Source organism: Kocuria sp. BT304 (assembly GCF_003290245.1).
Classification (GTDB): Bacteria; Actinomycetota; Actinomycetes; order Actinomycetales; family Micrococcaceae; genus Kocuria; species Kocuria rhizophila_A.
Genome location: NZ_CP030039.1, coordinates 1,144,363 through 1,202,033, shown reverse-complemented (window position 1 = coordinate 1,202,033; position 57,671 = coordinate 1,144,363). Strand labels below are relative to the sequence as shown.

The 57,671-nt window shown below is 71.0% G+C and carries 52 protein-coding genes, 1 tRNA gene and 1 pseudogene (2 of these 54 only partly in view); 11 read left to right on the top strand and 43 right to left on the bottom strand.

Going from position 1 to position 57,671, the window contains the following annotated elements; translation table 11 throughout:
- The 7 genes from DNL27_RS05470 to clpS all read right to left on the bottom strand — a co-directional run.
- Nucleotides 1-224: the start of a phosphotransferase family protein gene (locus tag DNL27_RS05470; RefSeq protein WP_012398072.1), read on the bottom strand. 637 nt of this gene lie to the left of the window's left edge; only the first 224 of its 861 coding nucleotides appear in the window; the start codon lies at nt 222-224; the stop codon falls past the left edge of the window.
- A gap of 3 nt (nt 225-227) precedes the next feature.
- Nucleotides 228-905 (bottom strand): RdgB/HAM1 family non-canonical purine NTP pyrophosphatase, encoded by a 678-nt coding sequence (rdgB, locus tag DNL27_RS05465; RefSeq protein WP_112234930.1) that lies wholly within the window; start codon nt 903-905, stop codon nt 228-230.
- Nucleotides 895-1,704 (bottom strand): ribonuclease PH, encoded by an 810-nt coding sequence (gene rph, locus DNL27_RS05460; protein WP_050738040.1) that lies wholly within the window; start codon nt 1,702-1,704, stop codon nt 895-897. Before rph ends, rdgB begins: the two co-directional genes overlap by 11 nt.
- Before the next feature lie 10 nt (nt 1,705-1,714).
- Nucleotides 1,715-2,554, bottom strand: coding sequence for an MBL fold metallo-hydrolase (locus DNL27_RS05455; protein WP_112234929.1), 840 nt, complete (start codon nt 2,552-2,554; stop codon nt 1,715-1,717).
- A 25-nt stretch (nt 2,555-2,579) separates the two neighbouring features.
- Nucleotides 2,580-3,473, bottom strand: coding sequence for a glutamate racemase (murI, locus tag DNL27_RS05450; RefSeq protein WP_112234928.1), 894 nt, complete (start codon nt 3,471-3,473; stop codon nt 2,580-2,582).
- A gap of 68 nt (nt 3,474-3,541) precedes the next feature.
- Nucleotides 3,542-4,102: a DUF2017 domain-containing protein gene (locus DNL27_RS05445; RefSeq protein ID WP_012398067.1), complete on the bottom strand. Its 561-nt coding sequence runs from the start codon at nt 4,100-4,102 to the stop codon at nt 3,542-3,544.
- Nucleotides 4,102-4,452 (bottom strand): ATP-dependent Clp protease adapter ClpS, encoded by a 351-nt coding sequence (clpS, locus tag DNL27_RS05440; RefSeq protein ID WP_012398066.1) that lies wholly within the window; start codon nt 4,450-4,452, stop codon nt 4,102-4,104. Before clpS ends, DNL27_RS05445 begins: the two co-directional genes overlap by 1 nt.
- 65 nt (nt 4,453-4,517) lie before the next feature.
- Between clpS and DNL27_RS05435 the strand changes: the two genes are divergently transcribed.
- Both DNL27_RS05435 and DNL27_RS05430 read left to right on the top strand, forming a co-directional pair.
- Nucleotides 4,518-5,855, top strand: a complete 1,338-nt coding sequence (locus DNL27_RS05435) for a nicotinate phosphoribosyltransferase (protein ID WP_012398065.1) — start codon at nt 4,518-4,520, stop codon at nt 5,853-5,855.
- A 14-nt stretch (nt 5,856-5,869) separates the two neighbouring features.
- Complete coding sequence (locus tag DNL27_RS05430) at nt 5,870-6,487, top strand: isochorismatase family protein (protein ID WP_012398064.1); 618 nt, start codon at nt 5,870-5,872, stop codon at nt 6,485-6,487.
- A gap of 174 nt (nt 6,488-6,661) precedes the next feature.
- On the opposite strand, the gene DNL27_RS05425 is transcribed toward DNL27_RS05430, so the two are convergent.
- The 5 genes from DNL27_RS05425 to DNL27_RS05405 form a co-directional block, all read right to left on the bottom strand.
- Nucleotides 6,662-8,443 carry a DEAD/DEAH box helicase gene (locus DNL27_RS05425; protein WP_041297556.1) on the bottom strand — a complete coding sequence of 594 codons (1,782 nt, stop codon included), beginning with the start codon at nt 8,441-8,443 and terminating at the stop codon, nt 6,662-6,664.
- A 431-nt stretch (nt 8,444-8,874) separates the two neighbouring features.
- A complete protein-coding gene (locus DNL27_RS05420; RefSeq protein WP_186320804.1) occupies nt 8,875-9,219 on the bottom strand; it encodes a DUF3039 domain-containing protein in 345 nt (114 codons plus the stop codon).
- A gap of 32 nt (nt 9,220-9,251) precedes the next feature.
- Nucleotides 9,252-11,096 carry a hypothetical protein gene (locus DNL27_RS05415; RefSeq protein ID WP_239494465.1) on the bottom strand — a complete coding sequence of 615 codons (1,845 nt, stop codon included), beginning with the start codon at nt 11,094-11,096 and terminating at the stop codon, nt 9,252-9,254.
- The gene (locus DNL27_RS05410) at nt 11,078-12,055 is read right to left on the bottom strand and encodes an ABC transporter ATP-binding protein (protein ID WP_112234927.1); all 978 of its coding nucleotides are present in this window, start codon (nt 12,053-12,055) and stop codon (nt 11,078-11,080) included. The genes DNL27_RS05415 and DNL27_RS05410 overlap by 19 nt, the downstream gene beginning before the upstream one ends.
- 85 nt (nt 12,056-12,140) lie before the next feature.
- Nucleotides 12,141-13,154, bottom strand: coding sequence for a tetratricopeptide repeat protein (locus tag DNL27_RS05405; protein WP_112234926.1), 1,014 nt, complete (start codon nt 13,152-13,154; stop codon nt 12,141-12,143).
- A gap of 147 nt (nt 13,155-13,301) precedes the next feature.
- Here DNL27_RS05405 and DNL27_RS05400 point away from each other — a divergent pair, with 147 nt between their 5' ends.
- From DNL27_RS05400 to DNL27_RS05390, 3 genes are all read left to right on the top strand, one after another.
- Entirely contained in the window at nt 13,302-14,483 is a 1,182-nt protein-coding gene (locus tag DNL27_RS05400) for an AI-2E family transporter (RefSeq protein ID WP_112235766.1), read from the top strand.
- Between the two features lie 329 nt (nt 14,484-14,812).
- Complete coding sequence (nucS, locus tag DNL27_RS05395) at nt 14,813-15,508, top strand: endonuclease NucS (RefSeq protein ID WP_012398056.1); 696 nt, start codon at nt 14,813-14,815, stop codon at nt 15,506-15,508.
- Between the two features lie 363 nt (nt 15,509-15,871).
- Entirely contained in the window at nt 15,872-16,075 is a 204-nt protein-coding gene (locus DNL27_RS05390; protein WP_012398055.1) for a cold-shock protein, read from the top strand.
- Nucleotides 16,076-16,222: 147 nt separating this feature from the next.
- Here the strand turns inward: DNL27_RS05390 and murA are convergent, their stop codons facing one another.
- The 15 genes from murA to DNL27_RS05315 all read right to left on the bottom strand — a co-directional run bounded on the left by murA (nt 16,223) and on the right by DNL27_RS05315 (nt 30,691).
- Complete coding sequence (murA, locus tag DNL27_RS05385; RefSeq protein WP_112234925.1) at nt 16,223-17,506, bottom strand: UDP-N-acetylglucosamine 1-carboxyvinyltransferase; 1,284 nt, start codon at nt 17,504-17,506, stop codon at nt 16,223-16,225.
- Between the two features lie 145 nt (nt 17,507-17,651).
- Nucleotides 17,652-17,930 (bottom strand): F0F1 ATP synthase subunit epsilon, encoded by a 279-nt coding sequence (locus DNL27_RS05380; protein ID WP_012398053.1) that lies wholly within the window; start codon nt 17,928-17,930, stop codon nt 17,652-17,654.
- A gap of 3 nt (nt 17,931-17,933) precedes the next feature.
- Nucleotides 17,934-19,400, bottom strand: a complete 1,467-nt coding sequence (gene atpD / locus DNL27_RS05375) for a F0F1 ATP synthase subunit beta (protein ID WP_012398052.1) — start codon at nt 19,398-19,400, stop codon at nt 17,934-17,936.
- A 42-nt stretch (nt 19,401-19,442) separates the two neighbouring features.
- Entirely contained in the window at nt 19,443-20,354 is a 912-nt protein-coding gene (locus DNL27_RS05370; protein WP_012398051.1) for a F0F1 ATP synthase subunit gamma, read from the bottom strand.
- 57 nt (nt 20,355-20,411) lie between these two features.
- Entirely contained in the window at nt 20,412-22,037 is a 1,626-nt protein-coding gene (atpA, locus tag DNL27_RS05365; protein WP_012398050.1) for a F0F1 ATP synthase subunit alpha, read from the bottom strand.
- A 171-nt stretch (nt 22,038-22,208) separates the two neighbouring features.
- Nucleotides 22,209-23,021 (bottom strand): F0F1 ATP synthase subunit delta, encoded by an 813-nt coding sequence (locus DNL27_RS05360; protein WP_112234924.1) that lies wholly within the window; start codon nt 23,019-23,021, stop codon nt 22,209-22,211.
- A complete protein-coding gene (locus DNL27_RS05355; RefSeq protein ID WP_070105247.1) occupies nt 23,021-23,569 on the bottom strand; it encodes a F0F1 ATP synthase subunit B in 549 nt (182 codons plus the stop codon). The genes DNL27_RS05360 and DNL27_RS05355 overlap by 1 nt, the downstream gene beginning before the upstream one ends.
- Nucleotides 23,570-23,617: 48 nt before the next feature.
- Nucleotides 23,618-23,821: an ATP synthase F0 subunit C gene (gene atpE / locus DNL27_RS05350; protein WP_012398047.1), complete on the bottom strand. Its 204-nt coding sequence runs from the start codon at nt 23,819-23,821 to the stop codon at nt 23,618-23,620.
- A 114-nt stretch (nt 23,822-23,935) separates the two neighbouring features.
- Entirely contained in the window at nt 23,936-24,727 is a 792-nt protein-coding gene (gene atpB / locus DNL27_RS05345; RefSeq protein ID WP_012398046.1) for a F0F1 ATP synthase subunit A, read from the bottom strand.
- Nucleotides 24,728-24,757: 30 nt separating this feature from the next.
- A complete protein-coding gene (locus DNL27_RS05340; protein ID WP_012398045.1) occupies nt 24,758-25,138 on the bottom strand; it encodes an AtpZ/AtpI family protein in 381 nt (126 codons plus the stop codon).
- Nucleotides 25,135-25,617, bottom strand: coding sequence for a hypothetical protein (locus DNL27_RS05335; protein ID WP_112234923.1), 483 nt, complete (start codon nt 25,615-25,617; stop codon nt 25,135-25,137). Before DNL27_RS05335 ends, DNL27_RS05340 begins: the two co-directional genes overlap by 4 nt.
- Nucleotides 25,614-26,864 carry a glycosyltransferase family 4 protein gene (locus DNL27_RS05330; protein ID WP_229566936.1) on the bottom strand — a complete coding sequence of 417 codons (1,251 nt, stop codon included), beginning with the start codon at nt 26,862-26,864 and terminating at the stop codon, nt 25,614-25,616. The genes DNL27_RS05335 and DNL27_RS05330 overlap by 4 nt, the downstream gene beginning before the upstream one ends.
- Nucleotides 26,861-28,882 carry a nucleoside-diphosphate sugar epimerase/dehydratase gene (locus DNL27_RS05325; protein ID WP_112234922.1) on the bottom strand — a complete coding sequence of 674 codons (2,022 nt, stop codon included), beginning with the start codon at nt 28,880-28,882 and terminating at the stop codon, nt 26,861-26,863. The genes DNL27_RS05330 and DNL27_RS05325 overlap by 4 nt, the downstream gene beginning before the upstream one ends.
- A gap of 29 nt (nt 28,883-28,911) precedes the next feature.
- Nucleotides 28,912-29,772: a glycosyltransferase gene (locus DNL27_RS05320; RefSeq protein ID WP_112234921.1), complete on the bottom strand. Its 861-nt coding sequence runs from the start codon at nt 29,770-29,772 to the stop codon at nt 28,912-28,914.
- Complete coding sequence (locus DNL27_RS05315) at nt 29,759-30,691, bottom strand: glycosyltransferase (protein WP_112234920.1); 933 nt, start codon at nt 30,689-30,691, stop codon at nt 29,759-29,761. Before DNL27_RS05315 ends, DNL27_RS05320 begins: the two co-directional genes overlap by 14 nt.
- A 220-nt stretch (nt 30,692-30,911) precedes the next feature.
- Here DNL27_RS05315 and DNL27_RS05310 point away from each other — a divergent pair, with 220 nt between their 5' ends.
- On the top strand, nt 30,912-31,880 hold the full coding sequence (locus tag DNL27_RS05310) for an NAD(P)-dependent oxidoreductase (RefSeq protein WP_112234919.1): 969 nt from the start codon (nt 30,912-30,914) through the stop codon (nt 31,878-31,880).
- 366 nt (nt 31,881-32,246) lie between these two features.
- Here the strand turns inward: DNL27_RS05310 and DNL27_RS05305 are convergent, their stop codons facing one another.
- From DNL27_RS05305 to argS, 9 genes are all read right to left on the bottom strand, one after another.
- Complete coding sequence (locus tag DNL27_RS05305; RefSeq protein WP_112234918.1) at nt 32,247-33,311, bottom strand: L-threonylcarbamoyladenylate synthase; 1,065 nt, start codon at nt 33,309-33,311, stop codon at nt 32,247-32,249.
- Between the two features lie 106 nt (nt 33,312-33,417).
- Nucleotides 33,418-34,287, bottom strand: a complete 870-nt coding sequence (prmC, locus tag DNL27_RS05300) for a peptide chain release factor N(5)-glutamine methyltransferase (RefSeq protein WP_112234917.1) — start codon at nt 34,285-34,287, stop codon at nt 33,418-33,420.
- 4 nt (nt 34,288-34,291) lie between these two features.
- The gene (gene prfA, locus DNL27_RS05295; protein ID WP_112234916.1) at nt 34,292-35,401 is read right to left on the bottom strand and encodes a peptide chain release factor 1; all 1,110 of its coding nucleotides are present in this window, start codon (nt 35,399-35,401) and stop codon (nt 34,292-34,294) included.
- A gap of 52 nt (nt 35,402-35,453) precedes the next feature.
- The gene (rho, locus tag DNL27_RS05290; RefSeq protein ID WP_112234915.1) at nt 35,454-37,607 is read right to left on the bottom strand and encodes a transcription termination factor Rho; all 2,154 of its coding nucleotides are present in this window, start codon (nt 37,605-37,607) and stop codon (nt 35,454-35,456) included.
- A 294-nt stretch (nt 37,608-37,901) separates the two neighbouring features.
- A complete protein-coding gene (gene thrB, locus DNL27_RS05285) occupies nt 37,902-38,912 on the bottom strand; it encodes a homoserine kinase (protein ID WP_239494464.1) in 1,011 nt (336 codons plus the stop codon).
- The gene (thrC, locus tag DNL27_RS05280) at nt 38,909-40,018 is read right to left on the bottom strand and encodes a threonine synthase (protein WP_112234914.1); all 1,110 of its coding nucleotides are present in this window, start codon (nt 40,016-40,018) and stop codon (nt 38,909-38,911) included. The genes thrB and thrC overlap by 4 nt, the downstream gene beginning before the upstream one ends.
- Before the next feature lie 115 nt (nt 40,019-40,133).
- Complete coding sequence (locus DNL27_RS05275) at nt 40,134-41,450, bottom strand: homoserine dehydrogenase (RefSeq protein ID WP_112234913.1); 1,317 nt, start codon at nt 41,448-41,450, stop codon at nt 40,134-40,136.
- Nucleotides 41,451-41,814: 364 nt separating this feature from the next.
- The gene (gene lysA, locus DNL27_RS05270) at nt 41,815-43,266 is read right to left on the bottom strand and encodes a diaminopimelate decarboxylase (RefSeq protein ID WP_112234912.1); all 1,452 of its coding nucleotides are present in this window, start codon (nt 43,264-43,266) and stop codon (nt 41,815-41,817) included.
- 4 nt (nt 43,267-43,270) lie between these two features.
- Entirely contained in the window at nt 43,271-44,941 is a 1,671-nt protein-coding gene (gene argS / locus DNL27_RS05265; RefSeq protein ID WP_162627100.1) for an arginine--tRNA ligase, read from the bottom strand.
- A 204-nt stretch (nt 44,942-45,145) separates the two neighbouring features.
- On the opposite strand from argS, the gene DNL27_RS05260 reads away from it, so the two are divergent.
- From DNL27_RS05260 to DNL27_RS12125, 3 genes are all read left to right on the top strand, one after another.
- Nucleotides 45,146-45,221 (top strand) — tRNA-Arg (locus DNL27_RS05260).
- Nucleotides 45,222-45,651: 430 nt separating this feature from the next.
- Nucleotides 45,652-46,977, top strand: a complete 1,326-nt coding sequence (locus DNL27_RS05255; RefSeq protein WP_112234910.1) for an ISL3 family transposase — start codon at nt 45,652-45,654, stop codon at nt 46,975-46,977.
- A gap of 183 nt (nt 46,978-47,160) precedes the next feature.
- A complete protein-coding gene (locus DNL27_RS12125; RefSeq protein ID WP_162627099.1) occupies nt 47,161-47,313 on the top strand; it encodes a hypothetical protein in 153 nt (50 codons plus the stop codon).
- Nucleotides 47,314-47,455: 142 nt separating this feature from the next.
- Here the strand turns inward: DNL27_RS12125 and DNL27_RS05250 are convergent, their stop codons facing one another.
- Nucleotides 47,456-48,118: a GAP family protein gene (locus DNL27_RS05250; protein WP_112234909.1), complete on the bottom strand. Its 663-nt coding sequence runs from the start codon at nt 48,116-48,118 to the stop codon at nt 47,456-47,458.
- A 74-nt stretch (nt 48,119-48,192) separates the two neighbouring features.
- Here DNL27_RS05250 and DNL27_RS05245 point away from each other — a divergent pair, with 74 nt between their 5' ends.
- Complete coding sequence (locus tag DNL27_RS05245; RefSeq protein ID WP_112234908.1) at nt 48,193-48,855, top strand: TetR/AcrR family transcriptional regulator; 663 nt, start codon at nt 48,193-48,195, stop codon at nt 48,853-48,855.
- 501 nt (nt 48,856-49,356) lie between these two features.
- On the opposite strand, the pseudogene DNL27_RS12545 reads toward DNL27_RS05245, so the two are convergent.
- From DNL27_RS12545 to DNL27_RS05220, 6 genes and pseudogenes are all read right to left on the bottom strand, one after another.
- Nucleotides 49,357-49,479, bottom strand: a pseudogene (locus tag DNL27_RS12545) (hypothetical protein); the annotation flags it as partial.
- 35 nt (nt 49,480-49,514) lie between these two features.
- Nucleotides 49,515-50,779 (bottom strand): IS3 family transposase gene (locus tag DNL27_RS05240; RefSeq protein WP_370447109.1). Its coding sequence is split into 2 segments (ribosomal slippage): nt 49,515-50,437 and nt 50,437-50,779, totalling 1,266 coding nucleotides; the frame shifts between segments, so codons are not numbered across the junction.
- 530 nt (nt 50,780-51,309) lie between these two features.
- Complete coding sequence (locus DNL27_RS05235; protein ID WP_226905902.1) at nt 51,310-51,681, bottom strand: hypothetical protein; 372 nt, start codon at nt 51,679-51,681, stop codon at nt 51,310-51,312.
- Nucleotides 51,682-51,686: 5 nt separating this feature from the next.
- Complete coding sequence (locus DNL27_RS05230) at nt 51,687-52,595, bottom strand: ABC transporter ATP-binding protein (protein ID WP_112234906.1); 909 nt, start codon at nt 52,593-52,595, stop codon at nt 51,687-51,689.
- 4 nt (nt 52,596-52,599) lie between these two features.
- Nucleotides 52,600-53,568, bottom strand: coding sequence for an ABC transporter permease (locus tag DNL27_RS05225; RefSeq protein ID WP_012398025.1), 969 nt, complete (start codon nt 53,566-53,568; stop codon nt 52,600-52,602).
- Between the two features lie 5 nt (nt 53,569-53,573).
- Nucleotides 53,574-54,566 (bottom strand): ABC transporter substrate-binding protein, encoded by a 993-nt coding sequence (locus DNL27_RS05220; RefSeq protein ID WP_012398024.1) that lies wholly within the window; start codon nt 54,564-54,566, stop codon nt 53,574-53,576.
- A gap of 162 nt (nt 54,567-54,728) precedes the next feature.
- On the opposite strand from DNL27_RS05220, the gene hrpA reads away from it, so the two are divergent.
- Nucleotides 54,729-57,671, top strand: the 5' portion of a protein-coding gene (hrpA, locus tag DNL27_RS05215) for an ATP-dependent RNA helicase HrpA (RefSeq protein ID WP_239494463.1). It continues 1,188 nt past the right edge of the window; only the first 2,943 of its 4,131 coding nucleotides appear in the window; its start codon is at nt 54,729-54,731; the stop codon falls past the right edge of the window.

The window sequence follows — 57,671 nt, the reverse complement described above, 5'->3', positions numbered from 1 at the left end:
AACTCCGGCAGGCGGGACAGTGCGCGTGTGCGGCGCCTGACGTTCTCCCCCGACATGGGGTTCTTGGCAATCCGCACGCTCATCATGTGCCCGGCGTTGACCACGATGTGCGCGGACCCGCCCGCGTGCAGCTCCCACTCCGAGCGCTCCACGCTGACACCGGCCTCCGCCAGGACCGCTTCCACGGCTCGGGCGAACGGGAGGTATCCGCAGGCGAACGTCATGGGTCAGACCTCGGACTCCGGTTGGAGCGGGGCGCCCGCGTGGCCGCTGCCGGACGCGTGCAGCAGGTCGAGCAGCAGCGGCAGGGCCGCTGCCATGGCCCGGGCCCGGTGGCTGATCCGGTTCTTGTGTTCGGCGTCCAGCTGCGCGAGGCTGCGCCCGTTCTCCCCCTCCGGGGCGAAGACGGGGTCGTAGCCGAAGCCGTTCTCCCCCGCCGGGGCGGTAAGGATGTGGCCGGGCAGCTCGCCCGTGACCACGTGCTCGGTGCCGTCCGGGGCCGCGAGCGCCGCGGCGCACACGAAGCGCGCGGACCGGTGCTCGGGCGCCACGTCGCCGAGCTGGGCGAGCAGCAGGGCCAGGTTGGCGGCGTCGTCGCCGTGGCGACCGGACCAGCGCGCGGAGAAGATCCCCGGGGAGCCGCCCATCACGTCCACGGCGAGCCCGGAGTCGTCGGCGAGCGCCACCAGACCGGTCGCGGCCGCCGCGGCGCGGGCCTTGAGCAGCGCGTTCTCGGCGAAGGTCACCCCAGTCTCGACGACGTCGCCCAGGCCGGCCGCGCCCGCGTCCACCACCGCGGCGGGATCGGTGATGCCGGCCGCCGCGAGCATGGCCCGCAGCTCGCGGACCTTGCCCTGGTTGTGCGTGGCGAGCACCACCCGCGCGCCGGGCGTGTCACCGGCCACGGGTGCTCTCCAGGGTCTCCCGCTGGATCTGCGCGAGCTGGGAGCAACCCGCGACCGCGAGGTCGAGCAGCGCGTCGAGCTCGTCACGGCGGAACGGGGCGCCCTCCGCGGTGCCCTGGACCTCCACGAAGTCGCCCGAGCCCGTGACCACCACGTTCATGTCGGTCTCGGCGCGGACGTCCTCCACGTACGGCAGGTCCAGCATGGGGACACCGTCGATGATGCCCACGGAGACGGCCGCCACGGAGTCGGTCAGGGGGTTCACGCGGCGCTTGAGCACGCCGTTGTCGTGGGCCCAGTTGATGGCCTCGGCAAGCGCCACGTAGGCGCCGGTGATGGAGGCGGTGCGGGTGCCGCCGTCGGCCTGCAGGACGTCGCAGTCGAGCACCACGGTGTTCTCGCCGAGGGCCTCGAGGTCGATGATGGAGCGCAGCGAGCGCCCGATCAGCCGGGAGATCTCGTGGGTGCGCCCGCCGATCTTGCCCTTGACGGACTCGCGGGCGGAGCGGGTGGACGTGGCGCGCGGGAGCATCGCGTACTCCGCGGTGACCCAGCCGCGCCCCTCGCCCTTGAGCCAGCGGGGCACGCCCTCCGTGAGCGAGGCGGTGCACAGCACGCGGGTGCCTCCGAACTCGATCAGCGCGGAGCCCTCCGCCTGCTCGGACCAGCCGCGGGTGATCGTGATGGGCCGCAGCTCCGCGACGGAGCGTCCATCGGCCCGCACCACGGCGGGTGATGCGGTGCCGCCCTCGCCCGTGGGGTTCGCGGTGGATCGTGCCGGATCGGTAGGCGAAGTCATGGGTGCCAGACTAGTCCGCGGTTCCGGCCCGTGCCAACGCATCGAACGAACGATCGGTCGGCCCGGCGACGTCGTAGCTCCTGCCGGGCAGGGCCACGGACACGGACCCCGCGAACACCTCGGCGGCCTCCCCCGCCGTGACCTCGGGGTCGTTCCACACGGGCAGGTGGGTCAGCAGCAGGCGCCGCACGTGTGCCGCGGTGGCGGCCTCCCCCGCGCGTCGGCCGGTGAGGTGGATCCCGCGCAGGTGGTCCTCCCGGCCCTCCTCGTAGGCCGCCTCGCACAGGAACACGTCCGCGTCCCGGGCCGCGGCCACCAGCTCGTCGCACGAGTCGGTGTCCCCGGAGTACGTGAGCACCTCGGTGCCGTGCGGCCCGTGGTACTCCACGCGCAGCGCGAACGGCTCGGGGCAGGGATGGTTCACCGGGAACGCGGCGACCGTGAAGGGGCCCACCGTCACGGGCCGGCCCGGCTGCCACACGTGGAAGTCGAACTCCGTGGCCATCGAGTGCTCGGGGGGCAGCATGTGCAGCTGGTTGAGATAGGTGTGCGTCGCGGAGGGCCCGTAGAGGGGTATGGTCCCGGCGTTCCAGCCTCGGGGATCCCACTTGACCGCCACGTGGAGTCCTCCCACGTCCACGCAGTGGTCCGGGTGCAGGTGGGAGAGCATGATCGCGTCGATCGCGTGCAGGTCGATGTAGCGCTGCAGCGTGCCCAGGGCTCCGTTGCCCATGTCCAGCACGATCCGCCACGTGCGCCCCTCCGCGTCCTGGCCCGACACCAGGTAGCAGGACGCCGGGGAGTTCGGGCCCGGGAAGCTGCCCGAGTTGCCGACCACGGTGAGGATCATGGGATCGCGCCTTTCTGCTGCCGGCTCAGCGCTGAGCCGGGTGGATCGTCGAGAGGGAGCCGGTGGGGTACTGCTCGGCCACGGAGGAGGTGTGGCGCACGCGCAGCACCTCCGGTCCCAGGAAGCGCTGGGCCAGGACCTCGAAGCTCGCCGGGTCCCCCGTGGCGAGGAACTCGTGGTGGGGCGCCAGGGACGGGTCCCGCTCGAGGCCGTTGTCCAGCAGGCTGCGGTAGACGTCGCGGGCGGTCTCCTCGGCGGAGGAGACCAGGTTCACGCTCTCGCCCATCACGTAGGAGATCACGGCCGTGAGCAGCGGGTAGTGGGTGCAGCCGAGCACCAGGGTGTCCACCTGGGCGTCCTTGAGGGGCTGCAGATACTCCTGGGCGGTGCTCAGCAGCTCGGGCCCGGAGGTCACACCCCGTTCCACGTACTCCACGAAGGCGGGGCACGCCACGGACGTGATCTCCAGCTGCGGGGCCGCCGCGAAGGTGTCGTCGTAGGCCCGAGAGCCGATGGTGGCCTCGGTGCCGATCACCCCCACGCGTCCGGAGCGCGTGGTGGCCACGGCGCGTCGCACGGCGGGCTGGATCACCTCGGTCACGGGGATGCTGTACCCGCGCGTGTAGCGCTCACGGGCGTCCCGAAGCACCGCCGCCGAGGCCGTGTTGCACGCGATCACCAGCAGCTTGACGCCGGAGTCCACGAGGTCGTCCATGATCCGCAGCGCGTTCGAGCGCACCTGCGCGATGGGCAGGGGGCCGTAGGGTCCGTTCGCGGTGTCCCCCACGTAGAGGATCTCCTCGTTGGGCAGCTGGTCGATGATAGACCGGGCCACCGTGAGCCCGCCCACACCCGAGTCGAACACGCCGATGGGCGAGTTGGGATTCGGTCCGGGGCGACGTTCGGGCTCAGCCTGCATAACGGAAAACTGTAGTGCGTCCCGGCGCCACCCGCCCACATGAGACGAACTGTGCCGGTGCGTACGGCTCACGCGCCGGGCAGGGTCTTCAGCAGCGCGTTCATCAGGGACTCCTGCAGCCAGGACACGAAGTTGTACACCACGCCCATGTACTGCTCCACGGACTCGGCCCGCCCGAAGTCCGTGAGCTCGCCCACCCGTTCGGCGTCCTCGGTGGAGTCGATGCCCAGCCGCGCGGCAAGCACCAGGCGGACGTCGTTGAGCGAGCGCGCGAAGTCCTGCGCCTGCTCGGTGCTCAGCACGACGGGCTCGGCCTCGAGCGCGAGGGACGAGGCCCGCAGCGCCGCCATCTTGCGTTCGCGCAGCGAGCGGTCGGTGAGCCGGCGGAACTCGGCGGCCTGCTCCGGGTCCGACGACGCCGCGGGCAGCAGCCTGCGCAGCGCCGGGTCCTGCGGCTCGGGGACGTCCTCGTCCCACCCGACGAGCGCTTCCAGGGGGTCCTCCGTCTGCCGGGGCTCGGGCTCGAGGGTCTCCCCCACGTCCGCGAACAGCTTCTGCAGCAGCCGCACCTCGGGTGCCTCGAAGCGGCCCACGATGCCCTTGCGCGTGCGCTTGAAACCGTGCGCCATCAGTTCTCCCCCGCCTTCTCGTACGTGGCCCACAGTCCGTACCCGTGCAGCGAGCTCACGTGGGCCTCGGCTTCCTCCAGGGAGCCGGTGAACACGATCGAGCGGCCGCTGTGGTGGACCTCGAGCATAAGGGTGCGGGCCTTGGCGTCCGAGTAGCCGAAGTGCGCCCGGAACACGTAGACCACGTAGCTCATGAGGTTCACGGGGTCGTCCCAGACCACCACGTTCCACGGGACGTTCATGGCGGTGGCCGCCTGGTCCTCGCGGGCCACCGTGGGGGACTCCGCAGGGGCCGCGCTCACCAGGACGCCGGGCGCGAGGACGGGGGCCGGAGCAGCAGAAGTGGACATCGCACCCATGGTAGCCGTGGGTCGCGCGGATGTGCTCACCGTGAACGGCGCACTAGGCTGGCAGCGTGAACGAGCACTCCTCCTGGCACCCACAGCCCACGTCCCTGTTGACGGACCACTACGAGCTCACGATGCTGCAGGCCGCGCTGCGCGCGGGCACGGCGTCCCGGCGCAGCGTGTTCGAGGTCTTCTCCCGCCGCCTGCCGCACGGCCGCCGCTACGGGGTCCTCGCCGGGGTGGGGCGCGTCCTGGAGGGCCTGGAGCAGTTCCGCTTCACGGACGAGCAGCTGCGCTTCCTGCGTGACACCCGCGTGGTGGACGCCGCCACGGTGGCGTACCTGGAGAACTTCCGCTTCACGGGCCAGATCCGCGGCTACGCGGAGGGCGAGACCTACTTCCCGCACTCCCCGCTGCTGAGCGTCGAGTCCTCCTTCGCCGAGGCGTGCGTGCTGGAGACCTACATCCTCTCCGTGCTCAACTTCGACTCCGCCGTGGCCTCCGCCGCCTCGCGCATGGTGGGTGCCGCGGGTGACCGGCCGTGCATCGAGATGGGGTCGCGCCGTGCCCACGAGCAGGCGGCGGTCGCGGCCGCCCGTGCCGCCGTGGTCGCGGGCTTCGAGTCCACCTCCAACCTGGAGGCGGGCTTCCGCTACGGCGTGCGGACCGTGGGCACGGCCGCCCACTCCTTCACGCTGCTGCACGACTCCGAGGAGCAGGCCTTCCGCGCGCAGCTCGACGCCCTGGGCGTGTCCACCACGCTGCTGGTGGACACGTACGACGTCGAACGGGCCGTCCGTCTGGCCGTCGAGATCGCGGGCCCGGACCTGGGCGGCGTGCGCCTGGACTCGGGCGACCTGGTGACCCAGGCGGCCTCCGTGCGCGCTCTGCTGGACAAGCTCGGCAACCCCAACACCCGCATCACGGTCACGAGCGACCTGGACGAGTACGCGATCGCCGCGCTGCGCGCCGCCCCCGTGGACTCCTACGGCGTGGGCACCCGCCTGGTCACGGGATCGGGGGCGCCCACCTCCTCGATGGTCTACAAGCTCGTCTCGCGCGAGGGCGTCTCCGGCACCATGGAACCCGTGGCGAAGGCCTCCTCCGGGAAGGCGTCGGTGGGCGGCGAGAAGCACGCGCTGCGGCGTCGCAATCCGCAGGGCGTGGCCACGCACGAGATCGTGGGCGTGTCCCACACGCCCCAGGACGACGGCGACGACCGCCCCCTGCTCGTGGACTACGTCACCGGCGGGGAGCTGCGCGAGGGCTTCACGGGCCCGGCCGGCGTGCGCAGGGCGCGCGAGCGCCATGCGGCCTCCGTGGCCGAGCTGCCCCGCGCCGCCCGTCGGCTCTCCGAGGGCGAGCCCGTGATCCCCACCGTGATCGAACCCGGAACCGCACACTGAGCAGGGAGGACACCGTGCGCACTGCACTGCTGATCGTGGACGTCCAGAACGACTTCTGTGAGGGCGGCAGCCTGGCCGTCGCCGGGGGCGCCGCGGTGGCCGCGGGGATCTCCGAGTACCTCGAGGACCACCACGCGGACTACGCCGCGGTCGCGGCCACGCAGGACTGGCACGTGGACCCGGGAGAGCACTTCAGCGACACCCCGGACTGGGTCACGAGCTGGCCCGTCCACTGCGTGGCGGACACCCCGGGCGCGGAGACCCACCCGGACCTCGACACCGAGCACGTCACCGAGTTCTTCCGCAAGGGCGCGTACGACGCCGCCTACTCGGGTTTCGAGGGATTGTCCGCCCCGGACGTGGACGTCCCCATGGGAGAGCCCGAGGAGGCCGCGGACGAGGACCGCGTGAGCCTCGACGACTGGCTCCGCGAGCGCGACGTCGAGGCCGTGGACGTGGTGGGGCTCGCCCTGGACCACTGCGTGCTGGCCACCGCACGCGACGCGGTGGACGCCGGCTACGAGACCCGGCTGCTGCTGCCTCTCACGGCACCCGTGTCCGAGGAGGGCGGCGAGCGCGCCGTCGCGGAGCTGGAGGACGTGGGCGTGGAGGTCCTCACCGACCTGCCCTGACGTCTCCCCCGCCGGGCGCGGCCCCGTGGGCTGCAGCTCGGTGTGGGAGGGGAGCCGGCCCGGTTCGGGAGGCGGTCCCGGGCGCATCCGCGCGAGGCGGTGCGGGGCCGGGCGCCCCACAGTACGGCGCGCGGGGCGTCGGGGACCCGGCCGAGCGGCGTCGCGCCCCTGGCGCTACTTGCGGCCGATGAACCAGCGCTGCAGCATCGCGAGACGCGCGTTGAGCTGCTCCTCCGAGGCCTGCGCGACGGGCGGACCGCCGCACTTGGTGCGCAGCTCGTTGTGGATCACGCCGTGCGGTGTGCCCGTGCGCGCGGACCACGCCGAGACGTTCTTGGACAGCTGGGCCCGCAGGTCCTTGAGCCGCCGGTGGTCCGGGACCGGGGGCTGCTCGGGGGCCGTGCCGCCGCCCTGCCGCTGGGCCGAGCGCGACTGGCGCTCCCGCAGCAGCTCGGAGACCTGCTCGGGATCCAGCAGGCCGGGGATCCCGAGGTACTCGGCCTCCTCCTCCGAGCCCACGGCCGCGCCGCCGCCGAACGCGCCGCCGTCGAAGAGCACACCGTGAAAGGACGCGTCCGAGTCCAGGGCCTGGAAGTTGCCCTGCGCGAGCGCGGACGAGGCACGCTCCTCACGGTTGGCCTCCTCCAGCAGGTCGTCGTCCCAGCCGGTCTCCATGGGCTGGTCGAAGTCCACGACGTCGGGCACGCTCTTGGGCTTGTCCAGCGCGTGGTCCCGCTCCTCCTCCATGGAGTTGGCGAGCGCCATGAGCACGGGCACCGACGGCAGGAACACCGACGCGGTCTCCCCGCGCTTGCGGGCGCGCACGAAGCGGCCCACGGCCTGGGCGAAGAACAGCGGCGTGGACGTGGACGTCGCGTAGACCCCCACCGCGAGGCGGGGCACGTCCACCCCCTCGGAGACCATGCGCACGGCCACCATCCAGCGCTTGTCCGACTCCGAGAACTGGTCAATCTTGTTCGAGGCGGCCTTGTCGTCGGAGAGCACCACGGTGGGCCGCTCCCCCGTGAGCGCGTGCAGCTGCTCGGCGTAGGCCTTGGCGTCCTGGTGGTCGGTCGCGATCACGAGCGCCCCCGCATCCGGCACGGTGCGGCGCACCTGGGTCAGGCGCTGGTCCGCGGCGCGCAGAACGGACGGGATCCACTGGCCCTGCGGGTCCAGGGCCGTGCGCCACGCGTGGGACGTGATGTCCTTGGTGAAGCCCTCCCCCAGCTGCGCGGCCATCTCCTCACCCGCCGAGGTCCGCCACCGCATCTGCCCCGAGTAGGCCATGAAGATCACGGGGCGCACCACGTGGTCCTGCAGCGCGTTGCCGTAGCCGTACGTGTAGTCGGCCGTGGAGCGGCGGATGCCGTCCCCGTCCTCCTCGTAGCGCACGAACGGAATGGGCGAGGTGTCCGAGCGGAAGGGCGTACCCGTGAGCGCGAGCCGACGGGTGGCCGGCTCGAAGGCCTCGCGCAGCCCGTCACCCCAGGACAGCGCGTCACCCGCGTGGTGGATCTCGTCCATGATCACCAGCGTGCGTCCGGCCTCGGTCCGGGCCCGGTGCAGCAGCGGCTTGTTCGCCACCTGTGCGTACGTCACCGCCGCACCCATGTAGCCCCGCCCGTGCTGGCCGTCCGCGTTCTTGAAGTTGGGGTCGATGGCGAGCCCCACGCGAGCGGCGGCGTCCGCCCACTGCCGTTTCAGGTGCTCGGTGGGGGTCACCACGGTCACGCGCTGGACCACACCGGCGTCGTGCAGCTTCTTGGCCACGGTGAGCGCGAAGGTGGTCTTGCCGGCGCCGGGGGTCGCCACGGCCATGAAGTCCCGCGGCTGCGCCTGCTCGTAGCGCTGGATGGCCTCCGCCTGCCAGGCACGCAGCTTGGGGGCAGTGCCCCACGCCGCTCGATCCGGGTACGCCGGAGGCAGGTCGGCCGCCGCCCCGAACAGGGACATCTGGTCGTTCTCAGACACGTGGTGCTCGTCCTCTCCGCGCGCTGTGGCGCGCGTTTCCACCGTTTCTCCAGAGTTCTTGCGGACGACGCCGCCCGGTCGGGTCCGCGGGCAGGGGTTGCCCCGCGCCCGTTCCGCACTTCCCCGGTCCTGTCGCCCGTCCTCGGCACCCCTCGCCCGACGACGCCGCCGCGGCGCAGTTCCCGGGGATCGCTCGGGTGGTGCCGACGTCCGAAGCCGGTGTCGACTTCCCGTGCCGGCACGCGCACCGCGGCCGGGTCAGGCGCGAGGTGCCGATCACCGGCGTCGGAGAACGGGCCCGTGCCGTCGCGCGGTGCAGTCCGCAGCGCCGTCGCCCGGCACGGCAACGGCGCCCGCTGCGCGGGCGCCGCCGGTGTCCCGCGGGGCGGGACGGGGGTGCTGCGGTGGTGCTGTCAGTTCTCGGGCTGGTCCTTGCCGGGGCGCAGACCCTGGTAGATCTCCTTGCACTCCGGGCACACCGGGAAGCGCTGGGGATCGCGACCGGGGGTCCACACCTTGCCGCACAGGGCGATCACGGGTTCGCCGGACAGCGCCGACTCCATGATCTTCTCCTTGCGGACGTAGTGGGCGAACCGCTCGTGGTCACCGGGTTCCGCGAACTGCTGGGTCTCTTCCCGCTCGATCGTGGCGGTTCCCCCCACGGTCTCCGTGCCTGACTCGGTGCTGTTCAGCACCCGGGAGGACCGCGAGAAGGGGCCCCCGACGTGCTGGGCTTCGGTGGTGTCCATGTCCACCACTGTACCCCGTGGGCCCCTTCCCCGATCCCGGCTCAGCGGTAGCCTGCGACCTCCTGCAGCATCTCCGGACCGCGGGCGTCCAACCACTTTCCGCCCAGGTGCACACCGATCCACAGCAGCGCCGCGCCCTCCGCGAGGGCCACCGCCACGGCGATCCAGCCCCACAGCGCGGCACCCGAGCCGAGGAACACGAACAGCGCGACGATCGAGGGCAGCGCGAGCACCACGATGAGCCCCATGGTGACGAACTGCACCACGAGGTTCAGCAGCGTGAAGCCCTGCGGAGTCTTCAGCGGCGAGGCCCCCGGCGGCGGCGTGGGGTACGTGTAGCGCGCGGAGACCACCGAGACCAGCCCCGCCCCGCACAGCAGCAGCGCGAGGCAGACACCGAGCATCGCCGGCAGCGCGTCCCAGCGCTGCACCCGGGCCAGCCACAGCGCGGTGGCGATCAGCAGCAGTGGCGTGGTCACGATCAGCATGGCCACCACGCGTCCCAGGCGGTCGGCCCACCCGGGCACCGGGGCCAGCAGGTGCAGGCTGAACGCGGTGTTGTCGTAGGAGATGTCCGCCGATATCGAGTAGGACATCAGCAGGGCGACCAGAGGGGGCAGCAGCCACATGGCGGTTCCCCCCTCACCGCTCATGAACCAGAGCGCCGCGCCCATGGCCGGAACCGTGAGCAGGGACGCCGAGTACCGGGGGTCCCTGAGCCAGTAGGTCAGACACCGCGCCGCGACCGCGCCCCACGGAGCGGACGGGAAGCGGCCGAGCAGACCGATGCCCACCGCGGACCTGCCCGTGGCGCGCGCGGCTCCCCCGGCGGCGTCGCCCAGTGCCCGGTCCAGCGCGAACTGCGCCGCGACCACGAGCGCCACGAGGGTGGCCAGCACGATGAGGAGGCGGAGCAGGGCGGCGCCCCAGTGCCCCTGTGCCACGTCACCCGGGACGGCCCAGACCGCACCGAGCGGCGTCCAGGACAGCACCGCGGCCCAGCCGGGCAGCCTGTCCCACACGCGCTCCACGCCGGTGGCCACCGACGTGATGATCGGGGCCAGCAGCACGACGAGGAGCAGGCTGAGCACCGAGACGATCTCGGTGGAACGCCGTCCCTTGGCCAGCCGAGCCGCCAGCGCGGCGGCGCAGCGCGCCCCCGTGAACGCCAGCAGCGCCGCCAGGACCGCGCACAGCGCGGCGGCGACCACGGCGGGCAGGGAGGAACGCCAGCAGAACAGCCACCCGACCAGCGCGATGACCGTGAGGATCCCGGGAATCCCGATGACCGCGCCGACCACCTGACCGGCCAGCACCCCCGGGGTGCTCAGCGGGAACAGGCCCAGCCGGGCGGGGTCCAGCGTGGCATCAGCCTTGGAGGTGAGCACGGGCACCACCCACCAGCCCAGCAGCACGGTGGTGCCACCCAGGACGGACGCCGCGGTCACCACCTCCAGTGGCTCGGACCCCAGGAAGAACATCCCACCCAGCAGCATGGCCAGGATGGACAGGGCGTAGAGCCCTCCCAGGACGGTACCCACCAGGATCCACGTGCTGCGGGTCAGCGTGTTGACGAGGATGTGCCACTTCAGCCCCGCGAGCCGCCGCGCCTCCTCGAGCACGCGCAAGCGGTGTCTCACGCGCTCCTGCCCGGACGACGCGGGGCGCACGGAGGCGGGGACGGCGGCGTCGGGCACGGGTTCCTGCCGCTCGGGCGCCAACGGCCGGTCGGCCGCCCCACCGGGCACAGCCGTGCCGTGGGCCGCCGCGGGAGCGCGGGTCCCGGGGTCGATGCCGCCCGGCACGGCAGCCGTGCCGTCACGGCCGTGCGCCGACGGCTCCGGCAGCGCACCGCCGGGGGTCTGGTTCACTCCGGTCGAAGCCACTGCAGCCCCTCCCCCGCCTCGGTGCGGCCGCCCACGAAGGACACGAAACGGTCCTCCAAGGACATGCCGTCGCAGACCTGCGCCATGGTCCCCTGGGCGAGCACACGCCCCTGGTCCATCACGGCCACGTGGTCGCACATGCGCTGCACCAGGTCCATCACGTGGCTGGAGACCACCACGGTGCCGCCGGACTGCGTGTACTGGTGCAGCAGGGAGCGGATGTTGGCGGCGGAGACCGGGTCCACGGACTCGAACGGCTCGTCCAGCACCAGCAGGCTGGGCGCGTGGATCATGGCCGCGGCCAGGGCGATCTTCTTGGTCATGCCGGCGGAGTAGTCCTGCACCTGGCGCCCGGCGGCGTCCTGCAGGTCCATCGCGGTGATCAGGTCCTCGGTGCGTTCCTTGACGAGCTGGCGGTCCATGCCGCGCAGCAGACCCGAGTAGGCCACGAGCTGGCGGCCCGTGAGCCGGTCGAAGAGGTGGGCTCCGTCCGGGAGCACGCCCATGCGGCGCTTGGCCGTGACGGGGTCACGCCACACGTCCGCGAGCTCGTCCCGGCTGCCGCCTCCCACGAGCACCTGCCCGGAGGTGGGGCGCAGCAGGCCGGTGGCCATGGACAGCGTGGTGGTCTTGCCCGCACCGTTGCGCCCCACCAGGCCGTAGAACGAGCCGCGCGGCACGGTGAGGTCCACGCGGTCGGCCGCGGGCCGGGACCCGTGCCCGTAAATCTTGGTGAGCTCCCGCAGCACGAGTGCCGCGGCACCCGGGGCCGCTGCCCCGCTCCCGGGGACCCCGGCAGCCGGGCGCGGTGTGGTGTCCGGCCCCGCGGCGTCGTGGTCCTGAGGTGACCACGGCGCGGGCGCCGTGCCGTCTCGTGGGACCTGGGTCTCGGCCGGGGGCACGGCGTCCGCAGCGGGCTCGCGGCGCGGCGTCGTGGGTCCGTTCGGTGGGATGCTCATGGCCCCACGCTAACCGGCGCGCACGGGCGCCGCGCCATGTTGCGCCACGCTCGGGGCCGAGCCGCCGGCCGGGACGCGGCCCGGATCAGAACAGCGCGCGCATGAGCTGCGAGCGCGCCGCGACCACGCGGGGATCGTCGGCGCCCACCACGTCGAAGAGGTCCACCAGGCGGGCCCGGGCGGCGTCCTTGTCCTCCCCGGCCGTGGTGCGCACCACGGTGAGCAGCCGCCGGAAGGCGTCCTCCACGTGACCGCCCGAGAGGTCCAGGTCCGCGACGTCGAGCGCGGCCGCGACATCGGAGGGGTTCGACGCCGCGGCCTCGCGCACCGCAGTGGCGTCCATGGCGCTGACGCGCTGCAGCAGATGCACCTGGGCGAGGGCGAGCTTGGCGTCGTGGTCCCCCGGGTTCTCGGCCAAGGCCCTGTTGTAGCTGGCCTCCGCGCCGTCCAGGTCACCGGCCTCGAGCTTCTCCAGCGCCTCCTGGTGCAGCGGCGGCAGGGGCGCCGGCTCGGCCTGGGAGGTGGGTTCCGCGGTGCCGGTCACCCCGTTCTGCTGCGCGAGCGCCACGAGCTCCGTGAGCAGCTCCCGCACCTGCTGCTCGGGCACCGTGGAGTTGACCAGCGGCACCACGCGCCCACCCAGCAGGGCGACCATGGTGGGCACGGTCTGGGCCTGGAAGGCCTGCGCGATCTGGGGTTCGGCGGAGACGTCCACCGTGCCCAGCAGCAGCTTGCCCGCGAACTCGTCCACCACCGCGGCCACGGTGTCCGCGAACTGCTCGGACTCGGGACTCTGCGGCGCGTGCAGCACCACCACCACGGGGTAGGACGCGGACGCCTCGGCGTACTGCTGGAAGGTGGCGGTGCTCAGCGCCACGCGGTAGCTGCCGGCACCCGCCCCGGAGCCCGACGCCGCGGCGTCGCCCCCGGTGCCCCCGGCCGGGGCGGTCGCGGCGCCCAGGTCCACGGCACCGCGCACGGACGCGGGAACGCTCGGCTCGGCGTCCGTCCGGCCCGAGCCGGGAGCCCCGGTCGGGGAGCCCGCACCGGGACCGGCGGACGTCGGGCGGTGCTGCGGGGAACGGGGGAACTCGCTCATGTGTACCTCCTGTGGCCCCACCCGGGCACCGGTGTGGGGCGTCGTGGGCTGGCTGCCGGGCGCTGACGCCCGGGCATTCGTGCTGCTGCCATTATGGGCACCACGCCGTGGGGATCCTCCACCCGGCAGGCGTTGTACGCTTCCGGCGTGAGCACCAGCCCCGGTTCCCAGCACAAGCAGCCCGCGCGCTTCCGCCCCTCCCGCCAGAAGTTCGAGGTTCCGCCCGAACCGCGTGAGGACGGGACCGGGCAGCCGCGCGCCCCGTGGGACCACCCGGTCCCCGCGAAGGCCCACCCGGTGCAGACCGGGTTCCTGCTGACCGTGGGCGTGGGTTTCGCACTGCTCGGCTACTACGTGCTGACCAACGTGGGCGGGCTCGTGGGGTGGATCGTGACCGCGGCGTTCATTTCGCTGGGCCTCGATCCCCTCGTGCGCTGGCTCGAGTCCAAGGGCATGCCCCGCGCCCTGGCCGCGGCCGCGGTGATCCTCGCCCTGGCCCTGGCCCTGACCACCTTCATCCTGGTGGTGGTGCCGCGGATGGTGGAGCAGGCCCAGCAGTTCGCGGCCCGGGTCCCCGAGTTCGTGGACAGTTTCATGCACTCCGACCTCTACCACGCGCTCAACGACCGCTTCGACATCGCCGCCTCGGTGCAAAAGGGCGCCAGCGGCCTGCAGGAGAGGCTCGCCTCCGACGAGAACTTCCTGGGCGGGATGTTCGGCTCCGTGGTGAACGTGGGCGGGGTGGTGCTCAACGGCGTCACGGGGACGCTGATCGTGATGGCCCTGACGCTGTACTTCCTCTTCTCGTGGCCCACCATCAAGGCGTGGTGCTACCGCCTGGCCCCGGCCAGCAAGCGCGCCCGGGTCACCCACCTCGGGGACAGGATGATCAACGGCGTGGGCAACTACGTGATGGGCCAAGCCTGCGTGGCGCTGCTCAACGCCACGGTGGCCTTCATCCTCATGAGCATCACCGGAGTCCCCTACGCCTCCCTCCTGGTGCTCTTCGTGGCCCTGCTCGCGTTCATCCCCCTGGTGGGCGGGGTGATCGCGGGGGTCTTCGTGAGCCTCGTGGCCACCCTCGGCGGGTGGAACACGGTGGTGCCCTACGCCCTGGGCTACTTCGCCTACCTGCAGGTGGAGGCCTATGTGATCTCCCCGCGGATCATGTCCAGGGCCGTGGCCGTGCCCGGCGCCGTGGCCATCGTGGCCGTGGCGGCCGGCGGCGCGCTCTGGGGCGTCCTGGGTGCGCTGATCGCCATCCCCACCGCCGCCGCGGGGCTGCTCCTGGTCCGGGAGGTCTTCGTCCCCCGCCAGGACGCCCGCTGACGCCGGCCCACGACGACGCCGCCGCGCCCGGTCCCGCGCCCCGCAGCCGCACCTGTCCCGCGAGCGGGCGAGACCGTGAGTGCTGCACGGGCGCGCGTCTCACGCGGGCGGGGTGAGCCGGTGCCCACGGTACGGGTGTGCACACCGGTGTACACCGCGGCGCCGGGCGATCGGGTGCCTCCCGTTCGGCAGCACGCCGCGGTGGGTGCGCCACGTACCGTCCCGGTGGGCACGCCGGCGCACACCGCGGTGGCGGGTGATGGGGTGCCTCCCATCCGGCAGCACGCCGCGGTGGGTGCGCCGGCGTGCCGTGCGGATAGGCTGTCCGGGTGCGTTTAGTGATTGCCGACTGCTCCGTCCGCTACGAGGGGCGGCTCAATGCCCACCTGCCCCTGGCACGGCGCCTCATCATGCTCAAGGCGGACGGCTCGGTGCTGATCCACTCGGACGGCGGCTCCTACAAGCCGCTGAACTGGATGAGCCCGCCCGCCACCCTGCGCGTGCGCGAGCCCTCCGAGGAGCTGCTCGCTGACGGTGTCAAGGAGGTGTGGGAGGTCCAGGCCGGCAAGTCCGACGACCGGCTGGTGATCCACATCATGACCGTGCACAGTCGGCTCGAGCACGAGCTCGGCGCGGACCCCGGGCTCATCAAGGACGGCGTGGAAGCCGATCTGCAACGGCTGCTCGCGGAGCAGATCACGCTGCTCGGGGAGGGCTTCTCCCTGGTGCGCCGCGAGTACCCCACCACCATCGGACCGGTGGACATCCTCGCGCGTGACGCCAACGGCGCCACCGTGGCCGTGGAGCTCAAGCGCCGCGGTGACATCGACGGGGTGGAGCAGCTGACCCGCTACCTGGAGCTGCTCAACCGGGACCCGCTGCTGCGTCCGGTGCGCGGAGTCTTTGCCGCCCAACAGATCAAGCCCCAGGCCCGCACCCTCGCCCGGGACCGCGGGATCGAGTGCCTCAGCCTGGACTACGACGAGATGCGCGGCAACGTGGACACCCAGTCCCGGCTCTTCTGACACCGCCCGGGTCCCCCACCGTGGCGCGACCGCGGCACGGGAGCGTCGTCGCCGTCACCAGCCGAGCCCCGCCGAGGGCATGCTGTCTCCTGCGCGTCCGTGCAGGCACGGGAGCCCCTCGGGAGCCACGTCACAGTTGTGCTCAGCGCCCTGAGGACTGTTGACCCTCGACCGCCGGTGTGTGATGCTTGTGATGTTCTCGCTTCATGTTTGACATGCTCGCAGGAATGGTAGCGAGCGTGAAGTTCTGACTGGCGCTGTGGCACAACACATCGTGAGCCGCATCCACAGCCTTCTCGCGGTACCAGTTCAGGTGCACAACCGTGTGCACGCACTACATACTCCAGAAGGAGATGCCCCATTATGGCTCAGGGCACCGTTAAGTGGTTCAACGCAGAGAAGGGCTTCGGCTTCATCACGCCGGACGACGCTGACGGCGACGTCTTCGTCCACTACAGCGAAATCCAGTCGGGTGGCTTCCGCACGCTCGAGGAGAACCAGCGCGTCGAGTTCGAGATCGGCCAGGGCCAGAAGGGCCCCCAGGCCACCGGTGTGACCGTCATCTGACAGTCCCCTCGGACCCGGAAGGCCCCGCCACCCCATGGGTGGCGGGGCCTTCCGCATGTCACGGCCAGCACCTCCCCGCTCCCCTGCTCACGGGCGCAGGGGCGTTCCGCAACGCGCGCGGTCGGCAGCGGGTGGTCCCTCCGCAGCTCAGCCGCGGCCCGCGCTGACCCTGCGCTGGGCGGCCACCCCGGCGGCGGAGAGGTTCTCCACGAAGTGCTCGTAGCCCCGGTCGATGTGCTCCACCCCGGAGACCTCCGTGGTGCCCTCCGCGGCCATGCCCGCGATCACCAGGGCCGCTCCGGCGCGGATGTCCATGGCCTCGACGGGAGCGCCCGAGAGAGTGCGAGCGGGCACGCCGTCCACCCGGGCGTGGTGGCCGTCCAGGTGCACCCTGGCCCCGAGCCGTTCCAGCTCCGCGGTGAAGCCCCAGCGGGCCTCGAACACGTTCTCGGTGATGATCCCGGACCCCTCCGCCACCGCGTTGAGGGCCACCACGAACGGCTGCAGATCCGTGGGGAATCCCGGGTACGGCAGCGTGGACACGTTGATCGCCCGCGGCCGCTCGGGTCCCCTGACCGTGAGTACCCCCTGCCCCGTGGTGATCTCGCAGCCGGCCGCGCGCAGCTTGTCCAGCACCACGGCCATGTGCTCCGGCTCCGCTCCGGCGATCTCCACCGTCCCGCCCGTGACGGCGGCCGCGAACGCCCACGTGCCGGCCACGATGCGATCCGCCACGGTCCGGTGCGTCACCGGGTGCAGGGCTGACACGCCCGTGATGGTCAGCGTGGTGGTGCCCAGCCCGTCGATCCTGGCACCCATGGCCTGGAGCATGCGCCCGATGTCCACGATCTCGGGCTCACGCGCCACGTTCTCCAGAACGGTGACCCCCCGCGCCGTGGTGGCTGCCGTCATGAGGTTCTCGGTGGCACCGACGGACGGATAGCCGAGGCGGTAGGTGGCGCCCACGAGTCCGCCGGGGGCGCTCGCGCGCAGGAACCCCCGCTCGATGCTCAGTGTCGCGCTCATGGCCTCGAGCCCCGCACGGTGCATGTCCAGACCGCGGGTGCCGATCGCGTCGCCGCCCGGCAGCGCGACCTCCGCACGCCGGCAGCGGGCCATCAGCGGACCCAGCACGGAGATCGAGGCACGCATGGCGCGCACGAGGTCGTAGTCGGCCTGGTGACCCAGCTCCTCGGGGACGTCGATCGCCACGGTTCGCCCGGCGGCGTCGTAGTGCACGTCGCAGCCCAGCCGGCGCAGCAGCTCCGCCATCACGGTGACGTCCTGGATCTCCGGGACGTTGGTGATGGTGGAGCAGCCCGGGGCGAGCAGGGCCGCGGCCATGAGCTTGAGCACACTGTTCTTGGCCCCGTACACGGGCAGCCGCCCCTGGACCACCGTGGGTCCGTGAACCTCGATCGTCTCTTCCACGTTTCCTCCTCGGGCGCGGTGGCGCCCCTCCTGCCGTGCTCCGGCGGGCGTGGCGTCCACGCACCCCGTCACAGGGTGGCCGAACGGCGACGACCCCCGCACCCCAGCGGGGCACGGGGGTCGACGTCGACCTGGCGGTTGCGGATCAGGCGGACCGCTGCTCCGCGTCCAGCGTGACCTTGTCGGCCACCACCGTCACGCGGTTGTCGTCCACCGACACGAGTCCGGAGTCGATCCGGCCGCCGAGCCGGTCCCCGTCCACGCGGTCGATCGCGAACTCGCCCGGCTTGAGCAGACCGGCCATGGACTCGTGACCGGGCATGATGCCGATGTCGCCCTCGGTGGTGCGCACACGGACCAGCCGCGCGGCACCCGCCCAGATCTTGCGATCCAGGGCGACGATTTCCACGATGAGCTCGGCCATGGCTTACTTCTCGCCCGTCTCGGCCTTGATCTCGTCCCAGCGTCGCATGACGTCGTCCAGACCGCCCACGTTGTAGAACGCCTGCTCCGGAACGTTGTCCAGCTCGCCGTCGCAGATCTTGCCGAAGGCCTCGATGGTCTCCTCCAGCGGGACGGTGGAGCCCTCCACGCCGGTGAACTGCTTGGCGGTGTAGGTGTTCTGGGACAGGAACTGCTCGATGCGGCGGGCGCGGGAGACCACGACCTTCTGCTCCTCGGAGAGCTCCTCCACACCCAGGATCGCGATGATGTCCTGCAGCTCCTTGTTCTCCTGCAGGATCGACTTCACGCGGGTGGCGACGTCGTAGTGCGTCTGGCCCACGTACTGCGGATCCAGGATGCGGGAGGTCGAGGACAGCGGGTCGATCGCCGGGTACAGACCACGCGAGGCGATCTCACGCGAGAGCTCGGTGGTCGCGTCCAGGTGCGCGAACGTGGTCGCGGGGGCCGGGTCCGTGTAGTCGTCCGCGGGCACGTAGATGGCCTGCATGGACGTGATGGAGTGCCCGCGCGTGGAGGTAATGCGCTCCTGCAGCACACCCATCTCGTCCGCGAGTGTGGGCTGGTAGCCCACGGCGGAGGGGATGCGGCCCAGCAGCGTGGACACCTCGGAGCCGGCCTGCGTGAACCGGAAGATGTTGTCGATGAACAGCAGCACGTCCTGGTTCTGCACGTCGCGGAAGTACTCCGCCATGGTCAGACCGGTCAGGGCCACGCGCAGACGCGTTCCGGGCGGCTCGTCCATCTGGCCGAACACGAGGGCGGTGTCCTTGAGAACGCCCGCCTCCTCCATCTCGACCCACAGGTCGTTGCCCTCACGAGTGCGCTCGCCCACACCGGCGAACACGGAGGTGCCACCGAAGTTGCGGGCCACACGCGTGATCATCTCCTGGATGAGCACGGTCTTGCCCACACCGGCGCCTCCGAACAGGCCGATCTTGCCACCCTTGATGTACGGGGTCAGCAGGTCGATGGACTTGATGCCCGTTTCCATCATCTCGGTGCTGCCCTCGAGCTCCGCGAAGGACGGCGCCTTGCGGTGAATGGGCCAGCGCTCCTGGATGTCCAGCTCGTCGGTGGGCAGGTCCAGCGCGTCACCGAGCACGTTGAAGATGTGGCCCTTGACCACGTCGCCCACGGGCACGGAGATGGGGGCGCCGGTGTCCTGCACCGGGGTGCCGCGCACCAGCCCGTCGGTCTGCTGCAGGGAGATGGCACGCACCACGTTGGTGCCGAGGTGCTGGGCGGTCTCGAACGTGATCCGTCGGGGCTTGCCGTTGAAATCGTAGTCCGCGGTCAGTGCGTTGTAGAGGCCCGGAACCTGGTTCTCGGGGAACTCGACGTCGACCACGGGACCGATGACTCGGGCGATGCGGCCGACGCCGCCGCCCGTCACCGGCTGTGCGGCCTGGTCATTGATGGTGGCAGTCATTTCTCTCACTTCGTTTCGGCTGGCAATGGGCGGGACGCGGGCCTAGAGGGCCTCGGCGCCACTGACGATCTCGGTCAACTCGGTGGTGATCTCCGCCTGGCGGGCGTTGTTCATCAGACGCGTGTACTTCTTGATGAGCTCCGTGGCGTTGTCACCGGCGGCCTTCATGGCCCGCTGGCGCGAGGCCAGCTCGCTCGACGCCGCGTGGCACAGCGCCGAGTACACCCGCGCCCGCACGTAGCGCGGCAGGATCTCGTTGAACACTTCCTCCGGGTTCGGCTCGAACTCGAAGTGGCTGGCGTGCTCCCGCAGGTCCTCGAAACGCTCGGAGACGTCGTCCCCGAGGTCGTTGGCGTCCGCGATCTCGAGCGGCAGCAGCCGCAGCACCCGCGGCTCCTGCGTGACCATGGACTTGAACTGCGTGTACACCAGCAGCACCTCGTCCACGCCCCCGTCCTCGTGCGGGGCGCTGATGTCGTGCATCAGCCGCTCCGTGAGCTCCTCGGCGCGCTCCGTGCTGGCGTTGTCCGTGTTGCCCGTCCAGAATTCGTCGTACTCACGGTGCCGGAAGTCGAAGTACGCCTTGGCCTTGCGGCCCACCAGGTACACGCGAGCTTCCTTGCCCTGCGAGCGCAGCAGCTCCAGCAGCTCCTCCGTGCGCTTGAGCACGTTGGAGGAGTAGGACCCCGCGAGACCGCGGTCCGAGGTGAAGACCATCACGGCAGAGCGCCGCACCTGGTCCGGGACCGTGGTCAGGGGGTGGGAGATGTTGTGCTGCGTGGCGATCTGGGAGGCCGCGCGGGTCAGCGCGTTGGCGTACGGGTACGCACCCTCGAGAGCCTGACGGGACTTGTTGATGCGCGAGGTCGCGATCATCTCCATCGCCTTGAAGATCTTCTTCATGGACGACGTGGACGCGATCTTCTGTCGGTAGACCCGAATCTGCGCTCCCATGGATTTTCCTTTCGGCACCGCGGTGGTGCGCCGGGTCCCGGCGCACCACCTCAGCGGCTACTTCTTGACGATCGTTTCCTGGTTCACAGCGGTCGCGCCCAGGGACTCGTGCTCCTCGACACCGGGCTCGATCCCGTGCTTGGAACCGTGGAAGTCGCGCTTGACCTCCGCCACGGCCGTCTTGAGGGCGGCCACGGCATCGTCCTCGAGCTTGCCCGTGGAGTTGATCGAGTCCATCACGTTGGTGGTCCGGCGCACCTGGTCCAGCAGGGCACGCTCGAAGTCCGCCACGTTGGCGACGTCGACGTCGTCGAGCTGGCCGGTGGTGCCCGCCCAGATGGAGACGACCTGGTCGGCCACGGGGTACGGCGTGTACTGGGGCTGCTTGAGCAGCTCCATGAGACGCTCGCCGCGGGTCAGCTGCTGGCGGGACGCCGCGTCCAGGTCCGAGGCGAACATGGCGAACGCCTGCATCGACCGGTAGGACGCGAGGTCCAGCTTCAGCGTGCCGGAGACCTTTTTCATGGCCTTGACCTGCGCGGCGCCGCCCACGCGGGACACCGAGATGCCCACGTCCACGGCGGGGCGCTGGTTGGCGTTGAAGAGGTCCGACTGCAGGAAGATCTGACCGTCGGTGATGGAGATGACGTTGGTCGGGATGAACGCCGAGACGTCGTTCGCCTTGGTCTCGATGATCGGCAGACCGGTCATCGACCCCGCACCGAGCTCGTCGGAGAGCTTCGCGCAACGCTCCAGCAGGCGGGAGTGCAGGTAGAACACGTCACCGGGGTACGCCTCACGTCCCGGGGGACGCCGCAGCAGCAGGGACACGGCACGGTAGGCCTCGGCCTGCTTGGAGAGGTCGTCGAAGACGATCAGCACGTGCTTGCCGCCGTACATCCAGTGCTGGCCGATGGCCGAGCCAGCGTAGGGGGCGAGGTACTTCAGACCCGCGGACTCGGAGGCCGGGGCCGCCACGATGGTGGTGTACTCCAGCGCGCCGTTGTCCTCGAGGGTCTGGCGCACGGCCGCGATGGTGGAGGCCTTCTGCCCCACCGCCACGTAGATGCAGCGGACCTGCTTCTCGACGTCGCCGGACTCCCAGTTGGAGCGCTGGTTCAGGATGGCGTCCACCGCGATGGCGGTCTTACCGGTCTGGCGGTCGCCGATGATCAGCTGACGCTGCCCGCGCCCGATCGGGATCATGGCGTCGATGGCCTTGATGCCGGTCTGCAGCGGCTCGTGCACCGACTTGCGCATGGTCACGCCCGGGGCCTGGAGCTCGAGCTCACGGCGGCCGTCGGTCGCGATGGGGCCGAGGTCGTCGAGGGGCTCACCCAGGGGGTCGACCACGCGACCGAGGTAGCCCTCGCCCACGGGCACGGAGAGGACCTCTCCGGTGCGGTGGACCTCCTGACCCTCCTCGATGCCCTGGAAGTCCCCGAGCACCACGACGCCGATGTCGCGGGTGTCGAGGTTCAGGGCCAGGCCCAGCACCCCGTTCTCGAACTTGAGCAACTCGTTGGCCATGACGGAGGGCAGACCCTCCACATGGGCGATGCCGTCCGCCGCGGACGACACGCGCCCCACTTCCACTCGTTCTACGTTGCCGGGATCGTAGGACGCCGCGAAATCGTTCAGCGCGCTACGGACTTCATCGGCATTGATGGTCACATCGGCCATCTGCTGTCCCTGCTCTCTACGTCGTGTGATCATCGCGTCAGCAATGACCAAGCTTGTATTTGTCGCGATGCGTTGCCCCATCGCCGTGCAGCCGCTCGGGCGGCCCGTGGAGGCAACGCGACGAGATGCCGGCACCGACCGACTCCCCGCGATCCTCGCTCCACGAGAGGATCAGGCCCCGATCCGCTGCTGCAGCTGGCCCAGCCGGTGGGTGAGCGAACCGTCGATGATCTCCTCACCGACCTGCACGCGCAGGCCTCCGACCAGCGAAGGATTGGTCTCGGTGGTGAGCTTGAGGTCCCGGCCGTACAGGCGGTTCAGACCGTCCTGCAGCCTGGCCAGCTGCTCCTCGCCCAGCGGTCGGGCCGTCTCCACGCGAGCGATCCAGCGCTGCTGCCGGTCCGCGACCCACTGGGCGAACTGCTCCAGCAGCCGACCGGGGAGGGATCCGCGCGGAGCGCTCACGGCGCGCTCGATCAGCAGGGCCGCCTCGTCGGACTCCGTGTGCGCGAGTCGACGGGCCAGGGTGACCTTGGCCTCGGCACTCGCGCGGGAGTCCGAGAACGCCCGCTGGACGTCCGCGGAGCGGTCCAGCATGGACTTGAACCGGATGAGGTCGTCCACGAGGGCCTCGAGGGCGTGTCCGCCCCCGCGGTTCTCCGCGGCGGCCGCCGCGATGAGCACCGCGGTGCGTTCGATCCCGTCCCCCAGCTGGCGCTCGGTGGCGCTGCGCTGGGAGGCGAGCTCGGCCACGATGTCCACGGCCACCTCGTTCGCCCGCCCGTCGAGGAGCGTGTGCACGAGACGTGCGCGGTCCTCGCCGGAGCGGGAGGGATCCGTGAGGGCACGGCGCAGTGCGCCGTTGGCGTCCACGATGTCCACGATCTCGAACAGCTGGTGCGCGATCTCGGGGGTTGCGGCCGCCGCCCAGCGGTCCACGTCCACGGTGAGCGGACGGTAGGGTTCGTTCGATGCTTCTGCCATTACCGTGCAGCTCCCGTGCGACCTTGCTCGGCATCCAGGTCCGCCAGGAAGCGATCCACCACGCGGTTGGCGCGGTCGTCGTCGTTGAGGGACTCACCGACGATCTTGGACGCGAGCTGTGTTGCCAACGTGCCGACCTCGTCCCGCAGGGAGACGACGGCCGCGGCACGCTCGGCCTCGATGGCCTTGTGCGCGTTCTCGGTGATCCGAGCCGACTCCATGTTGGCCCGGTCCTTGAAGTCCGCCAGGATCTTCTCGCCCTCTGAGCGAGCTTCCTCACGGATCTTCTGGGCCTCGAGGCGGGCACTTTCGAGCTGCTGGTTGTACTCGTCGCGAGCCGCCTTGGCCTCGGCCTGAGCGGCCTTGGCCTTGGCAAGTCCACCCTCGATGGCGTCCGCGCGGTCCTTGAAGACCTTCTCGAACGCCGGGACGATGTACTTGATCGCGATGAAGAGCAGAATCACGAACCCGATGCCGGTAATCAGCATTTCCCAGACGTCCGGGATGAGAGGATTGGCCTCTTCGGCTGCCAACACCATTGCGTTCATGAGCGCGATTCCTGTTCTCTAGTTAGGGCTTGTCCGATGGGCCTTGCCCTACTTGATGAACGCGAGGACCAGGCCCAGGATGGCCAGGGCCTCGACCACTGCGAAGCCCATGAACAGCATGGGCTGCAGGACGCGCTGGGACTCGGGCTGGCGGGCCACGGACTGCATGTAGGCAGCGAAGATGAGACCCACACCGATGCCACCGCCGATGGCAGCGAGACCGTAGCCAATGACGCTAAGCGAACCTTCCATTGTGGATATTTCCTTTCTGGGTGCCCGCGGGTGCGGGCCGTGGTGCCGTTACGGGAGTCGTAAGCGGGCGATGGTCAGGGGTGAGCGGCCCGGGGGTCGCGCTCCTTCGTGGGGCTAGTGCCCCTCCTGCAGTGCGCCCTGTACGTACACGGCGAACAGCAGGGTGAAGATGTAGGCCTGGAGGACCTGGATGAGGACCTCGAGGAAGTAGATGAACAGTCCCAGCACGATGCCGAACACGGAACCGCCGATGCCCATCACGCCGCCCACCTCGGTGGCGAGGAACGCGGTCAGGGCCGCCGCGACCATGATGGCCATGTGACCGGCGAACATGGTGGCGAACACACGCAGGGCGTGGGTCACGGGGCGGATGATGAGGTTCGAGAGGAACTCGAGCGGGATCAGGATCACGTAGAGGATCTTGGGGACGTTCGGGGGCATGGTCATCTTGACCATGAACTGCCCGAGGCCGTGGCGCTTGATGCCCACGCCCACCCAAATCACGTAGGCGATGGCCGCGAGGATGTACGCGGAGCCCGGGTGGGAGAAGGTGGGAAGCTGCAGCACGGGGATGGACCCGAAGAGGTTGTTCACCAGCAGGAAGAAGAAAAAGGTGAACAGCAGGGGCACGAACGGGCGGAAGTCCTTCTCGCCGATGATGTCGCGGCCCAGGTGGTTGCGCACGAACCCGTAGCCCATCTCACCCAGGTATTGACCCTTGGAAGGGACCATGGCTCGGCGCCGGATCACGAACATGAAGAAGCCAGCGATCAGCACCACCGAGAGGAGGATCAGCAGGGTCTGCTTGCCGAAGGCGAACGAACCGACCTCGAAGAACGGGGGAAGATGCATGTCTTCCGTGGACGGGGCCACGAATTCGGCCGGAATCCTCAGGGCGGGGTTCAATACGGGTCCTTTCTGCGGTATCCAGACCGGTCACGCGCCGGGCCGTGGGCCCGGTTCGGCTGACGTCCTTGTCTCCGAGGGGGTCTTCTGCGGGGTGGTGCTGCGGTTCAGAGCGTCCCTCATGTGGAGGTAGCCGAGGTACACCCCGGCGGACGCGCCGAAGACGGCTCCCGCGATCACTATCCACCGTGTTCCCAGCAGGTGATCCAGGAGCCAGCCTATCAAACTCCAAAACGCCGCACCGACCACGACGTACAGCAGCACGGCGAGTCCTCCGCCGAGTCCTCCGCGCTCCACGAGCTCCCCCGCCGTGTGCAGGGTGTCCTGGCGTGCGGCCCGGGTGTAGCGCTCCGAGGCGGAGCGCAGCCCCGGTGTCCGGCGCGGCCCTCGGGGATCCTGTGGCGTGGTCATGGTGTCTCCTTCTCGGAGGGGGCTGCGGGTGCGGCGGCGGCCACCAGTCGGGCCTCCCGCATGCTCACGCGGTGGGCCAGCACGGCGGAACCCACCGTTGTGGCCGCGAGCACGGTGAGCACTGCGGTAAGGAAGGTCCCCGGCGCCAGCCAGGGGGGCGTCCCGGGGACGAGCAGCAGCCACCCGAACGCGAGGACCTTGATCAGGTAGAGGGCCGCGAGCGCGGGGGCGGTGGCCGCCGGTGCGGTGCGGAACAGCTGGGCGGCCACCAGTACGGTGGCCCCGGCGCTCAGCAGCACGAGTCCCCCGCCGAAGCAGGCGGAGCGGACGCCGTCCCCGAGGCCCGGGCGGTAGGCCGCGACGAGCAGCAGCACGGCGAGCAGCATGGCCCCGGCGGCGGCGGCGCGGGCTCCCGGCGCGTACGACGCGCGGCCGGGGGCGGCGTCGTCGCGCGGGGTGGCCGGCGCGGGAGCGCTCACGCGCGCGGCTCCCGGCCGGCGGGGCGCCTGCGGGCGAGCAGGACCGGGGCGGCGAGGTACGCGACCACCACGAGCACCACGGCGAGCCCGGCGACCACCGAGCCCGTGCCGTTGGCGCGCAGCCCGTAGAGCGAGATCAGGCTCACGAGCACCGTGGCCGCGGTGACCGTAAGGGCGGACTGCACGTGGCTGAGACCGGCGTCCGTGAGCCGCTGGTAGGCGTGCTGGCGGTGCGGCTTGTACCAGACCTCGCCGCGGCGGATCCGCAGCACGAGCGTCACGGCGGTGTCCGCGAGGTAGATGAGCAGGGGCGGCAGCAGGAACTCCACGTACACGCCCGAGAGGAACGCGCCGATCGCCATCGCCGCAATGGCCCCGCCCAGCACGTAGGAGCCCACGTCCCCCAGGAACACCGTGCCGCGGCCCAGGTTCCAGGGCAGGAAGCCGAGGAACGCACCGGCCAGGGCGAGGCCTGCGCACACCATCCAGGCCATGTCGTTGACGCCGCCGGCCCACGCGTAGAGCAGGCCCACCGCGCCGCCGTGCAGCCCGGAGATACCGTTGATCCCGTCCATGAAGTTGGCGATGTTGATGTAGGCCACCGTGGCCGCGACCCCCACGGGCCACCACCACGCGGGAATGCCCAGGGCCACGATCAGCGCGGCGGTGCCCAGTGCGCCGATCAGCGCCTGCACCCCGAGCCGCACGCCGATGGACACCCCGCGGTAGTCCTCGGCCCAACCGAGCGCGGCGCTGCCGACGGTCATGGCGAGCACCACCAGGGCGATCGAGCGGTCGACGGGGATCAGCCCGGTCACCAGGGCCGCGCCGTAGCTGAGGATCAGCGCGAGCGCCACGGCCAGGCCCATGCCGCGCAGCACCGGGCGGGAGTGCGAGGACCTGTCCGAGGGGATGTCGACGACGCCCCATCGCGTCAGCAGCGGACGCACCGCGAACGGCAGCACGGCCGAGAGCGCGAACGCGAGGCCGAGGGTCCAGGGCGCGAGCCCCAGGATCATCCGCAGCGCGTCGCCGTCGGACAGCGCGGCCGGACCGGTCACGAGGTCCGGGACCCAGGCCCCCGCGGCGGGCGCGAGTCCCAGGGGGTGCGCGTGGGGTGCGAGCCACGGCTGTCCGGGCCCCGCGGCCGCGATCTGCGCGGCGGCAGCACCGGGAATGACCGCGCCCGGGAGGCCGGACGCCCATGCGGCGGGGACCAGGGAAACGGGCACTGCCACGGCGCTCACGAGTCCCCTCCCGTCCGCGCGGTGCCACCGGGGTGGCCGGAGCCCGGCTCGTCCGGGGGCACCGGGGACGTGGCGGCCGAGGTGGCGCCACCGGGAGCGGAGGAGCCGGACGATCCCGGGGCGGCGTCGTCGTCGCGCCGACCGCCGGAGGTGCCCGAGCGCTCCGCGGCGCGCGGCACCGAGAAGTCGGTGATCCGCGGCTGGGTGCTGACCGCGACCTGCGGGATGGAGCCGGTGAACATCATCCCGCCGCGCACCTTCCACACGTGACGGTCCAGGTTGGCCGGGTCCAGGCGTTCGGCCTTGGCGTGGGAGATCTTGGGGTGGAAGGGGCGCTCGTCCGTCTCCCCCGCCCCGATGAGGTCCTCGTGCAGCTTCTCGCCGTGGCGCAGCCCGGTGATCTCGATGCGGATGTCCTCCCGCCCGGACATCGAGCGCAGCCGCTGGGCGATGTCCATGATCCGCACGGGCTGGCCCATGTCCAGGATGAGCACCTCTCCCCCGCGGGCGATCGCTCCGGCCTGGATCACCAGCTGACAGGCCTCCGGGATGGTCATGAAGTAGCGGGTGGCGTCCGGGTGGGTGACCGTGATGGGCCCGCCCTGGCGGATCTGCTCCGCGAACAGCGGCAGCATGGACCCGCGCGAACCGAACACGTTGCCGAAGCGCACGGACGCGTAGCGCTTGCCCGTGCGGTCCCCCATCCAGGCGGTGAGCTTCTCCGCGACGCGCTTGGAGTGTCCCAGGGCCGTGGTGGGGTTGGCTGCCTTGTCCGTGGAGATGTTCACGAACACGTCCACGTCCACGGCGGCCGCCGCGCTGAGCACGTGCAGGGAGCCCATCACGTTGGTCTTCCAGGCCTCGTCCGGGTACTGCTCCAGCAGGGAGACGTGCTTGAGGGCCGCGGCGTGGAAGACCACCTGGGGGCGGCGGTCCTCGAAGACCTTGGACACGGCGTCGGTGTCCCGGATGTCGCACAGCACGGTGTCGTTGCCGTCCAGCAGCCCGCGGCCGGTGATGGAGATCTGGGTGGCCTGCAGCCCGGACTCGTCCCGGTCCACCATGATCAGCTCGGACGGCTCGAAGCCCACGAGCTGGCGGCACAGCTCGGAGCCGATGGAGCCGCCGGCACCGGTGACCAGCACGCGCTTGCCCGTGACGTAGCCGGCGATCGCGTCCACGTGGATGTCCACGGGGCGGCGCCCGATCAGGTCCTCCATGGAGATGTCCCGCAGGTCCACGCTCTGGTGCGCGCCGGTGAGCATGTCGCTCAGCGGCGGGACGGTCATCACGCGGGTGCCCGTGCCCTCCACGGCGTCGGAGACGCGGCGCATGGTGCGGGGGTCCACGTCCGCGACGGCCACGATCAGCACCCCGGCGCGCGTGTGCTCCAGGACGGAGGCCGCGTCGTGCAGGGTGCCCATGACCGGCACGGAGGAGATCCGCAGGTGCTTCTTGGCGGGGTCGTCGTCGAGCAGGGCCACCGGCAGGAACCCCGAGGCCGGGTCCTGCATCATGCGGTGGACCAGGAACGTGCCGAGCGCACCGGCGCCGAAGATCACCACGTTCTGGGCCTGATCACCGGGCTTGGCCGTGGACTCCTGGTACATGCGCTTGAGGTAGCGGAACGCGGCCATCAGCAGGCACGCGAAGGGGAAGGCGATGAAACCGAGGGACCGTGGGATCCACAGCGAGACGCCGAAGACCAGCAGCACGCCCTCGAGCAGGGCGGTCACGATCACCGTGACCACCACCAGCAGCTTGGCCTCCTCGAAGCTGCCGAACGAGTAGCGCCCCTTGTACAGGGCGAAGGAGAACCCCACGAGCAGCTGCAGCACCACCGCCACGAGGCACGCGACGACCACCCCGCCCACGGAGACCAGCTCGATGTGCAGCTCGAAGCGCAGCAGCACGGCCACCCACAGCGCCACGATCCACGCAACCGAGTCCAGGATCATCTGGATCCACAGCCACGCGACCGGTTTGTCCGCTCGGGGGGTGGTGACGGGGTTGACCATGGGGTGACAAGTCCTTTCGGGTGCGCGGCTCAGCCGTTACGGGGGCCCACCATGAGCCGGTAGGCGGTCTCGCGCACCCGCAGGGGCACGAACCGGTAGCCGCCACGCACCATGACGTTCGTGGCCCATTGTAGGAACCCCACGTGCCCGAGGGACCGCAGCCGGGCCTGCAGACCCAGTTCGGCCCGCAGCACGCGGTAGCCGCCGCGGCGCTCATAGGAGCCCGCCGAGATCCGGTAGCCCACCAGGGGTTCCGCGACGTTGCGCACGTCCGCGCCCGCGTGCAGCATCCTGGCCCACAGCCAGTAGTCCTCGGCCATCGGGACGTCCTCGTAGCCGCCCACGGCATGGACCGCGCTGCGCCGCAACACCACGGTGGGGTGGGAGATCGGGTTGCGGCGCCGGCTCACGGCCGCGATCCGCTCGGCACCCACGGGTGCCGTGCGCAGGGCCACGGGCCGGGACTCGTCGTCGCCGATCTCGTGCATGGACGCGCCCACAAGGTCCGCGCCGTCCTCCACGAGCGGCAGCTGCAGCTCGAAGCGCCGCGGGTAGGCGACGTCGTCCGCATCGGCCCGCGCGACGACGTCGTGCGCGCACCGTGGCAGGGCGGCGTCCAGGGCGTGCGCGAGGCCCTGGTTGCACGCTAGGCGCAGCACCCGCACGGGCACCGGGGACTCGGCCTCGAGGCGGTGGATCTCACGGTCCAACGACGCCGCCACGGGGCCGTCCTGGACGATCAGCACCTCCGCGGGCGGGCGGGTCTGCTCCACGGTGTTGGACTCCACGGCCCGACGCAGCCGCTCCGGCGTGTCCGCCCGGTACACGGGCAGCAGCACCGAGAACGGGACGGGGAACCCGGCAGGGTCCAGGGGCTCAGCGAGGGCCACCGAAACCCCGCCCGCGCATGCCGTCCGTGTAGAGCTTGGCCCAGGTCCGCAGCCCCTTCAGGTCGCGGTTCCTGAGGTAGTGGGCGGGGTAGCCGATCGCGTCCGCGCCCAGCTGCACCACGCGCTTGTAGTGCCACGAGACGTAGCCGCGGTTGCGGAAGAAGTGGCGCTGCTTGAACTCCCCCGGGGGGATCAGCACCTGCAGCCTGCCCGGGACCACCACGTGCTCCTCGTCCCATCCCGGCGGGTGGGACACCGCGGTGGTGGTGACCGTGCCGAACGGCAGCCCGCTCCGGCGCAGCCGCACGAGGAAGTCCACCTCGTCCCCGCGCAGGAACAGCTTGAGGTCCGGCAGCCCCACCCGGAAGAACACGGACTCGTCCACCAGGGCACCGTTGAAGAAGTTGGCGTACGAGTCCAGGAAGCCCAGGGGCTCGAGGTCCGCGCGCCGGTGGGTGATCCCGCCCTCCAGGCGGTACGGGAAGGACAGCAGGCTGTGGTCCTGCGGGGCCACGATCAGCGGTGAGACCACGGCCAGGCCGCGGTTGCGGGCGGCCGCGCGCAGGATCCGCAGGCAGTCGGGGTCCTCGGGGTGGGCGTCGTCGTCCATGAGCCACACCTGCTGCGCACCACTCGCGAGCGCGGTGAGGATCGCCAGGGCGAAACCGCCGGCACCGCCGAGGTTGGCCTCGGAGCGGCGGTAGTTCAGCTCGAACGCTCCCCCGATCCGCTCGCGCAGCTCCGCCTCGTCCAACGGGGTGCGCCCGGCGTCCACGAGGCTCAGACTCGCGACGGGGTCGGTCTGGACCCGCAGCGCGTCGATCAGGGTGGCGACGTCCTCGGGGCGGTCCTGCGTGACGCACGCGACACCCACGTTCGTGCCCGACTGGGCGGCGGCCTTCGGACTGCTTGCGGTCATGACGCCCCCGGGACGACTCGTGGTGTGCGGTGCTGATCCGTTCCGCGGCGGGCCCGCCCGGTGGGGAGCGTGCCGGGTGCCGGTGAACTGTCGGAGTGTATCAACGCGCACCCGGGGACCGGCTGGACGTCGGGGCACCCGCGCCGTGCCGGTGGAGGTCCCCGGAGCGCTCCGGGGCGCTACCGTACGATGGACGCACCACCACGGGAGGAGACACACAGTGACGGTTCACAGCTGGCGCGTGCTCGGAGCCACGGGCTTCATCGGTTCCGCCATCACCACGGCCCTGCAGGCACGGGAGATCCCGGTGACGCCGGTGGCCTCGCCGCGTCTCGCCTCGCCGGCCACGACCGTCCACCACCTCGTGGAGCACGCCCAGCGGCTGGAGTCCGTGATCGACTACCTGGCCGACTCCTTCGCGGGAGCGGACACGGTGGTCAACGCCGCGGGCCTGGCCGCCCCGGACCAGACGCACCAGCAGTCCCTCACCGGGGCCAACGCCCTGCTGCCGGTGCTCGTGGCCCTGGCCGCCCACCGCACGGGGGTGCGCCGGGTGATCCACATGAGCTCGGCCTCCGTGCAGGCGGACGCCCCGGTGCTCGACGAGTCCATCCGCACCGCCCCGTTCTCCCCCTACTCCTTCTCCAAGGCGCTGGGCGAGTCCGCCCTGTACCGCCTGCACTCCGAGTGGCGCTCCGAGCAGGGCGCTCCCCAGCTCACCGTGATCCGGGCAACCTCGGTGATGGGCAGCGAGCGCCGCACCACCCGTATGCTCGCGCGCTTCGCGTCCTCCCCCTTGAGCTCCGTGGCCGGGGACGGTTCCGCGCACACCCCCGTGACGTCCGTGACCGCGCTCGCGCAGTTCACGGTGGCGGTCGGCGAGTTCCCGCGGCCCCTGCCCCCGGTGATCCTGCAGCCCTGGGAGGGCGCGACCACCGGTTCCGTGCTGCGCGACGCCGGCCGCCGCGATCCCCTGGCCCTGCCGCCGTGGCTGTGCCGCGCGGCGATCGCCTCGGCGCGCTTCGCCTCGGGAGTCGCGGGCCACCGTTACGCCGGGGCCATCCGCCGCCTGGAGGTCACGTGGTTCGGCCAGGAGCAGGTCCCCGGGTGGGCCCACGAGAACGACGTGCTCCCCGAGCCCCACGTCCAGGAGGTCCTGCGCCAGGCGCACCTGGCCCTCGGACGCTGAGGCCGGGCGCGGCGCCCGCCCGGTCCGCGGACCTCTTCCGCGAGGCCCGGTGGCATGCGACCCGGGTGCACGCGTCGGTCCCGCTCGTCCGCCGCACGCGCCGGGCACGACGCCGCCGCGGTACGTTGCCGCCGTCCGCTCAGTCCGCTTCTGTCGTGTGCCTCGTGCGCGTGCCGTGCGACCCGTGCGGGTGCGCTGGGTGCGCGTGTGCCGCAAGATGCCTGTGCCGTGTGCCGTGTGCTGGATTCGCGAGTGCCATGCGATCCGTGCGCGTGCGCTGAGCGGGCGTGTGCCGTGCGGTCCGTGTGCTGTGTGCTGTGTGCTGGACTTGCGCGCGCCGCGGGATCCCTACGCGTGCGCGTGCGCTCAGGGCGCGGGGCGGTCCTCGCCGGGCAGATCGTGGTGGGCCCGCGTGCTCGCGCTCTCGTCCCGGTCCTCCGCCACCAGCAGCTGCGCCTCGTCCATGCTGAGCGCCCGGGTGCCGTTCCAGCGCGGTTCCGGTGAGCCGTCACGGTCCCGGAGCTGGTCCACGGAAGCGGTGTCCGATCCGGCGGCATCCTGCACCATGGCGGTGATGAGTTCCTCGTCCGCAGTGTCCGCCCCGCTCTCCCCGGCCGGGGAACTGGCCGGCACGGCAGAGCCGTCGGCGTGAGCAGCGGCGTCGTTTCCGGCACCCGAGCCCGGAACCGACGCACCGGTCGTCCCTGGCGCCGCGCTCGCGGGATCCGCGCCGGGCTCGGTCGGTGCGGGCGCGTCGTCCGTGCCACCCCCGTGCACGGCCGGCACCACCTCGCGCAGCCGCTGCAGGGTGATGGCGCCGTGGCGCAGCACCACCGGGGTCTCCCCCGTGCAGTCCACGATGGTCGAGGCGGCGTCCCGCGCACCGGCGGCCGGTTCCCGGACGGGCCGGGGTCCGGCCTCGAGGTACAGCGCCACGCGGTCCTGGAGCATCTCCCGGGCCTGCTCGGCCGTGCGGGCCGCGGGCATCCCCGTGCGGTTCGCGGAGGAGACCGCCATGGGGCCCACCCGCTCCAGCACCGTGCGGGTCACGGCGTCGTCGGGAACGCGCAGGGCCACCGTCCCGTGGGTCTCGCCGAGGTCCCACCCGAGCGAGGGCCGCGCCCAGCACACGATGGTCAGGGCGCCGGGCCAGAACGCCCGGGCCAGGGCGCGGGCGTCGTCCGAGATCTCGTCCGCGAGGGCGTCCATGACCTCCGGGCGGGCGATGAGCACGGGCGGGGGCATCTCCCGCGTGCGCCCCTTGGCGCCGAGCAGCCCCTGCACGCCCGAGGCCGAGAAGGCGTCGCACCCGATGCCGTAGACGGTGTCGGTGGGCAGCACCACGCACTCGCCGTCCCCGGCCACCTCCGCGGCCCGCGCCACGGCGGCTTCCAGCTCCTCCTGCGTCCCGCAGGACATGATCTCGCTCACGAGCAACTCCTCACGCTCTCCGTCTGTGTGTGTGCGTTTCGCGCGCCGTCACCGCGCCGCCCGGCCGGGCTGCCCCGCCCGCGCGGTGGCCGTGGCCGGCCGCGGCTCAGCTGCCGGGGTCCCCGGGCAGCACCGCGCTGGTGGCCCGGGGACGGTCCGTGAGGTCGCGGTGCAGCTCCACGTTGCGGAAACCCCGCTCGCGCAGCGCGTGCGCCACGGCCTCGACCTGGGACTCCGCATGCTCCATGATGAACGACCCCCCGGGGCGCAGCACCCGCACGGCCGTGTCCATGGCCGCGAGCGGGTGGCGCATCCCCGTGGCGTCCCCGCCGTAGAGGGCCGTGGCGGGATCGTGCTCCCGCACCTCGGGATCACGCGGGACGTCCGTCTCGGGGACGTAGGGCGGGTTGGTGACCACCACGCAGAACCGCCCGGCGGTGGGCACCGACACGTCCCGGTAGTCACACTCCAGCAGCCGCACCCGGGTGCCCGCGAGGTTGCGACGGGTCCACGCCAGGGCGGCGGGCTCCCGCTCCACGGCGGTGACCCGGCACGCGGGGTCCTCGCTCGCCACGGCCAGGGCAATGGCCCCCGAGCCCGTGCCCAGGTCGATCACCGCGGGATGGACCTCGCCGGCCTCGCGCCACGCGCGCGCGTGGTCCAGGGCGAGCTGGACGAGCAGCTCCGTCTCAGGGCGGGGCACGAAGACCCCGGGCCCCACGGCGAGCTCGAGCTGGCGGAAGGGGGCCGTGCCGGTGATGTGCTGCAGGGGCTCGCGTGCGGCCCTGCGGTGCACCAGCCCGCGGTACCCCTCCGGCTCGGGAGACCCCAGGATCGCCCGGGCCTCGGTCTCCCCGCGGGGGAGCCCGAGCGCGTGGGCGGCGAGCAGGGCGGCGTCGTTGTCCGGGGAGGCCACACCGGCCGCGGTGAGCTCGGCGCGGGCCCACGCGATGGCCTGGGCGAGTGTGCTGCCCACCGGGTCAGCCCCTCCGGCCCGCGGACCCCTGCTCCGCCGAGTCCTGGCCCAGCTGGTCCAGGCGGGCCTTCTCATCGAGCTCGACCGCCGAGGCGATCACCGGTTCCAGCGCGCCGTCCAGCACGTGGTCCAGGTTGTAGGCCTTGTAGCCCGTGCGGTGGTCCGCGATCCGGTTCTCCGGGAAGTTGTAGGTGCGGATCCGCTCCGAGCGGTCCACGGTGCGCACCTGGGACTTGCGGGCGGCGGCGTTCTCCGCGTCGATCTGCTCCTGCTGGTGCGCGAGCAGCCGGGCGCGCAGCACGCGCATGGCGGCCTCACGGTTCTGCAGCTGGGACTTCTCGTTCTGCATGGACACCACGATGCCCGTGGGCACGTGGGTGATGCGCACGGCGGAGTCCGTGGTGTTCACGGACTGCCCGCCCGGGCCCGAGGAGCGGTAGACGTCGATCTTGAGGTCGTTCTGGCTGATGTCGATCTCGTCCGGCTCGTCCACCTCGGGGAACACGAGCACCCCGGCGGCCGAGGTGTGGACACGGCCCTGGGACTCGGTCACGGGCACGCGCTGCACCCGGTGCACCCCGCCCTCGTACTTGAAGCGGGCCCACGCCCCCTCGGACGGGTCCGAGGAGCTCCCCTTGACCGCCAGCTGGACGTCCTTGTAGCCGCCCAGCTCGGTGGGGGTCGAGGAGAGGATCTCGGTCTTGAGACCGGACTGCTCCGCGAAGCGCATGTACATGCGCAGCAGGTCACCGGCGAACAGCGCGGACTCGTCCCCGCCCTCCCCCGCCTTGACCTCGAGGATCACGTTGCGCCCGTCGTCCGGGTCCCGCGGGACCAGCTTGCGCCGCAGCGCCTCCCTGGCCACCGCGAGCTCCTCCTCGAGCGGCTTGACCTCCGCGGCGAGCTCGGGGTCCATGCTCCCGAGCTCGCGCGCGGCCTCGAGGTCCTCGGAGAGCCGCTCCACCCGCCGGTGCGCCTCCGCGATGCCGTTGAGCTCCGAGTAGCGGCGCCCCAGCTTCCGGGCCCGTCCGGCGTCCGCGTGGATGGCGGGGTCCGCCAGTTCACGCTGCAGCTGGGCGTGCTCGTCCAGCAGCGGCTGAACAGGATCGGACATGGGGTGGACTCCTTGATCGACGGGTGGGACGGGCGGACCGCGGGTGCGGTTCCTAGTGGCCGGCCAGCGTGGTCTTCTGGACCTGCATCAGGAACTCGGCGTTGGACTGCGTGTCCCGCAGCTTGCTGGTGAGCAGCTCCAGGGCCTGCTGCTGCTCCAGACCGGAGAGCACGCGGCGCAGGCGCCACATGATCTTGATCTCCTCGGGCGAGAGCAGGTTCTCCTCGCGGCGGGTGCCGGAGGAGTTGACGTCCACGGCCGGGAAGATGCGGCGGTCCGCCAGCTGGCGGGACAGGCGCAGCTCCATGTTGCCGGTGCCCTTGAACTCCTCGAAGATCACCTCGTCCATCTTGGAGCCCGTCTCCACGAGAGCCGTGGCCAGGATGGTGAGCGAGCCGCCGTTCTCGATGTTGCGCGCGGCGCCGAAGAACTTCTTGGGCGGGTACAGCGCCGCGGAGTCAACACCACCGGAGAGGATGCGCCCGGACGCGGGAGCCGAGAGGTTGTACGCGCGGCCCAGGCGGGTCATGGAGTCCAGCAGGACCACCACGTCCATGCCCATCTCCACGAGGCGCTTGGCGCGCTCGATCGCGAGCTCCGCCACCGTGGTGTGGTCGTCCGCGGGACGGTCGAAGGTCGAGGCGATGACCTCGCCCTTCACCGTGCGCTGCATATCGGTGACCTCCTCGGGGCGCTCGTCCACGAGCACCATCATGAGGTGCACCTCGGGGTTGTTGGTGGTGATCGCGTTGGCGATCGACTGCAGCATGAGGGTCTTGCCGGCCTTGGGCGGGGAGACGATCAGGCCGCGCTGGCCCTTGCCGATCGGCGCCACCAGGTCCACCACGCGGGGACCGATCTTCTTGGGATCGGTCTCCAGGCGCAGCCGCTCCTGCGGGTACAGCGGCACGAGCTTGTTGAACTCCACCCGCTCCTTGTTCTCCTCCGGGGTGCGCCCGTTGACCGAGGTCAGCTGGACCAGGGCGGAGAACTTCTGGCGGGAGTTGTTGTGCTGCTCGCCCTCGCGCGGGGCACGGATGGCGCCCACCACGGCGTCGCCCTTGCGCAGGTTGTTCTTCTTGACCTGGGACAGGCTCACGTACACGTCGGACCGGCCCGGCAGGTAGCCGGAGGTGCGCACGAACGCGTAGTTGTCGAGCACGTCCAGGATGCCCGCCACGGGCAGCAGGACGTCGTCCTCGGTGATCTCGACGTCGTCCACGTCCGGACCGTTGTTCCGGTTGCGGCGGTTGCGCCGCTCGTTGCGGTCGTTGCGGTCCGAACGGTCCCCGCGCTCGTTGCGGTCGTTGCGGTTGCGGTTGCGCCGGTTGCGGCGGGAGCCGCCCTCGCCGTCATTGCCGCCGCGGTCGTTGCGGTTGCGGCGCTCGTTGCGGTTCTGGCCGTCCTGGTTGCCGCCGTCCCCGGAGTCCTTGGAGTGGCCGTCCTTCGAGCCACCGTCCCGGGAGCCGCTGTCCTTGGAACCGTTGTCATTGCCGCCGCGGCGGTTGTTCTGCTCCTGGCCGCCGTCCTTGGACTCGCCCTGCTGGTTGCGCTGGCGACCGCCCTCGGAGCGGCCGTCCTGCTTGCCGGACTTGTCTTCCGAGGAGGAGCTGTCCCGGTCCTGCTGGGAGGACTTCTCGCCGCGGTTGCCGCGAGCCCGCTGGTTGCGCCCGCCGCGGCCGTCCTTGGAGTCCCCGGACTGCTCGGACGAGTCCTGGGAGCCGTCCTGGCGCGCCGGGCCCTGCTCCTCGGCCTGATCCTTGCCGCCCTGCTCCGCGTCCGGCTGCTCCTGGGCGGACCGGGCACCGTGGCGCTCGCCTCCGGCGGTGGCACGGCGGGAGCGGCGCGAACCGGACTGCCGCTCGGCGCCCTGCTCGTCGGCGTCGTCGGAGGACGTGGCCGCGGAGGACTCGTCGGAGCCCTGGGCCGGGGCGGCGTCGTCGCCGGAGGAGGTGTGGCGCTGGGAGGCCTTGCGAGCGGTCTGCTCGATCTTCTCCTCCACGGCCTTGTCCCGGGCGGCGACGGCGCCGCCGCGCTGGTGGGCCTCGATGGCCTCGACCAGCAGGGACTTGCGCATGCGGCGCGCACCCGTGATGCCGAGCTGCGCGGCGAGCGCCTGCAGCTGGGCGAGCTTGAGGCCGGAGAGGCCGGTGCTCTGGGCGTTCGAGGATTCCGTTCCCTGTTCGGGGGCGGTGGATTCTGTCACGAAGGTTCCTTCTGACTCGGTGGGGGCTGCGGCCTTCAGATCGCCGACAGCCCGACGTTGTGGGTGTGGGCCGCGCGCGGCGGGCCACGGAAGACACGCGCAGTGAGCACGCGCGATCGGCAATGGATTCCCCCGATTCTCCCGCTTGAGCGGACTGCCACATCACAGAGGTGGCGGGGCTGCACGGGAGAGGATCGCAGAGAGGCGACGCCTTCGAACACCTGCGGTGGGTCACTGCGCACGGGGCTCAACTGCGGGGCTGCACCGTCCGGCAGGCGGAGGTGAACCCGGGGCCTATTGCGTGGATGACTCCACTTTAGCACCCTCCGTGGGCACCCGCAGGGCACGCACGCGCCACGCCACGGGTGCTCCGCCCTGGGCACGCGCCGCCGACGCCGCCCCGGCCGTGAGCTCGGCGACCGCCACCTCGGCGGCCCGCGCGGCCCGCTCCCCGTGCGCGAGCACGAGCACGGTGGGTCCGGCACCCGAGATCAGTGCCGCGTGGCCCCGCTCGCGCAGCCCGGTCACGAGGTCGTGGCTCGGGGTCATGGCGCGTGCCCGGTAGTCCTGGTGCAGCAGGTCGCGGGTGGCCGGCAGCAGCAGCTCCGGGCGTTGACCCAACGCGGTCACGAGCAGCGCGGCGCGCCCGGCGTTGACCGCGGCATCGTGGTGCGGCACGTGCTCGGGCAGCAGGCCGCGGGCCACGGACGTGGCCACCTCGAAGTCCGGCACGGCCACCACGGGCACCACGTCCGGGTGCACGCGCACGGGCACGGAGTGGAAGCGGCCCTGCTCCTCGTAGGAGATGGTCAGCCCGCCCAGCAGGGTGGGGGCCACGTTGTCGGGGTGGCCCTCCAGCGCCGAGCACACCTGCAGCACCGTGTCCGCGTCCAGGCGCAGCGCGCGGGGCAGCAGAGTGTTGCCCGCGAGCACCCCGGCGACCACGGCGGACGCGGAGGAGCCCATCCCCCGGCCGTGCGGGATCACGTTGTGGGCGCTCAGGCGCACGGGGGGCAGGGCCCCGGCGCTGGCGGCGTCGAACGCGGCCTGCGCGGCCCGCAGCACGAGGTGCTCCGCGGTGCGGGGGACGTCCTGCGCGCTCTCACCGTGCAGCTCGAACTCCAGGCCGTGCGCGATGCGGGTCACGGTCACGGTGTCGCGGTGCTCCAGGGCCAGGCCCAGCGAGTCGAAGCCCGGGCCCACGTTGCCGGTGGACGCGGGAACGCTCACTCGCACCCACGTGCCCACCGGGGCGGGCGTGTGGGGCCCGGCCACCGGCTCGTGCGTGGCGTCCCGGGTGCTCACGCGAGACCGAGGGCCGCGGCGACGGACACGACGTCGAAGGGCACGCGCTGGGGCTCCGCGGCCCGGGCGTCCTCGGCCTCGGCACCCTTGACCGCCCACTGCGGGTCCTTGAGGCCGTGGCCCGTCACCGTGGCGACGATCGTGGCGCCCGAGGGCACCTCCCCCGCGCGCGCCTTCATGAGCAGCCCGGCCACGCTCGCGGCGGAGCCCGGCTCCACGAACACGCCCTCGCGCGAGGACAACCAGCGGTGGGCCTCCAGGATCTGCTCGTCCGTGACGGCGTCGATGAGCCCACCGGACTCGTCCCGGGCCGCGATCGCCGTGTCCCACGACGCGGGGTTGCCGATCCGGATGGCCGTGGCGATGGTCTCCGGCTCGGTCACGGGGTGGCCCAGCACGAGCGGGGCCGCACCCTCCGCCTGGAAGCCCCACATGGCCGGGGTGCGCGTGGCCACCGCGGGCAGCACCTCCCCCGAGGTGCCCGGGGTATCCTGCGCGTACTCGCGGTAGCCCTTCCAGTACGCGGTGATGTTGCCGGCGTTGCCCACGGGCAGCACGTGGATGTCCGGGGCGTCGCCCAGCGTGTCCACCACCTCGAACGCCGCGGTCTTCTGGCCCTCGATCCGGTACGGGTTCACGGAGTTCACCAGGAACACGGGGTAGGACTCGGAGAGCTTGCGGGCGACCTCCAGGCAGTTGTCGAAGTTGCCGTCCACCTGGATGATGTCCGCGCCGTGCGCCACGGCCTGGGACATCTTGCCCATCGAGATCTTGCCCTCGGGCACGAGCACCGCGCTGCGCATCCCGGCCTGCCTGGCGTACGCGGCGGCGGATGCGGAGGTGTTGCCCGTGGAAGCGCACACCACGGCCTGCGCGCCGGCCTCCTTGGCCTTGGTGATGGCCATGGTCATCCCACGGTCCTTGAACGAGCCCGTGGGGTTCATGCCCTCGAACTTCAGCCACACGGTGGAGCCCGTGAGCTCGGACAGCGCGGGCGCCGGGATCAGCGGGGTGCCGCCCTCGCCCATGGTCACCACCTCGGTCCGCTCGGTCACGGGCAGCCGGTCCCTGTACTCGTTGATGACGCCCTGCCAGACGTGTGCCATGCCGTGATGCTCCTCGGGTGAAGGGGTTGTCGGTTCAGCTCTCGTGCCGCGCGTGGGCGCAGCGTGCGGTGCCGGTCCGGGAGGGTGCGACGACGCCGCCCGGCCGGCTCCCGCTCTATTCTCCGGTCTCCACCGGGGTCACGGAGACCACGTCCCGGACCACGGGCAGCGAGCGCAGCGCCTCGACCGTGGCCATGAGGTCCGCGTGGCGCCCGGAGTGGGTGACCAGGCGCAGCAGGGAGGTCCCCGTCACGCGGGGGTCCTCGCTCTGCTGCATCGTGGAGATGGAGACCCCGTGGTCCGCGAACACCTGGGCGAGCCGCGCGAGCACGCCCAGCCGGTCGGTCACGGCCAGGGTCACGGCCAGCCGCGTGGTGACGTCGTCCATGCTCACAGCGGGCAGCGCCGCGTAGTCCGCGAGCGGGATCCCCTGGGCGCCCAGGGCGATGGCCCGGGCCGCGGAGACGAGGTCCCCCAGCACCGCGGACGCCGTGGGCTCACCACCGGCGCCCTGTCCGTAGAACATGAGGGACCCGGCCGCGGCGGCCTCCACGAACACCGCGTTGTAGGCGCCGTGCACGCCCCCGAGCACGTGCTCGCGCGGGATCATCACGGGGTTCACCCGCAGGTTCACGCCGTCCCCGCAGCGCTCCCCCACGGACAGCAGCTTGATCACGTACCCGGCCTCCCGGGCGGCCGCGACGTCCTCCGCCGTGACCCCGGTGATCCCCTCGCAGTGGACGTCCTCGATCGTGTAGCTGGAGTGGAACGCCAGGGAGGCCAGCACGGCGGTCTTGGCGGCGGCGTCGTGGCCCTCGACGTCCGCGGTGGGGTCCGCCTCCGCGTAGCCCAGGCGCTGGGCCTCGGCCAGGGCGTCCCCGAACGCGGCGCCCGTGGTGTCCATCTGGTCCAGGACGAAGTTGGTGGTGCCGTTCATGATCCCCAGGAAGCGCTCCACCTGGTCCCCCGCGAGCGAGTCGCGCATGGGGCGCACGATCGGGATGGCCCCGGCCACCGCGGCCTCGTAGGACAGCTGGGCCCCAGAGGCTCCGGCGGCGTCCTGCAGCTGCCGCCCGGACTCCGCGAGCAGGGCCTTGTTCCCCGTGATCACGGAGGTCCCGGCCTGCAGCGCGCGCAGCACGCGCTTGCGGGTGGGCTCGATGCCGCCGGTGAGCTCCACGACCACGTCCGCGGCGTCGATCACCGCGTCCGCGTCGGTGGTCAGCAGCTCCGCGGGCAGCTCGACGTCGCGCGGGGCGGCGGTGTCCCGCACCGCGATCCCGCACAGCCTCAGCCGCACCCCGCTGCGCAGGGCCAGCTCGTCCCCGCGGGTGAGCAGCACGTGGGCCACCTGAGAGCCCACCGTGCCCGCCCCCAGCAGGCCGACGTTGAGGACGGGGGTCTCGTGGGCGCTCGTGGCGGTGGTGTTCATGGCTCCTGGGCTCCTCCGTGGTCTCACGGCGTCGGGGTCGTGCGGCGGTTCTGCGTCCCGGGGCGCCGCGGCCCCGGGCCTGACGCCCGTGCCGTGGTCCGGCCGGGCGGCGGTGCGGTGGATCAGTGGTGCGGCAGATGGGTCGTTCGGTGGTGCGGGTCTCGGCGCGGACGGCTGTCCGGCCGGACGGCGCGCCGGTCGGGCAGTCCCCGGCCAAGCGGACCGCCGGGCCGCGCGGCGTGCGCGCACCAGCGGACCGGACCGGCGGTGCCGTGGCCGTGGCGTGCCCGGGGCGGCGGGCGCCCCTCCCATCATGGCAAGGACGACGACGCCGCGCGGCTGCGTGACGTCCCCCGCGGCCCGTTCAGCTGGTCGTGTCCGCCCCGGCACCGGGGTCCCGGGCGAGCAGGTCCGCCACGGACTCGCGCCGCACGATCTCGTGCGGGACGCCGTCCTCCCCCACGGCCACGATCCCGGGCCGCGGCAGCCAGTTGTAGTTGCTCGACAGGGACCAGCAGTACGCACCCGTCACCGGGACCACCAGCAGGTCCCCCCGGTGGACATCCCCGGGGAGGTAGACGTCCTTGACCACCACGTCCCCGGACTCGCAGTGCTTGCCCACCACGCGGGAGAGCACCGGCGCCTCGGGGGAGACCCGGTTGGCGAGCACCGCGGTGTAGTCGGCGTCGTAGAGCACGGGCCGGGCGTTGTCGCTCATGCCGCCGTCCACGGACACGTAGCGGCGCTGCACCCCGGGGCTCACGGTGACGGTCTTGACGGTGCCCACGGTGTAGACCGTGCACCCGGAGGGCCCGGCGATGTAGCGCCCGGGCTCGAACGAGAGGTGCGGGGCGGGCAGCTGGGAGGTCTCCAGCGCCTTGGCGAGCAGGCTCGCGAGGTCCCCCGCGATGTCGGTGATCTCACGGGCGGAGTCCGCGGCCGTGTACGCCACGCCGTGCCCGCCGCCCAGGTCGATCTCGGGCAGCGCCAGCCCCCAGCGCCCTGCCACGGTCTCCCGCAGCGCCAGCACCCGCTCGGCCGCCTGCGCGAAGCCCTCGGCGGCGAAGATCTGGGAGCCGATGTGGCAGTGCAGCCCCCGCAGCTCCAGTGCGTCGTCCCGCGCGAGGCACGCGGCCACGGCCTGCAGGGCGGGAGAGTCCTCCCCGTCGGCGGCGGCGTGCAGCGAGAGCCCGAACTTCTGGTCCTCGTGCGCGGTGGCGATGAACTCGTGCGTGGACGCGTGCACCCCCGGGGTCACGCGCAGCATCACGGGAGCGCGGGTTCCCCGCTGCCGGGCGAGCGTGGCCAGCAGCTCGACCTCCGGGAGGGAGTCCACCACGATGCGGCCCACACCGGCGTCGAGAGCGGCCGAGAGCTCCTCGGCGGACTTGTTGTTGCCGTGCAGCGCGATCCGCCGCCCGGGGACCCCCGCGGCGAGCGCCACGGCCAGTTCCCCGCCGGAGGCGGTGTCGATGCCGAGACCCTCCGCCACGGCCCAGCGGGCCACGGACGTGCAGAGCAGGGCCTTGGAGGCGTAGTAGACGGCCACCTGCACCCCGAGGGGTTCCAGGGCGGCGTCGAACGCCTCGCGGACCCGGCGGGCCCGGGAGCGGAACGTGCGCTCCGAGACCACGTACGCCGGGGAACCGTGGCGTTGTGCGAGCTCCGTGACCGGGATCCCGTCCACGGTCACGCACCCGGAGGCGTCCCGCGCGTACTGCCCGGTGAACACCGCAGGGTCCAGTTCCGCGGCGTCCTGCGGCACCCGCAGCCACGCGGGGGCCAGCGGGTGGCCGGTCACGGTGTCCTCACTCACCGGCTCACATCCTCTCGGGCGCGGAGACGCCCAGCAGGTCCAGCCCGTTGGCCAGCACCTGGCGCACGGCGTCGTTGAGCCACAGCCGGGTGTGGTGCACGAGCTCGACGTCCCCGTCACCCTGCGGGGTCACGCGGCACGCGTCGTACCAGCGGTGGTACGCGCCGGCCAGGGCCTCGAGGTGGCGGGCCACGCGGTGCGGCTCGCGGAAGTCCGCGGCCTGCGCGACGACGGACGGGTACTGCCCCAGAGCCGCGAGCAGGTCCGCCTCACGGGGGTGCGACAGCAGGGCGGCGTCGAACTGGGGGGCACCGGCGTCGTCCGTGCGGCGCACCCCGGCGGCCTGCGCGTTGCGGGCGACCGCGCACGTGCGGGCGTGGGCGTACTGCACGTAGAACACGGGGTTCTCGTTGGAGCGCCGGGTCAGCACGTCGAGGTCGATGTCGATGTTCGAGTCCACGGAGTACCGGGTCAGGGAGTAGCGCGCGGCGTCCACCCCCACGACCTCCACGAGGTCCTCCATGGTCACCACGGTGCCCGCGCGCTTGGACATCCGCACGGCCTCGCCGTCACGCACGAGGTTGACCATCTGCCCGATCAGCACCTCCACGGCGTCCGGGGAGTCCCCCAGCGCGGCGGCCGCGGCCTTGAGCCGGGCCACGTAGCCGTGGTGGTCCGCACCGAGCATGTAGATGCACAGGTCCGCGCCGCGGTCCCGCTTGTTCTTGAAGTAGGCGATGTCACCGGCGATGTAGGCCGCGTTGCCGTCCGACTTGATGACCACGCGGTCCTTGTCGTCCCCGTGCTCCGTGGAGCGCAGCCACCACGCGCCGTCCGCGAAGTAGAGGGAGTCCGAGGAGCGCAGCTGCTCCAGCAGCTTCTCCACCTGCCCGTCCTCGAACAGGGAGTTCTCGTGGAAGAAGACGTCGAAGTCCACCCCGAACTCGTGCAGCGAGGACTTGATCTGGGCGAACATCAGCTCCACGCCTGCGGCCCGGAAGACCTCCTGGGGGTCCTCCGAGTCCAGGGCGTCAGGGTGCAGAGCGAGCACCTCCTGGGCGACGTCCGAGATGTACTGCCCGCCGTAGCCGTCCTCGGGAGCGGCCTCGCCGCGGGCGCGGGCCAGCAGGGAGCGGGCGAAGCGATCGATCTGGTTGCCGTGGTCGTTGAAGTAGTATTCGCGCACCACCTCGGCGCCCTGGGCCTGCAGGACCCGGGCGAGGGAGTCGCCCACGGCCGCCCAGCGGGTGCCGCCCAGGTGGATGGGCCCGGTGGGGTTGGCGGAGACGAACTCCAGGTTGATGGTGGTCCCGGCCAGGGCGTCCCCCGTGCCGAACGCGCTGCCCTGCTCCACGACCGACTGCGCGAGCCCACCGGCCGCGGCGGCGTCGAGCGTGATGTTGAGGAACCCCGGTCCGGCGATGTCCACGGTCTTCACGCCGGGCACCCGCGCGAGCCGCTCGGAGAGGATCTGTGCGACGTCCCGAGGGCTGCGCCCCACTTTCTTTGCCACTTGCATGGCCACCGTGGTGGCCCAGTCGCCGTGGTCACGGTTCTTCGGGCGCTCCACCTTCGCCTCGGGCAGGTCGACGCCGTCCACGACGGTGAGTTCACCGGCGGCCACGGCGTCCTGCAGGCATGCGGAGACGGCGGAGGAAAGTTCTTCAGGAGTCACCGTGACAGTGTAGCGGGGCAGGTGCATGCGGACCGATTCGCCGACCGTCACGCGCAGCGGTTCCCGCGGCCACGGACCGGTACGGTTAACACGCTCGCGGGCCCGTGCGGGCCCGGCCTGGCGCGGATTCGTGCACCGAGTGCACCTGGTAGTATCGTCGAGTCGTCGTTGCAGCCCGGATGAAACGGGTGGCGCACCTGACACGCCCGCGTAGCTCAGTGGATAGAGCGTCTGCCTCCGGAGCAGAAGGTCGTAGGTTCGAATCCTGTCGCGGGCACCACGGAAGGCCCCTGATCAGCTAATACGTTGATCAGGGGCCTTTTTTCTGTTGCTGGCAGTCGACCAGGTACGCACTGAGGTACGCATCGGGCCTTGGTTGTCGACGGTGACCGGAAGCAGAGGAGGTGGGCTAGCTAGGGGAGTGGCTGCTCGGCTGTGGAGCGCTCTCTGAACCTCTCAGCGCCGCGTAGAGCGTCCGGCGCGAGCACTCAGGGCTGGGAGCCACCTTTGCTCTCGAAACTCCGATGCCGACCCTCTGCTGCCAGTTCTGACCCGAGGTTCCGTTCGCGGTCGTACAAGTCGCGGAGCGCTTATCGGGCTCTTCAGAGTTGAGTGTGGGCGCGCCGGTGTGGTCGGGTAGCTGGGGGTAGACGTCGAGGCCCCTGATGATGAGCGGACTTCTACCCCCGCTGATCTCAAGGACCTCGACGATGCCCAACCATAGTTGCGTATGCTCTGACGTGCTCGATCGCTGCGAGAGATGCGACGTTCTCCTGGACTTCCCTGGCCTTCATCTGGTGGCCGTCTCGAAGACCCGGGGCGGGCTGGTGCTCGAGGTGGAGTCCTGCGATCCAGTGGCCGGATGCCCTGGCTGCGGTGTCATCGCCACTGGTCACGGCCGGGTGGAGGTCGAGTTGATCGACGCGCCGTGGGCGGGCCGGCCGGTGCGGATTCGGTGGCGCAAGCGCCGCTGGATCTGCCTCGAGGGGGTCTGCGCGGTGGCGACCTTCGTCGAGCAGAAGCCGCAGGTCTGCGCTCCGCGCGGCCTGCTGAGCAGCCGCGCGATCCGCTGGGCGATCGGTCCGCTCCGGCGCGAGGGAGCGACGATCCAGGGCCTGGCCCGGCAGCTCGGCACGACCTGGAATACGCTCTGGTCCCAGGTCCGGCCAGTCCTGATCGAGGCCGCGAACGACCCGTCCCGCTTCGAGGACGTGCAGGTCCTGGGCGTGGACGAACATGTCTGGCACCACCGGGACCCGCGCCGGCGCGGACCGAAGGAGCTCACCGGGATGGTCGATCTGACTCGGGGGCCCCACCCCACTGCCAGGCTCCTCGACCTCGTCCCCGGCCGGTCCGGCAAGGCCTACCAAGACTGGCTCGACGAGCGCGGCGAGGAGTTCCGCAAGCGGGTCGAGATCGCGACGCTGGACCCGTTCCAGGGCTACAAGAATGCGATCGATGACCAGCTCGAGGACGCCACCTGCGTGCTGGACGCCTTCCACGTCGTCAAGCTAGCCGGCGCTGCAGTCGATGACGTCCGCCGCCGGATCCAGCAGGAGACCCTCGGTCATCGTGGCCGCAAGGGCGACCCTCTCTACGGGATCCGTCATGTTCTCCGCGCCGGACGGGAACGCCTCACGCCTCGACAGCAGGCCCGTCTGGCCAGCGCGTTCGCGGCCCATCCCGATCATGTTGCGGTCGAGGTCGCCTACCAGTGCGGCCAGGACCTCCGAGATGTGTTCCACCAACCCACGCCCGCCGGGGGTCGTCAACTGGCCGAGCGACTGATCGAGAAGCTGCCGTCCTGCCCGATCCCCGAGATCGCCAGGCTCGGCAAGACACTGCGCCGCTGGAAGACAGCGTTCTTGGCCTACTTCGACACCGACGGCGCGAGCAACGGTGGCACCGAGGCCCTCAACGGGATCATCGAGCTCGGCCGCCGCATCGCCCGCGGATTCCGGAACTTCGAGCACTACCGCCTACGCATGCTCCTGATCACCGGCGGACTGGACGCCTCACCCCACACTCAACTCTGAAGAGCCGCTTATCGTCGATGAGGTCGCGTCACTTGCGTCGTCTGTAGCTGTCCGTCGCTTGTCGCACTCTTCGGTAAGCTCGGTCAGAGCGTCTATCGAGGACGAATCCAACCAGTGTTGTTTGAAACGCAAGTCATTATGTATGCCTGCTAGCGCTGGGACTGATGCACGATCAGGTGTCACATGATCTTGGCCATGGTGAGCACCACGGGAACCGCCGCCTCTATCAACCTGCTCCTCGACACCCCGCTCGGCCTCATAGGAGCGGCCACGCTTCTCATCGCGGGCCTCCTCGTTTCGATTCCCAGCCGCCCATCTCGGAAGAACGATATTTGACACCGCCATGTCGAGACGCGAAACACCCAGCCATCGTTCGCGGCGCCTACGCCCGCGCGATCGCGACCACCCCTCGAGCCTTCGGTGCGCGTCGACGCTGAGCCGCTGATCTGGCCAGTCCAGCGGGGGCAGCGGGGCAGAGTCAGTGGGGCAACGGGAGAGGGAGGCTCGATAGCGCGTTGAGAAAGATCAGGACACCAGCGACACCCATGATCCAGCTAATCGTGGCATGCGAACCGTTTTCCAGCTTCGTCTGCCACTGCCCAAAGCGACCGCGCGCCCGGTCGCCGAGCACGAGCCATCCCACGTACAACACGATTCCGGGCAGGAGCATGATCACAACGTAGACGGCCAGTAGCGGGAGCCAGTGCACAGGATCTGAACGGGCGGCGGTCATGATGCCAATGGCGGCGAAGTACGGCACGGCGGTGGCGAACTCAAACAACCAGGTTCCGAGACCGAACGTGATCATGGCCGTGACAGTGAGGGCACGGGGCTCACGGGGGCGGCGAGACGGCTGGGGGGGCACGTACCAGCTCCCGAGGAACAAACCGATGCCGAGAGCGGCTTGCAGCCATGCCCTCACCGAAGGGTCGATCGCGGGGACGATCGCACCGAGGCCCAGCATCAGCAGTACCCCCAGGACGAAATACGCGGTGGCCACGGTGGCCAGATACGCACCCAACAGCAGGCTGAGGCGTCGCGGTGCAGTGAGCAACAGGTAGAGCGTGATGCCAATCACGGCGGGGCTCAGCGAGTCGAGAAGGGCCAACCCCAAGACGGCCAGCAAAGTTTCAAGCGTCATGTTAACTCCAGGAGCGCAGTTGGTAACACGGGTGTGCCACAATGAGGCTAACACGGCCGTGTTAGCATCGAACAGTGCCGAAACTCGTCGATCATGATCAGCGCCGGATCGAGTTGGCGGCTGCTGCCATCCGGGTCATGCAGCGGCACGGCCTCGACGGGGTCACGGTGCGGGGAGTGGCCGCCGAGGCCGGGTGGTCAACCGGATCGCTGCGGCACTACTTCGCCAGCCAGCGGGAATTGCAGGAGCACGTGGTCGCCGCCGCCACGGATCTGCTGCGGGATCGGGTGCTCCCCAGAGTGAGTCGTCCGCGGCCCGGGTTGTCGGTCATCGAGGTCGTGGCCCAGGTGTTGGAAGAACTTCTCCCGCTCGATGAGCGCCGCCGGGGGGAGTACACTGTGTGGGTGGCGATCGTTGAATGGGAACGTCGCCACCCACCCGTATGCGGATCTCGGACCTGGGCCGATCAACGCGCCCTCTACCGAGAATGCGTCGCCAGGCTCCGCGGCCACGCCGTCTCGAGCGATCAGGTAGTGCCGCTGGTTGTTGACCCCGAGGTAGATGTCTGGGCCCCACTGCTGCACACTTTCGTCGACGGTCTTGCCTCCCAACTCGTCAACACCCCTGGTGAGATGCCACCCGATCGCGCCCGCAGCCTGTTGCGCTCACTGCTCTCGGCAGTCCCCACCGGCGCTACCCCGCACCCCACCCAAGTACGCTCAGCACACCCAGGCTGACCCACCTCGTCAGTGATCCGCTCAGCGGACCGCATTGTGCTCACGCCCCAGGACTCGCTCTTCTCGATTAACCAGGCTGGTGGCGTTCGGGCTCTGGGGCGTGTCGCATCCCGCGGCATCATCGTGACGACGGCACCGGCGGCCCCCTTCGACGCACAGGCACGCGAAGTATCGATCTCGGCGGGCACGTGCGTGACAGAGCGCGCCGTGCAGCGCTCGACCTGCCGGCGGCGTCGCTGAATGCTCAGCGGTGCGCTTTTGCAGCTCATGCGTCCGTCGCGTACGAGCGCTGAAGCGCCCCAGGTTTGATGCCGCATCCTTTTGAGTTCGAGAGGATGCAGACATGCCGAAAGTGATCGATGAGAAGGTCCGTGCCCGGGCGGTGCGGTTGGTGCAGGAGCACCGGGGCGAGTACCCGACCCTGTCGAAGGCGTTGGAAGCCGTGGCCCGGCAGGAGGACGTGGGCACGGAGTCGTTGCGTCGCTGGGTCAACCAGGCTCTTCACAATTCGGGGTGTAGGTGTGGTCTGAATCCGTCGGCTTCGAGGAGTGCGCGGGCGATGTAGTTGGTGAGGTTGCGGAAGCCGAGGGCCAGGCCATGCAGGTGCTCGAGGCGACCGTTCACGGGGCCTACCCCCGGTTCGTGGACACGGGGGTTGTTTACGATGCGAGCGCCAGCGTAGCGGTGTAGGCGCGCTCGTAGGCGTTCGGGGAGAGGTAGCGGCACCAGGAATGGCGGCGCTTGGTGTTGTAGCGGGTCAGCCATCGGAACATCTTGCGGCGGCAGGACAGCTCGTCGGTGAAGCACGCGGCGTCCCGGAGAACCTCGCGCTTCAGCGTCGCGTTGAATGACTCTGCCATCGCGTTGTCGGCGCTGGTGCCGACGGCTCCCATCGACTGGATGACGCCGAGTTGCTGGCAGAGCTCGGCGTAGGCCTTGGAGGTGTAGACCGACCCGTGGTCGCTGTGGAAGATCGCTCCTGCCAGAGATCCACGGGTCGCGGCGGCGGCCTTGAGCGCGTCGGCGACGAGGTCGGTGCGCATGTGATCGGCGATGGCCCATCCCACCAGACGGCGGCTGTAGCAGTCGATCACGGTCGCCAGATATAGGTTCCCGCCGCCACTGGCCTCGGACAGCGGCAGGTAGGTGATGTCGCCGACGTAGCGCTGGTTCGGCGCCTCGGCGGTGAAATCCCGTTTCAGCAGGTCAGGAACGACCTGGCCGGCCGGTTCGGGCACCGTCGTGCGGTGCTTGCGCTTCTTGACGTACCCGCTGAGTCCGGCCTCCCGCATCACGCGGGCGACCCGCTTGTGGTTGACGCGGTCCTCGGGCGCGGCCCCGTCGTTGAGCTCGGCCGTGATCCGCGGGACGCCTTGGGCATCGTCCTCCGCGTGGATGATGCGGAGCCGCTCGAGCAGCTCGCCATCGGAAGCGGCCCGCGCGGACCGAGCTGGGGTGCCTGTCTGCCAGGCGTAGTAGGAGGAGCGCTCGATCTCGACGAGCTCGCACAGTCGCTTCACCCGGTAGGTGGTGGAGTTCTCGGCGACGAACTGGAAGCGACTCACCAGCGCGTCTCCCCGGCGAAATACTTCGCGGCCTTCTGGAGGATCTCCCGCTCTGTGGTGAGCTTCGTCGTCTCGGCTCTCAGCTGGGCGTTCTCCGCCTCCAGCCGTGCCACGCGCTGCTCGAGCGGCTCATCAGGATCCGATGTGGAAGCCGTCGGCGCGGACCGCAACGGGCTGTCTGTCAGCGTGCCGTCAGCCGCCGTTTTCTTCCCGGTCCCGTGAGTCTCCAGCCACTGCCGCAGCGTTCCCCGGACGATCCCGAGGTCCTCCGCGATACCGCGGAGCGTCGCTCCCGGAGTCGACTCATACAGGTCGACCGCCTGCCGGCGGAACTCCTCGGAGTAGTTCTTTCTGGCCATGGTTCATAATCTCGCTTCCCCAGCCAATGCTGGAATCAGCGTGTCCACGAACAAGGGTCAGGCCCCTTCGTCATCGCTGTGGCCCTTAACCTCGTGACCAGCCTCGGGCAATCCGGGTAGGGGTGCGGTCGACACCGCACAGGTCCTAATGGCCCAGGCCCTCTTAGAACCTCCACCCCCACACTGCGGGACTCTCCCTGCGGATCTGCGGAGCCTTGGCTGTCCCAATTCCACACAGCAGTGGGCTCAGTTGCGCGCATCTTCGTGTCATTGTTTTTGTCATAAGTCGAGTCTTGCCACTCGCCGCGACAACTTTGTGGCGGATTCCCCCGTTCTTGTTCATTTCGACCGTTGCTTGCGGTCCGCCGTAAACGTTTGTTTGCGGGAGGGCGCGGAACGAACCGGTGACAGTTTCGGTTTGTCGGGGGCACTTTTCATGCCCTCTTCACCCCGCCCGCGCACACGAACCTCCGCGCTGTGCGGGCGCCGCCCTTCGGGAGCGCAGGACCCCGTCGTCTCAGAGCAGTGTCTCAGCGCCGCCCGCGCCGCTGCTCGCGGATCCTGTAGTTGGGGTTCAGCTCCAGGGGGTCGTACTCGTTGACCACGGAGTCCGCGCCGTACTGCTCCTCCAGCAGCTCGTCCTCCGCCACCGGCTGCGGGGCCGCGGTGCGCCGCAGCACCACTCCGGCAATGGTGAGCACCCCGCCCACGAACAAGGTTCCGAAGCCCACCACCACCATGACCCAGCCGCGCTCGTCCAGGGGCACCGCCCCGCGGTCCGCGGAGGCCTGGCTCAGGGCCACGAGCCCTTCCGGCAGGGAGAAGCAGCACACGAAGAGCAGAATCAGCCCCACCGCAGTGATGACGGACGTCATGCGCTGTCTGCGGCGGGGCTGACTCATGGTGATCACTGGCCTTCCGGTGCCACCTCCGCAGCGGAGGAGCCACCCGTGGGAGCACCGCCGGTGGGGACGCCCCGGGAGGGGGCGGCCGCCGGTGCGGCGCTGCGAGCTGTTTCCAGAAGCGTAGCGTCATCCAGTGCCGGTTCGCCCGTGGCCGCCTGCAGCTTGCGGAACTCCGCCAGCAGGTCCGCCACGGTGGCCTCTGCCTTCTGCCGGGCGTCCAGCTCGAAGAGGATCCGGCCCTCGTGCATCATGATGAGCCGGTTGCCCAGGCGCAGGGCCTGCTCCATGTTGTGCGTGACCATGAGCGTGGTCAGGTGGCGCTCGCTGACGATCCGCTCGGTGATCTCCGTGACGTGCTGGGCCCGCTGGGGGTCCAGCGCGGCCGTGTGCTCGTCGAGCAGCAGGATCTCCGGGGCCGAGAACGTGGCCATCAGCAGGGACAGCGCCTGGCGCTGACCGCCCGAGAGCAGCCCCACCTTGGCGCCCAGCCGGTTCTCCAGACCCAGCTCGAGGGTCTGCAGCTCCCGCTTGAACTCCTCGCGCCTGGCGCGGGTGACACCGCGCGCGAGTCCACGGGACCGGCCACGGCGCTGCGCGATCGCCATGTTCTGCTCGATGGTCAGCGTGGGCGAGGAGCCCTTCATGGGGTCCTGGAACACGCGCGAGATCCACCTGGCCTTGCGGTGCTCGGGCAGCCGGGTGACCACCCGCTCCCCCACCCGGATCTCCCCGCTGTCCGGGATGATCGTCCCGGACACCGTGTTCAGCAGGGTGGACTTGCCCGCCCCGTTGGAGCCGATCACCGTGACGAAGTCCCCCTCGTTCACGGTGAGGCTCACCCCGTTGAGGGCCACGCGCTCGTTGACGGTGCCCGCGAAGAAGGTCTTGCGGACGTCTGTGACACTCAGCATGCGATCACGCACCCTTTCCGGCGGACGTGGTGGCGATGCTCGCGGTCACGGGGTGCTCGGTGGCACTGCCCACGTCCGCCTGCACCTCCTGCGCCGCCTTGAGGGTGCGGCGTCGCTTCCAGCGCTTGAACACGGCCATCTGCGGCAGCACGAGCGCCACCACCACGAGCACGGCGGAGATCAGCTTCATGTCCGAGGGGTTCAGCCCCGCCTGCAGCGCCACCGTGATGACCAGGCGGTACAGCACGGAGCCCAGGATCACCGCGAGGGTGGCCACCACCACCGTGCGGTGGCCGAAGATGCCCTGGCCCAGGATCACGGAGGCGAGGCCCACCACGATCATGCCGATGCCCATGCCGATGTCCGCGAAGCCCTGGTACTGCGCGATCAGCGCACCCGCCAGCCCCACGAGGGCGTTGGACAGGCACAGTCCCAGGATCTTCTGCGCGTCCGTGTTGACGCCGAAGGAGCGGATCATCTCCGGGTTGTCGCCCGTGGCCTGCATGGCCAGACCGGCGTCCGTGTACAGGAACCAGTCCAGCACCACCTTCACCAGCAGCACGCCCAGCAGCAGGAGCAGCACGCCCGCCACGGTGCCCTGCAGCCCGGCCTCGCGCAGCGGCGTGAACACGGTGTCCTCGCGCAGCAGCGCGAGGTTGGCCTTGCCGCCCATCAGCCGCAGGTTGATCGAGTACAGCGCCGTCATGGTCAGGATGCCCGCGAGCAGCCCGTTGATGCGCGCCTTGGTGTGCAGCAGCGCCGTGATCAGCCCGGCGAGACCGCCGACCACGAAGCCCACCACGGTGGCCACCCAGGGGCTGCCGCCGTGCAGGATCACCATGGCCGCGGTGGCGGCCCCGCTCGTGAAGGACTGGTCCACCGTGAGGTCCGGGAAGTCCAGCACGCGGAACGTGAGGTACACCCCCAGGGCCATCACGGCGTAGATCAGCCCGAGTTCGATTCCAGCAATCACCGGTTCTACTCGATGACCTGGTCGGCCTTGTCCCGCAGGCTCTGCGGGATCTCCACGCCCATGGCCTTGGCGGCCTTGGCGTTGAGGATCAGCTTGGTGTCCTTCTGGGACTCCACGGCCATCTCACCGGGCTTGGCGCCGTCCTTGAGGATCTTCACGGCCATGGCACCGGTCTGCTTGCCGAGGTCCTTGTAGTTGAGACCCTGGGTGGCCAGTGCGCCGCGCTCCACGGAGTCGCCCTCGCCCGCGATGAGCGGGATCTTCTTGGACTCGGCGGCGGAGATCACGGCCTCCAGACCCGCCACCACCTTGTTGTCGGTGGGCACGTAGATGGCGTCGGTGTCGAAGGACTCCGCGGCCTGGGCGACCTCCGCCGTGGTGGTCACGGTCTTCTCCACGACCTTCAGACCCTCGGCCTGGGCGGCCTTCTTGGCCTCGTCCACCTGGATCTGGGAGTTGGTCTCGCCGGAGCTGTAGATGATTCCCACGGACTTGGCGCTCGGCTTGAGCTGCTTGACGAGCTTGATCTGGTCCGCCACGGGGTTCATGTCCGTGGTGCCGGTGACGTTGCCGCCCGGGGCGTCCTGGGAGTTCACGAGCCCGGCGTCCACGGGGTCGGTGACCGCGGTGAACAGCACGGGCTTGTCCGTCACGGCCTGGGCCAGCGACTGCGCGGAGGGGGTGGCGATGCCCAGCACGAGGTCGTCCTTGGAGGACGCGAAGTTGGACGCGATGTTGGTGGCGGTGGCCTGGTCCCCGGAGGCGTTCTGCACGTCCAGGGTGAGGTTCTCGCCCTCGGTGTAGCCGCCCTCCTTGAGGCCCTCCACGAAGCCCTCACGGGCGGCGTCGAGAGAGGGGTGCTCCACGAACTGCGAGATGCCCACAGTGACCTTCTTGGCCTCCTTGCCGTCTCCGGACTGCTCGCCGCCGGAGCCGCAGCCGGTGAGCAGCAGGGCGGCCGTCGTGGCCGCCGCGGCGACCGGGAGTAGACGCTTCATGGGGTGGTTCCTTCCATCACGGATCAATGATGAGTGGATATTACCTGCCGATCGGTCGAAAAAGAGACGCAGCTCACATGTAGGGACACGTGCGCGTGTCGCCCGTGCGGCAACCACGGCGCCTGCGTGTGTCGGGGGCGGCCCGTAGACTGCACGATTGTCATGACTGAGCCCCTCGCCACGCCCCGCATCGTGTACCCGGACAACCTCCCCGTCTCCGCGCGCCGGGAGGACATCATGTCCGCCATCCGGGAGAACCAGGTGGTGGTGGTCGCCGGTGAGACCGGCTCCGGCAAGACCACCCAGCTGCCCAAGATGTGCCTCGAGCTGGGCCTGGGCGAGCGCGGTCTGATCGGGCACACCCAGCCGCGCAGGATCGCCGCGCGCTCGGTCGCGGAGCGGATCGCCCACGAGCTCGGCGAGCGCGTGGGTGCCACCGTGGGCTACCAGGTGCGGTTCACGTCCGAGGTGGGCAGGGACTCCAGGATCAAGCTCATGACGGACGGCATCATGCTGGCCGAGATCAGCCACGACCCCACGCTCTCGCGCTACAACGCGATCATCATCGACGAGGCCCACGAGCGCTCGCTCAACATCGACTTCCTGCTGGGCTACCTCCGCCGGCTGCTTCCCCAGCGGCCGGACCTGAAGGTGGTCATCACGTCTGCGACCATCGACCCCCAGCGCTTCGCGGAGCACTTCGCGCAGCCGGACCCCGAGCACCCGGAGGCCGAGCCCGTGCCGGCGCCGGTCATCGAGGTCTCCGGGCGCACCTACCCGGTGGAGATCCGCTACCGCCCGCTCACGCAGGAGCGCAGCGGTGACGGCGGGCCGGACGAGGAGGACACCGGGGACGGCCTCGCGGACGAGGACCGGGACCCGATCGACGCCGTGTGCGACGCCGTGGTGGAGCTCTCCCGGGAACCGCGCGGGGACATCCTCGTGTTCTTCGCGGGTGAGCGCGAGATCCGCGACGCGCAGGACGCGCTGCAGAAGGTCATCGACTCCCACCGCTCCCTGGCCGGGACCCAGATCCTCCCCCTGTTCGGGCGGCTGTCCATGGCGGAGCAGAACCGGGTGTTCTCGCAGTCCTCCCACCGCCGCATCGTGCTGGCCACCAACGTGGCGGAGACGTCCCTGACGGTCCCCGGCATCAAGTACGTGGTGGATCCCGGCACCGCTCGCATCTCGCGGTACTCGGCGCGCACCAAGGTCCAGCGCCTGCCGATCGAGCGGATCTCGCAGGCGTCGGCCAAGCAGCGGTCGGGCCGCTCCGGGCGCACCTCGGACGGTGTGTGCATCCGGCTGTACTCGGAGGAGGACTTCGAGTCCCGCCCCGAGTTCACGGACCCCGAGATCCTGCGCACCAACCTGGCCGCGGTGATCCTGCAGATGATCTCCGTGGGCGTGGTCCGGGAGCCCGGCGACATCCTGGACTTCCCGTTCGTGCAGAAGCCGGACCCGCGCGCCGTCAAGGACGGCGTGGTGCTGCTGCGGGAGCTCGGTGCCCTGCGCGGGCCGGGCGCCTCTGCGGAGCACGACGACGCGGCGTCGCCGCCCGCGCGCCGGTCCCGTGGCGGACGCCGGGGCCGTGGCCGGAAGGGCGGAGCCCGCGGCCCGCTGACCCGCACCGGTGAGATCCTCGCGGCCCTGCCCGTGGACCCGCGTCTGGGCCGGATGATCGTGGAGGCGGACCGCCGCGGCTGCGCGCGCGAGGTGCTCGTGCTCACGGCGGCCCTGACCGTCCAGGACCCGCGGGAGCGTCCACTCGAGAAGCGCCAGGCCGCTGACGAGTTCCACGCCCGGTTCAAGGACAAGACCAGCGACTTCCTCTCCTACGGGCTGCTGTGGCAGTACCTGCAGGAGCAGCAGGCCGAGCTGTCCTCCTCGCAGTTCCGCAAGCTGTGCCGGCGCGAGTACCTGAACTTCCTGCGCATCCGCGAGTGGCAGGACCTCTACGCGCAGCTGCGCCAGATCGCCCGGCAGTCGGGCATCGACGTGGGCGGTTCCCGGGAGATCGACGTGGCCGCGCACCAGGACGACGTCCACAAGTCCCTGCTCTCGGGGCTGCTCAGCAACATCGGCGTGCGGGACGAGCGCAGCCGCGAGTACCGGGGCGCGCGCGGCACGCGGTTCGCGATCTTCCCGGGCTCCGCACTGTTCAAGAAGTCCCCGGACTGGATCGTCTCCGCCGAGCTGGTGGAGACCTCCCGGCTGTGGGCCCGCACCAACGCGGCGATCCAGCCCGAGTGGGCGGAGGAGATCGCGCCGTCGCTGGTGAAGCGCTCCTACTCCGAACCGCACTGGTCCCGCTCGCGCGGCGCCGTGATGGCCTCCGAGAAGGTCACGCTCTACGGGCTGCCGCTGGTCAGCGAGCGCCCCGTGCTGTTCTCCTCGATCGACCCCGAGCTCTCCCGGGAGCTGTTCATCCGCCACGCCCTGGTGGAGGGCGACTGGCAGACGCGCCACACCTTCGTCAAGCGCAACCGCAAGGCGCTCGCGGAGGTCGAGGAGCTCGAGAACCGGATGCGCCGCAAGGACCTGCGCGTGGACGACCAGGTCTTGTTCGACTTCTACGACGCCCGGGTCCCCGCGAACGTGGTCTCGCAGCGCCACTTCGACGCGTGGTGGAAGAAGGCCCGCCACCAGGACGAGCACCTGCTGGACCTCACCCCCGAGGACCTCATCGCGCCCGAGGCCCCGGCCCTGGACACGGACTCGTTCCCGCGCTCGTGGCACGTGCACTCCCCCGAGGGGGACCTCAGCCTGGACCTGGACTACGAGTTCGCCCCGGGCACGGACACCGCGGACGGTGTCACGGTGCGGATCCCCGTGCTGTTCCTGGACCGGCTCGCCCCCGAGCAGTTCGAGTGGCACATTCCCGGCCTGCGGGTGGAGCTGGTCACCGCGCTGATCAAGTCCCTGCCCAAGGCCGTGCGCCGCAACTTCGTGCCGGCCCCGGACACCGCGGCCGCGGCCGTGCGCCGGCTGGACGAGGAGTTCGACCCGCCCTCCGGCTCGCTGCTCGAGTCCCTCGCCACGGTGCTGCGCCGGATGCGCGGGCACCCCGTGCAGGCCTCCGACTTCCACCCCGAGACGCTGCCC

Coding starts and splice junctions, on each gene's coding strand:
- atpD (WP_012398052.1), bottom strand. CDS start 19,400: ATGACTGCCACCATCAATGACCAGGCCGCACAGCCGGTGACGGGCGGC.
- murI (WP_112234928.1), bottom strand. CDS start 3,473: ATGCAGGCTGAGCCCGAACGTCGCCCCGGACCGAATCCCAACTCGCCC.
- DNL27_RS05425 (WP_041297556.1), bottom strand. CDS start 8,443: ATGTCCCTGTTCGGGGCGGCGGCCGACCTGCCTCCGGCGTACCCGGAT.
- rph (WP_050738040.1), bottom strand. CDS start 1,704: ATGACTTCGCCTACCGATCCGGCACGATCCACCGCGAACCCCACGGGC.
- DNL27_RS05455 (WP_112234929.1), bottom strand. CDS start 2,554: ATGATCCTCACCGTGGTCGGCAACTCGGGCAGCTTCCCGGGCCCGAAC.
- DNL27_RS05405 (WP_112234926.1), bottom strand. CDS start 13,154: ATGAGCGAGTTCCCCCGTTCCCCGCAGCACCGCCCGACGTCCGCCGGT.
- DNL27_RS05445 (WP_012398067.1), bottom strand. CDS start 4,102: ATGGCGCACGGTTTCAAGCGCACGCGCAAGGGCATCGTGGGCCGCTTC.
- DNL27_RS05315 (WP_112234920.1), bottom strand. CDS start 30,691: ATGACCGCAAGCAGTCCGAAGGCCGCCGCCCAGTCGGGCACGAACGTG.
- DNL27_RS05360 (WP_112234924.1), bottom strand. CDS start 23,021: ATGGCAGAAGCATCGAACGAACCCTACCGTCCGCTCACCGTGGACGTG.
- DNL27_RS05220 (WP_012398024.1), bottom strand. CDS start 54,566: ATGAAGCGTCTACTCCCGGTCGCCGCGGCGGCCACGACGGCCGCCCTG.
- atpA (WP_012398050.1), bottom strand. CDS start 22,037: ATGGCCGATGTGACCATCAATGCCGATGAAGTCCGTAGCGCGCTGAAC.
- DNL27_RS05275 (WP_112234913.1), bottom strand. CDS start 41,450: ATGAACACCACCGCCACGAGCGCCCACGAGACCCCCGTCCTCAACGTC.
- DNL27_RS05235 (WP_226905902.1), bottom strand. CDS start 51,681: ATGAGTCAGCCCCGCCGCAGACAGCGCATGACGTCCGTCATCACTGCG.
- DNL27_RS05340 (WP_012398045.1), bottom strand. CDS start 25,138: ATGACCACGCCACAGGATCCCCGAGGGCCGCGCCGGACACCGGGGCTG.
- atpE (WP_012398047.1), bottom strand. CDS start 23,821: ATGGAAGGTTCGCTTAGCGTCATTGGCTACGGTCTCGCTGCCATCGGC.
- clpS (WP_012398066.1), bottom strand. CDS start 4,452: ATGTCCACTTCTGCTGCTCCGGCCCCCGTCCTCGCGCCCGGCGTCCTG.
- prfA (WP_112234916.1), bottom strand. CDS start 35,401: ATGTCCGATCCTGTTCAGCCGCTGCTGGACGAGCACGCCCAGCTGCAG.
- DNL27_RS05255 (WP_112234910.1), top strand. CDS start 45,652: ATGCCCAACCATAGTTGCGTATGCTCTGACGTGCTCGATCGCTGCGAG.
- DNL27_RS05355 (WP_070105247.1), bottom strand. CDS start 23,569: ATGAACGCAATGGTGTTGGCAGCCGAAGAGGCCAATCCTCTCATCCCG.
- thrC (WP_112234914.1), bottom strand. CDS start 40,018: ATGGCACACGTCTGGCAGGGCGTCATCAACGAGTACAGGGACCGGCTG.
- DNL27_RS05250 (WP_112234909.1), bottom strand. CDS start 48,118: ATGACGCTTGAAACTTTGCTGGCCGTCTTGGGGTTGGCCCTTCTCGAC.
- DNL27_RS05390 (WP_012398055.1), top strand. CDS start 15,872: ATGGCTCAGGGCACCGTTAAGTGGTTCAACGCAGAGAAGGGCTTCGGC.
- DNL27_RS05230 (WP_112234906.1), bottom strand. CDS start 52,595: ATGCTGAGTGTCACAGACGTCCGCAAGACCTTCTTCGCGGGCACCGTC.
- DNL27_RS12125 (WP_162627099.1), top strand. CDS start 47,161: ATGATCTTGGCCATGGTGAGCACCACGGGAACCGCCGCCTCTATCAAC.
- DNL27_RS05380 (WP_012398053.1), bottom strand. CDS start 17,930: ATGGCCGAGCTCATCGTGGAAATCGTCGCCCTGGATCGCAAGATCTGG.
- DNL27_RS05370 (WP_012398051.1), bottom strand. CDS start 20,354: ATGGGAGCGCAGATTCGGGTCTACCGACAGAAGATCGCGTCCACGTCG.
- DNL27_RS05410 (WP_112234927.1), bottom strand. CDS start 12,055: ATGAGCATCCCACCGAACGGACCCACGACGCCGCGCCGCGAGCCCGCT.
- DNL27_RS05325 (WP_112234922.1), bottom strand. CDS start 28,882: ATGGTCAACCCCGTCACCACCCCCCGAGCGGACAAACCGGTCGCGTGG.